We start from the raw sequence: 56,454 nt of genomic DNA, 5'->3' as shown, positions 1-56,454 counted from the left end.
TCATGGACGCCTGGGCCAAGTCCCAGAATGCCGGCGACGACGTGGTCATGCTGGCTGACGGCAATGGCGAGTTTGCCAAGGCGGTCGGCCTTGAAATGGACGGCACGGGTTTCGGCATGGGCGTGCGTGCCCAGCGCTTCTCCATCCTGGTCAAGGATGGCGTGGTTGCCGAGCTCAATGTCGAGGCGCCGGGTGAATTCAAGGTGTCTTCGGCCGACCACATCCTCGGTCAGCTCGACGGCGTTTCTGCCTGACCTTCCTCGTGTGAGGGAGGGGTCAACAACAAGAAGGAGGGGTTCGCATGGACTTCGGAATGATCGGTATTGGTGTCTTTCTGCTGTTGGCATTGTTTGTCATCGCCTCGGTGATCAAGACAGTGCCGCAGGGCAAGGAATTTACCGTCGAACGCTTTGGACGCTTCACGCGAACCCTCAAGCCCGGCCTCCACTTCCTTGTGCCGTTCATTGATACGGTGGGCTACAAGATGAATATGCGTGAGCGTGTTCTCGACGTGCCCAATCAGGACGTCATCACCAAGGACAATGCGACCGTCTCTGTGGACGCCGTTGTCTTCATCCAGGTGCTGGACGCGCCGCGGGCGGCTTATGAGGTCGACAATCTCGACTTTGCCATCATCAATCTGTCGCTGACCAATGTGCGGACCGTGATCGGTTCCATGGACCTCGATGAGACCCTGTCCAAGCGTGACGAAATCAATGCCCGCTTGCTGGGGGTGATCGATGCCGCGACCAATCCCTGGGGTGCCAAGGTGACCCGGATGGAGATCCGCGACCTGTCGCCGCCGGTCGACATCACCGAGGCGATGGCCCGGCAGATGAAGGCCGAGCGCCTCAAGCGGGCCGAAATCCTGGAAGCGGAAGGCGCCAAGCAGTCCGCCATCCTGCGCGCCGAGGGCGAGAAGGAAGCCGCCATCCGCGAGGCCGAGGGCCGCAAGGAGAGTGCCTTCCTGGACGCTGAGGCCCGCGAACGCGAAGCCGAGGCCGAGGCCCGCGCAACCCAGATGGTGTCGGACGCCATCTCCAAAGGCGATGTGTCCGCGATCAACTACTTCCTGGGCCAGAAATACATCGAGGCCTTCGGCAAGCTGGCCACCAGTGAGCAACAGCGCACGGTGATCATCCCGGCCGAATTCTCCAACATCCTGTCGACCATCACGGGCGTTGGCGAACTGGGCAAGGCGGCGCATGACGCCGTTTCCGAGGCCACCCGCAAGGTCTAGGTCCAATGGTCAAGAAGGAGGTGTCATGATGGATTTGTGGATGTCGGTCTTTGACCGCATGAATCTCTGGGCGTGGTGGGCGATCGGCGGCGTGATACTCATCGCCGAACTGCTCACCGGCACGACCTACCTGCTCTGGCCCGCTGCCGCGGCCTTTCTGACCGGCTTCGTCGCGATGGAAATGCTGGGTGTCAGCTGGCCGATCCAGTGGGCGGTCTTCGCCCTCCTGTCGCTGGGCCTGTTATGGGTTGGGGACCGCTGGGTCCGCCCGGCCATGAAGGCCGGCGCCGGCTCGGGCCTGAACGACCGCTCCTTGCGGATGGTCGGGCAGCGCGTGACGGTCGTCAGCGACTTCGTCTCCGGCCGCGGCCGGGTCAAATATGGCGACAGCGAGTGGGCGGCGGAAACGCCCGACGGAACGGATCCGGTTGCCGGATCGACCCTGGTTGTCAGCGCCGTGAACGGTGTTGTGCTCAGCGTTAGTTCGTAAGTGTAGTAAAATGACGAGCCCGGTCATGCAATATGACCGGGTTCGTTCAAATCTTAATGGTTCCAGCAAGCCTGCAGCAATTTCATTGGTCTAGATCACCGCTCGTATTCGCAACCAACAACCCCGAGTGAGCGCCATGAAAAAGCAAATCCTTTCCGCCCTAGTCTGTGTCTCGGCCATTGCCGCCCCGATCGTCCTGACGGCGTCGGCTGCTGCCAATACCACGACGAGCCGCGAGACGGTCGAGCTGGTTGCCCCGGACTATCCGCGTGGCGCCGAACGCCGCGGCATTGAGGGCATGGTTCGTCTGTCCTATTCGATCGACGCTGAAGGCCGTGTCATCAATGCCGAAGTTGTCGAATCCACTCCGGCGGGCATTTTCGACCGCGCGGCCCTTTCCGCCATCGAAGCCTGGCGTTATGCGCCGGCTGCCGCCCAGACGGATGGCCACACCCGTGAGCTGGAATTCCGCCTCGGCGACTGATCCTGATCACCCATCATCCCGATTGAAGAGCCGCCCCGCTGAGGGCGGTTCTTTACGTTTTCTTGCCCATTACACCTGATTGTCTCGTGCACGATTGTCATGAACATCAGCGATGGGTGCCGTCATGCCGGACATTCCCGAGGAAGATCGACTTGAAGCGCTGCACGCTTTGGGTTTGCTCGATACGGCTGCCGAGGCCGAATATGACGCAATCGTTGATCTGGTTACAGCGGTAACGGGGGCCAAAATGGCCGCCGTTTCCCTGGTCGATCGAGAGCGGCAATGGTTCAAGTCCGCGGTCAATCTGCCGGCCACCGAGACTCCGAGATCCTGGGCCTTCTGCGATCATGCGATCCGGCAGGATGGCATTTACGAGGTGGTGAACGCGCTTGATGATCCGCTGTTCGCGGAAAATCCGCTGGTCACCGGCGCTCCTCACATTCGTGGATATGCCGGCGTACCCATCCGACTGGCGTCGGGGGAGAAGCTGGGCACGCTGTGCGCAATCCATGACGCGCCGCTGGAGTTGGATCAGCCTGCTCGCGACCGCCTGGTTTCGCTTGCCCGGATGGTCGAAAACCTGATCCGCGACCGGATCGTCTCGCGCGAACAGACCCGTCTCGCCCTGGTCGCCCGACACACCCACAATTCCGTGGTGATCTCCAATCGGACGGGGGCGATCGAGTGGGCCAATCCGGCGTTCGAGCGGCAGACAGGCTATGCGCTGTCAGAGATGCTCGGGCGCTTCCCCGGCTCATTCCTGCTTTGCGCGAATTCCGACCGCCAGGTCGTGCAGGAGATGGTGGATGCGGTTGAGGCCGGCAGGGAGTGCCAGGTCGAGCTGGTCAACCGCCACAAGAACGGGACCGAATACACTGTTCTCATCGAGTTGACGCCCATCACCGATGCCACCGGCACCTGTACGGGCTACATGTCGGTGCAGACCGATATTACCGAAAGAAACCGTATCCGGGACCAGCTCAGCAAGGCATTGCTGGAGACCCAATCGCTGATGAATGTGATCCGCGAGCACACTGTTTTCAGCGTGGCTGACCCGAATGGTGTCATCATCGACGTCAATGAGGCGTTCTGCCAGTTGAGCGGATACTCGGCCGAAGACGTCATTGGCCGGACCCATCAGTTCCTGCAGGACGAGGGCATGCACCCGGAAGCCTTCTGGAAAGACATGTGGGCGACGATTCGGGCGGGCCGGCCCTGGCGTGGTGAAATCTGTAATCGCAGCCGGTCGGGCGAGATATTCTGGGCTGACTCGATCATCGCGCCGCAGCTGAATTCAGCGGGTGAGGTTGAACGGTATATTTTCGTTCGCTTCGACATTACCGAACGCAAGCAAACCGAAGCGGGACTGGTCGAGAGCCAGAAACGACTGGAGTCTCTCCTCGAGCGTCTGTCTGCCGTCACGGAGCTTGGCGGGATTGGCAGCTGGGAGGTCGATCTCGACACGATGACGCCGATCTGGGACGCCGTGACCCGCAGGATTCATGAGGTTGATCGCGACTATCTTCCGGATATGGAGCACGCGATCAATTTCTACGCCCCGGAAGCCCGCGACCAGATTTCGCAGGCCGTCGAGCACTGCGTTGAAACCGGCGAGCCATGGGATCTGGAACTGCCGCTCATTACGGCCAAGAACCGGCGCATCTGGGTCCGGGCGGTCGGTCGGCGCATCCTCGCTGATGGGGAAGCGGTCCGCCTTGTCGGTTCTTTCCAGGACATTTCCGAACGCCGGGAGCGCGAGGAGGAGCTGCGCCTGATCTCGACCCGGCTGGAAGTCGCTCTCAACAGTTCGGGCATTGGTGTCTGGGACGTCTGTCCCACCACCAATGAGTATCATTGGGATGAGGGCAGCCGTTCCCTGTTCAATATTCCCGATGGTGCAGCCAATCCATCTCCGGCCGACTGGGTTGCGGGCATTCACCCGGACGACCGCGATGCCGTCGCTGCGGGCCTGGCCGAAGCCTACAAGACAAAGACACAGCTCAAGCGAGAGTATCGCTACGCCCGGCCTGACGGCAGTTTTCGGCATATCCGGTCCCTCGGTGTCTATCGCGAACGACTGGACGCGCCCCCGATCCTGACGGGCGTCCACATGGATATGACGGCAGATATCGAGCAGGCCGCGGCTCTGGACATGGCCCGAGAGCGGGCCGAGAGCGCCAGCCTCGCCAAATCCGAATTCCTCGCGAATATGAGTCACGAGATCAGGACGCCGCTCAATGGCGTGCTGGGCATGACCCAGATCCTGCAAATGACCGAGCTGACCAGCAAACAGGCCTCGCATGTCGAGACCATCCGCAATTCCGGTCAGGCGCTGGCTGACCTGATCGATGACATCCTCGATATCTCGAAGATTGAATCCGGTATGATCGAGCTTGAGAAACGATCATTCGAAATGCGCGGGCTGGTCGCCATGGTTGGCGACATCATGCAGTTGCGGGCCAAGGAAAAACAGCTCGAACTCGACGTGGCTCTGTCCTCTGATGTGGCCCGTTTTGTGGTCGGCGACGAGAAGAGGATCCGGCAAGTCCTGATCAATATCATCGGCAATGCGATCAAGTTCACCGATAGCGGTGCGGTCAGCGTCGAAATCCGGGTCGGCGAAGGAGACAGCATTGATTTCCGCGTCACGGATACGGGCCCCGGAATAGAAACCGAGAATCTCGCCGCCATTTTCGACCGCTTTGCCCAGGCCGATAATTCGATTACCCGAAAATACGGGGGCACGGGGCTCGGGCTCGCAATCTGCCATGAGCTGGTTTCGCTGATGGGTGGCGAGATCGGCGTTGACAGCGTTGTGGGCGAGGGGTCGACCTTCTGGTTCACCCTGCCACTTCCGGCGGATCACACCTGGGTGGCGAACACGGCACCGGCCCGCTCATCCGCCGTGGCCAATGCTGGTGAGGTCGGACGACGGGTTCTGGTTGTTGATGATGTCCAGGCCAATCTGATGGTGATCGCGGCCTTGCTGCAGCATAATCGGTACGACGTCATGACGGCGGTGAACGGTCAGGAAGCGCTCGACATGCTGGACGCCAACACGTTCGACGCTGTCTTGATGGATATCCAGATGCCGGTCATGGCGGGGGATGAAGCAATCCGGCGGATCCGCGCATCGGACGCGAGCTATGCCGGAATTCCGATTTTTGCCCTCACGGCCGATGCGACGCGTGCGACCCGGGAATTATGTGCCCGGATCGGGGCGACGGGGTATTTCACCAAGCCCCTGAACCTGCCGGACGTGCTCGAGGCCTTGCGTCGCGAACTCGCGGCAGCCAGCCCGTCAAGGTCTGGCAGCGAGCAAACGCGGCAGGCCTAGCGGCCGCGAGCTTCGGCCAGTCCTTCGCGCGCGAGTTCGTCGGCCCGCTCATTGCCGGGGTCTCCGGCATGGCCCTTGACCCAGCGCCAGTCGATCGTGTGCGACCGGGTGAGGTCATCCAGTCGTTTCCACAAATCGACATTCTTCACGGGCTTCTTGCCGGCGGTCTTCCAGTCGCGCTTCTTCCAGCCATGGATCCATTTGGTGATGCCATCGCGCAGATAGACGCTGTCGGTGATCAGGATGACCGAGCGGTCGGCCTTCTTGAGTGCGTCCAGGGCCTGGATCGCGGCCATCATTTCCATGCGGTTATTGGTGGTGTCGGCCTCGCCGCCCTTGAGTTCCTTGCGGTGGCCATTCCACTCCAGAATGGCGCCCCATCCGCCCGGTCCGGGATTGCCGGAACAGGCGCCGTCAGTGTGGATGGTGATCGTACTCACAATGGATATTTCTTCGCCATGTCGTCGAGGCCGGCACGGATGATCTCTTCCAGGACAGCCATGTCCACATCCGCCAGCTTGTTGATGTAAAGGCAGGATTTGCCAAGCTTGTGCTTGCCGAGCCGGGCGAGTGTTTCCGAGTAATCGCTATAGCCGGGCATGATGTAGACGACCATGTTGGCCTTGCGCGGGGAGAAGCCCGTGCGCATGAATTCGCCCTCGCGACCGCTCTCATATGTGTAGTGATAAGTCCCGTAACCAATGATGGCCGCGCCCCACATCTTCGGTTCCCAGCCGCTGATGCGTTCCATCAGGGCGAGCAGGGTACGGGCATCTTCGCGGCGTACGGGGTGCTCGATGGTCTCGACATAATCGGCGGGTTTGATGGCGGTGGGCTGGGTCTTGTTCTCGGCCATGGAATGTCCTCAGGCGACGGCGCGGGGCAGTTTGAAGACGACATCCTCGTCGGTGACGCGGATATCCTCAAGCTGCACATCATAGCGCGCGCGGAAGGCATTGATGAGCCCTTCCACGAGATCTTCCGGAGCGGACGCGCCCGCGGTGATGCCGACCGTGCGGATTGCGCCGATCGTGGCCCAGTCGACATCGGCGGCGCACGAGACCAGTCGCGCATCATTGGCACCGGACCGCTGGGCGACCTCGACAAGGCGCACCGAGTTCGAGGAGTTCGGCGAGCCGATCACGAAGACCAGATCACTGCGCGGTGCCATCGCCTTGACCGCCGCCTGGCGATTGGTGGTGGCATAGCAGATGTCTTCCTTGTGCGGCGCCTTCATGCCCGGGAAGCGTCCCTGCAGCCGCGCAACTATGGCCGAGGTGTCGTCCACCGAAAGTGTTGTCTGGGTCACGAAAGCGATGCGCTCCGGATCGCGCGGCGTGAAATGGTCGGCATCATCGACGGTTTCCACCAGGCTGATCGCGCCCTCGGGCAATTGACCCATCGTGCCGACAACTTCGGGATGACCGGCATGACCGATCAGGATGATCTCATCGCCATTGGCAAAATGCCGCTGGGCCTCGACATGGACTTTTGACACCAGCGGGCAGGTCGCATCGACATAGATCATCTCGCGGCGCTCGGCTTCCGCGGGGACCGTCTTGGGCACGCCATGGGCGGAAAAGACAACCGGACGGTCATCCGGGCATTCATCGAGCTCCTCGACGAAAACCGCGCCCAACGCCTCCAGCCGCTCCACGACATGTCGGTTGTGGACGATTTCATGGCGTACATAGACCGGCGCGCCGAAACGCTCGATCGCCCGCTCCACAATCTGGATCGCACGGTCAACTCCGGCGCAGAAACCGCGCGGGGCGGCGCGCAATATGGTCAATGGGGGGCGGGGTGTCGCGGTCACGCTCGTCTCTCCTTCAGCGATGGCGTTGCGGAAGCGGCATCTCCATCGTATGACCGTGGTAACAAAGAGCCCGGTCCCATGCCAGCGGCCGGGTCTGTTTCCAGGACAGGTAGTACATAATGTCGTTCAAATCCGTGCGTTCTCTTGCCGCAATGGCCGCAATGGCTGGCCTGCTGTCTTCCTGTCAGAGCGTCGGCAGCGTATTCGTCGATCCGGAGCCGAATATCGGTCCCTGCCCGTCCGCCCTGTCGCTCTATGACGCTCACCGCATGGTCGAATTCCACGGCGATGACATCGTCTATGAGAATGTCGGCTTCACCGGCGAAGTGATCGCTGTGCGGTCACTGTGCAGCTATTATGGCGAACGCCCCATCCTGGCCAATCTGGAAATCGATTTCGGCTTCGGACGCGGTCCCGCGGCCCAGGGGCGCGAGCGGACCTATGAATTCTTCGTCGCGGTTACCCGTCGCGACATGGCCGTCATCGTCAAGGAAGTCTTCCCGGTTCGTGTCCGCTTTGATGCAGATGAAGACCGCGTCTATCTGACCGAGACCATTGATGCCATCTCCATCCCGCGCGCCGATGAAGGCACGTCGGGTGTCAATTTCGAGATCCTTGTTGGCTTCGAGCTGACCCCGGAACAGATCGCCTTCAACCGCTCCGGACAGCGTTTCCGCGTGTCGGCCGGCCAGGACTAGATACATGCCTTCTATTGCCGAACAGCTCAGCGCCGTGCTGGGCGACGCGTTTGCTTCCCTCGAGCTTCCGCGAGAGCTGGGCCGTGTGACCCCGTCCAGGCAGAATCCCGAAATCTTCCCCTTCCAGTGCAATGGCGCCATGCCCGCGGCCAAACAGGCCAAGACCAATCCGCGGGAACTGGCTGGCAAGCTGATCGACGCGCTGCACGGCATCCCGCAGATCGGCGCCGCTGAAATTGCCGGCCCGGGCTTCATCAATCTGCGTCCGGCCGAATACCTCTATGGCGAGCGCGCGGCCGAGATCGCTGCCGATGAGCGGGCCGGAGCGCCGGTCACCGCGGCACCGAAGACGGTGATGATCGATTTCGGCGGCCCCAATGTCGCCAAGCCGATGCATGTCGGCCATCTGCGCTCCTCGGTGCTGGGTGACAGCCTGCAGCGCCTGTTCCGCTTTCGCGGCGACACGGTGGTGTCGGATATCCATCTCGGAGACTGGGGCCTGCAAATGGGCCACCTGATCACCGAGCTGCGCGACGAGCAGCCGGACCTCGTCTATTTCGATCCAGACATTACCGACGGCTATCCATCCGAGCCGCCGGTCACGATCGAGGATCTGGCGCGCCTTTACCCGCAAGCCTCGGTCAAGGCCAAGGCCGATCCGGAGCGGTTGGAGATCTCCCGTGCCGCCACCGCCGAGCTGCAGGCCGGACGTCCGGGCTACCGGGCCTTGCTGCGTCATTTCATCGAGGTTTCGGTCGCCGCCCTGAAACGCGATTTTGGCGCGCTGGGTGTGCATTTCGACCTGTGGAAGGGCGAAAGCGATGTCGACCCCCTGATCCCGGGCCTTGTGCAGGATTTCAAGGATCGCGCCGTTGCAGAGAAAAGTGATGGCGCCTGGGTCGTGCGTGTAGCTCGGGAGGGCGACAAGAAAGAACTCGCGCCTTTGATTCTGGTGACCTCGGGCGGTGCGTCACTCTACGGAACGACGGACCTCGCGACGATCCTCGATCGCAAAAATGAGGTCGGCCCGGACCTGACACTCTACGTTGTCGATCTGGCGCAGTCGGATCATTTCGAGCAAGTTTTCCGCGCTGCCAGCAGGGCGGGCCTGGCGGCTGAGGGGGCGTTGGAGCACGTCAAATTCGGTACCGTCAACGGAACCGACGGCAAACGCCTGCGGACCCGCGATGGTGGCACATTCCGTCTCGCCGACCTGATCTCCTCGGCCATCGAGCGTGCGGGTGAGCGCCTCAAGGAGGCGGGGCTCGCTGCTGATGCATCCGAGGAAGAGCGGGCGAATGTTGCGCGCATGGTTGGTCTGGCTGCGATCAAGTTCGCCGATCTGCAGAATTACCGCACAACCAACTACGTGTTCGATCTGGACCGTTTCACCAGTTTCGAAGGCAAGACAGGTCCCTATCTGCTCTACGCTGCTGTTCGTGTGAAATCGCTCATGCGCAAGGCGGAGCGAGAGGGCGTGGCGCCGGGCGCGATTGTCGTCGGCACCCAGGAAGAGACCGATCTGGTGCTGGCCCTGGACGCTTTTGGCACGGCGCTGGAGCAGGCCTGTGACAACCGGGCGCCAAACACGATCTGTGATCACGCCTTCACCCTGGCCCAGACATTCTCGAAATTCTATGCGGCCTGCCCGATCCTCGGCGCGGATCACGATACGACCAAGGCCTCCCGCCTGGCCCTGGCCCAGGCAACGCTCAAACAGCTTGAGCTCTGCCTGCACCTGGTTGGACTGGAAGCGCCAGAGCGGATGTAGGCCTAGTCGATCGCTTGATCGAGATCCGCGGGGTCCAGGTCATAATCGAGAATATCGCCGGGCCTGCAGTCTAACACCAGGCAGAGTTTGGACAGCGTATCGAAACGCATGCCGCGCACTTTTCCGGTGCGCAACAAGCTGAGCTGCGTTTCGGAAATTCCGATCTCGGCCGCGACCTCCCGGGCGCGCCGCTTTCGTCTCGCCAGCATCACATCCAAGGTAACCCGAACGGGCATCAGACAAAGCCCTCGAGCTGGGCCCGGAGGTCGGCGCCGCGTCGGGCAATCAAGATGAGCACCAACCCTGTCACGGCCAGCATCAGATTTGCCAGCTCCAGATCCAGGGTCATGCCGCGCATCTCTGTGAATCCATTGGCCAATAGGTGCAGAAGCGCTGGCGCGACCAGGATGGCCAGGAAGCCAGCCAGCATGAGGCTGGCGCCCACCTTTGTCAGGCCGGCGATGATCGTGTCGCTGAACGTGCTGCCTTTCTCCAGGCGAACAAGAATTTCCGACGCAAACCAGAGGCCTGCCACATAGCAGACCGGTGCAAGCAGGCTCGGCCACGGGAGAGAATCTGTGATCACGTCCACAACCAGCCCTGCCAGCAACACGCTGGAAAAACCGACCAGAACACCCCGGATAACCAAGGCGGATGGAGCTGGAAAATTATTTGCCATGTCTAACGTCCAATCAGTAGGAAAGTTACGTTAGGCATCAAAAAATTTAAATACAATATAAAATTTTATGCCGGCGCTACTGCGCGCCGGTCTCCAGTTCAGCGATACGGTCGCGGGCATTGTCGCACCAGCCACAGTCGTCGTCTTGCGGCGCAAGCTCGAGAGATGTGCGGAAGGCTGCGAGGGCGGCCTCGCTATTGCCCAGAGCGGCATGTCCTTCCCCGAGGCTGTCAAAGAGATTGCCATCGCCCGGGAAGAGCTCGGTGTTCAGCTCAAAGAGGGCGACGGCCCAGTCACCGCGCTCTTCACCCAGCAGATGAAACCCGACGCGATTCAGGATGCGGCGGTCGCTGAGCTCGCGGCCGGTAATCCCTTCGAGGTGCGCGGGCAGGTCGGCCACGCGCTCAACTGCCTGGCTCTGGCTGAACTGGTTGATCAGCGTATAGGGCGAGGCGTGAACCGGGCTGGCCTCGTAGGTCGGGTCGACCAGCATGCGACGCACGACCGGACCCATGCGATCCGCAGAGGGGCGACTTTCATTGGTCCAGTGCATGATCAGAATGTCGTCTGCCGGATAGCGGCGGATCGTGGCATTGAAAAGCCCGTTCGAGCCGGCGTGATTGACGGGTATGCCCTCGGATCCTGTTTCCACGACCCAGCCATAGCCGTAGTGGTCCGAATCCCGACCTTCCCAGGGCATGTGCGGCGCATGCATTTGTGCGGTTGATTCCGCTGATATTACGCTGCCGTCCTGCAGGGCACGATGCCATCTGCCCATATCGACGAGCGTCGTGTAGAGGCCGCCATTGCCCAGCATGTGCCAGGAGACCTCTTCTTCGCGCCAGCGCTCGATGAAGGTTCCGATATCCGCGCGTTCCGGGTCCAGGAAACCGTGGAAATACATGTGCGCCAGGTTTTCATCGTCCCAGTCGCGCAGGCGGTAACCGGTCTGGTCCATGCCGGCCGGATCCAGCACGGCCTCGATCAGGAAACTTTCATAGTCCGTGCCGCTGACATCCTCGATGATTGCGGCGAGAACCGTATAGCCGGCATTGGAGTATTCCAGCGAGGTGCCTGGCTCCCGGCTGAGCGGGCTGGCGAACAGCGCGGAAAAGAAGTCCTCGCGTGACTTATAGGGGCTGTGATCGCTGCCCTCATAACCGCCAGAATGGTCCGACAGGCCCGAGCTGTGCGTCAGCAGCTGGTGGATGGTGATGCTGGTCTTGTCCGCCGGCAGGTCGGTGAAATACTGATCGAGCGTGTCGGTGACATGCAGCTGGCCGCGCTCCTGCAACACCAGAATGGCCGCCGCGGTGAACTGTTTGGTCAGCGAACCCATGTCGAACACGCTGTCAGGCGTTGCCGGATACTGGGCGTCACGATTGGCTAGCCCGTAGCCCGTGGAAATAAGGGTTTCATCGCCGATCGTGACCAGCAGGCCGCCTGCTGAACCAACCGCCTCCGCCGTGTCGATATAGTCAGTGATGCGTTGCTGCGTATCCGCGTTGACCGTCACGATCTGGGCGATGGCCGACGATGAAATAAGCGAAGTGGCCGCCAGAAGACCGGCGGCAAAAGTTTTGAATGACATGAAACTATCCCGAGCTTGTATGCTGGTGAGATGTGATGAACGCGGCATTTGGATGCAATCGGGATTCAGTCGGACGCAGTCTCCCTACCCGGTTCGGGGGAGAGGCTTTTGTAAAAACAGGTGTATGCTTGGGCCAGATTTTCAGGAGACAGCCATGATCGTTTCACTCATCGCCAGCCTGACCGTCCAGTCCGCCGACCTGCCGACAGATCCGGCGCGACTGTCGGTCCTGATGCAGCAATCCTGTCGCATCCAGCAAGTGGATCGCCAGGGTGGCGCCGAGCCGGATCATTTTGTCTTTTGCCAATGCCTTGACGGTGAGCTGGCCCAGAGCCTGACCCCGGATGCCTATCGCGCTGCAGCGCTGGGTGGGCAGGGTGCGATCCAGGGGCGCGGCGAGATCGCGGATTGGGAAGCGGCACGCCTGGAATCCCAGCAAGTTTTCGCTTCTCTTCCGGAGGGAGAGCAGGCGGGGCTGGGCGGTCATATCCAGAGTGCACTTGGTATCTGTCTGGGCGGCTAGAACACCTCCGGATACAACCGTCAATCTGCATTGACTAAACAGCGTTCGGGCCTACAGTCCTGCAAATCTGTTTGACCGGCCGCGAGGTCCGTTTTACAGGCCACTTCTCCCCGCGGGAGAGACCGGCGAATATGCCGGCGCCGAAGGCGCAACCGCCCCGGAAACGCTCAGGCCAAGGGACCGCGGATGAGATAAACGCTGGAAAGCGGGTGAGGGATCAGACCCTTGCCCCACCGACGGAGCAAGTGCGGCCGGTCCCGATCGGGGGACGTCAGCGGCGCGCACGGAATCTCTCAGGTATTCGGGACAGCGGGGGCGATCAGCTTGCAGGCCTTGCCGGGCGTGCAGGATCGCACCCTTGCAAGGACCCGACATGACCGAAATGCTTCTCAAGACACCACTCCATGCCCTCCATGTCGAACTTGGCGGCAAGATGGTGCCGTTTGCCGGCTATGACATGCCGGTCCAATACCCGCTGGGTATCATGGGCGAGCACAAGCATTGCCGGGAACAGGCCGGCCTGTTCGATGTCTCCCATATGGGCCAGGCCCGCTATGTCGGTGATGAGGCGGCGCTGGAAGCCCTGCTGACCTGTGACCTGTCCGAGATCGGGGCCGGCGAACAGAAATACACCCTGCTGCCCAATGAGCGCGGCGGTATCCGCGATGACCTGATGGTCTCGCGCCCGGACGGCAATGGCATCTACCTGGTGGTCAACGCCGCCACAAAGGACGCCGATTTCGCCCATATCGAAGCGGCGACGGCCGGCAAGGGCAATCTGACCCGCATTCCCGAGCGCGCGCTTCTCGCGCTGCAGGGCCCGGCGGCCAAGGACGTGATGGCGCGGCTCTGCCCGGACGCCTGCAAGATGGTCTTCATGCAGTGCGGCGTGTTCACGCTGGATGGGGCTGAGGTGATGATCTCGCGCTCGGGCTATACCGGCGAAGACGGGTTCGAGATCTCGATCCCTGAGGCTGATGCGGATCGCATTGCCCGCTTGCTGCTGGCCCAGGACGAGGTCGAGGCCATCGGTCTTGGCGCCCGCGACAGTCTGCGCCTTGAAGCCGGGCTCTGCCTTTACGGCCACGACATGGACGAGAACCGCACCGCGGTCGAAGCCTCCCTGATCTGGGCGCTGGGCAAGACGCGCCGCGAGCGCGGTGACTTCCCCGGTGCTGACGTGATCGCCCGGCAGATCGAAGAAAAGACCTGCGAAAAGCGGGTCGGCCTGACGTTGACCGGTGCTCCGGCCCGCGAAGGCGCCGAGATCGCCGACAAATCCGGCAATGTCATCGGCATTGTGACCTCGGGCGGCTTCGGTCCGACCGTGAGCGGTCCGGTCGCCATGGGCTATGTCGATCGCGACTTCATGAAGCCCGGCACCGAGGTCGATATCCTCGTGCGCGGCAAGCCGCGCGCCGCCACCATCACCAAATTGCCGTTCGTACCGGCGAATTTCTATCGGGGCTGAGGCCCGGTTTTCCTATCAGGGGCAGGAGATAAACCCATGACCACACGTTACACCGAAGACCATGAATGGATCACCGTTGACGGCGATATCGCCACTGTCGGCATCACCGCTTTCGCTGCTGGTCAGCTCGGCGATGTCGTCTTTGTCGAACTTCCCGAAGTCGGCAAGGCGCTGAGCAAGGGCGACGAGTTCGCCGTCGTCGAGTCGGTCAAGGCCGCCTCGGAAGTCTATGCCCCGGTCGACGGCGAGATCACTGCCATCAATGACGCCCTCGAGGGCGAGCCGGCCAAGGTCAATGAAGACGCCACCGGTGATGGCTGGTTCGTCAAGATCAAGCTCTCCGACGCCGCCCAGCTCGACGGCCTGATGGACGAAGCCGCCTACAACGCTCACACGGCGTAGAGGACAAGAGATGGACATCACTGGCCAAACACGAAAATTTCGCGTGTCGATGATCGAGTTGACAGGTTTGCTTGTTTTCGGATGGGGTGGGTCGGGTGCCTTTGTGTCCGGAGGTGTCGACGTTTTGAGGCTCGCGCTGGCGGGACTTGGGCTTGCAACCTATCTGTCGGTCCGGCTTTGGGGTGACCACGCCGCCCCCCGTTTGCACAATCCCATTCTCGCTGTCGTGTCGCTACCCTATTTATCTCATTTTTTCATGAGCTTCGGCATTGATTATCGTGCGGCGCTCCTCACCGGAGCCATTGCGACAGCGTTTGTTGTCGCACTGCCGGTCGTTGGTGCGGAAATCTACCGCAAGCTGTTGACCGCTCAGATGAAGGACACCTGATGCGATACCTCCCCCACACAGATACTGACCGCAAGGCCATGCTCGATGCGATCGGCGTGGCCTCGATCGATGATCTTTTCACCGATGTGCCGGAAGCGGCGCGGCTGGATGGACTGGTCGACCTGCCGACCAAGCAGGGTGAATTGCAGGTCGAGCGGGCCATGGCGGCCATGTCGGCACGCAATGTCGCTGCCAGCCAGGCACCGTTCTTTGTGGGGGCGGGCGCTTACAAGCACCACATTCCCTCGACCGTGGACCATCTGATCCAGCGGTCGGAATTCCTGACCGCCTACACGCCCTACCAGCCGGAAATCTCGCAGGGGACGCTGCAGACCCTGTTTGAATTCCAGACCCAGGTGGCGCTCCTGACCGGCATGGATGTGGCCAACGCCTCCATGTATGACGGCTCCACGGCCTGTGCCGAGGCGGTCATGATGGCGGCCCGCGTGACGCGGCGGACCAAGGCCGTGATGGCCGGGTCAGTCCACCCGCACTATGTCGAGGCCTCGCAGACGCTGGCCAAGTATTCCGACGTCTCCATCTCGGTGACAGATGCGGCACCGGCGGATCTCGACGCCGTGATCGCCGAGATCGACGACACGACCGCCTGCGTGGTCATCCAGACGCCGGACATTTTCGGCCGCCTTCACGATCTGCGCGAGGTCTCGCGCATCGCCCATGAAAAGGGCGCCCTGGTTATTGCCGTCTTCACGGAAGCCGTGTCACTGGGCCTGATCGAAGCGCCGGGCCATATGGGCGCGGACATCGCGGTGGGCGAGGGGCAGTCGATCGGCGTCGGCCTGAATTTCGGCGGACCCTATGTGGGCCTGTTCGCCTGCAAGGATGATCGTCGCTTCATCCGCCAGATGCCGGGCCGCCTGGCCGGTGAAACCATCGATGCCGATGGCCGCCGCGGCTATGTGCTGACCCTGTCGACCCGCGAGCAGCATATCCGCCGCGACAAGGCGACCTCCAATATCTGCACCAATTCCGGCCTCTGTGCGCTGGCCTGGACCATTCACATGACGCTCCTGGGCGAGAAGGGCCTGACCCAGCTGGCCCGTCTCAATCATGAGACGGCGTGCGAGTTGGCCGATACGCTGGGGTCGATCCCGGGCGTGGAAGTGGTCAATGACAGCTTCTTCAATGAGTTCACGCTCCTGCTGCCCAGAAATGCAGACCAGGTGGTGAACGACCTCGCCGGATTCGGCGTGCTGGGCGGTGTGCCCGCCAGCCGTCTCTATCCGGGCCGGTTCGAGAATTATCTCATCGTCGCAGCGACCGAAACCAACACGCCGGAAGACATTGCCGTCTTCGCGAAGGCCCTGGCAGGAGTGCTTTAAGATGGGCATGAATACGCAAGGACGTCCCACCCGCATGGCTGAGAATATCGCCACCGGGGGCTATGCCGACACGATTTCGGGCAGTCGGGGTCTCGACCAGGCCGAGGCGCTTATCTTCGAACGTGGCGCCATGGATCGCTGCGGCGTTGACCTGCCCGAACCCAAGGGTCTCAAGACCCGCCTGGGCGGCCTCGACCGCACGGGCGAGATCGGTCTGCCCGGCCTCGCCGAGCCGGAGACCATGCGCCATTATGTGCGCCTGTCACGGAAGAATTACGCCATCGATCTGGGCCTCTATCCGCTCGGTTCGTGCACGATGAAGCATAATCCGCGTCTCAACGAGAAAGTCGCGCGCCTGCCCGGCTTTGCCGATGTGCACCCGCTGCAGCCGGCCTCGACCGTGCAGGGCGCGTATCAGGTCATGGACGAGCTGGCCCATTGGCTGATGACGCTGACCAACATGCCCGCTGTCGCCCTGTCGCCGAAAGCCGGCGCGCATGGTGAGTTCTGCGGCATGATGGCGATCCGCGCCCGTCTCGACGCCGATGGTCAGACCCATCGTCGCCGCGTTCTCGTGCCCGAAAGTGCCCATGGCACCAATCCGGCAACCGCGGTCCAGTGTGGCTTCACCGTTGACGAGATCCCGGCCGACAAGACCGGCCGGGTCGACATGGAGGCTTTCAAGGCCAAGCTCGGCGATGATGTCGCCGGCATCATGCTGACCAATCCCAATACGTGCGGGCTGTTCGAGCGGGACATTCGCGAGATCGCCGACCTGATCCACGAGGCGGGCGGCTATTTCTATTGCGACGGCGCCAATTTCAACGCCATTGTCGGCCGGGTCCGTCCGGGCGATCTCGGCGTTGATGCGATGCACATCAATCTGCACAAGACCTTCTCCACCCCGCATGGCGGCGGCGGCCCCGGTTCCGGTCCGACCGTCTTGTCTGATGCGCTGGCGCCGTTTGCTCCGGTCCCTTACGTCGTCGAGACCGAGAAAGGTCGCCTCGCGATGGTGGAGCATATGGACGACGCCAAGGGTGACCCCTTCGGCCGCATGGCGGCCTTCCATGGCCAGATGGGCATGTTCACCCGCGCACTCACCTACATGATGAGCCATGGCTCGGACGGGCTGAAGCAGGTGGCTGAGGATGCGGTGCTCAACGCCAATTACATCCAGGCCCGTCTCAGCCATGTCATGACGGCAGCCTATGACGGCACCTGCATGCATGAAGCCCTGTTCGACGACCGCTTCCTCAAGGATACGGGGGTGACCACGCTCGATTTTGCCAAGGCAATGATCGATGAGGGCTACCACCCGATGACCATGTATTTCCCGCTGGTCGTCCATGGGGCGATGTTGATCGAGCCGACCGAAACCGAGTCGATGAGTGGTCTCGACCGCTTCATCGAAGTGCTCGAAGCGCTCGCCACTGCCGCCAAGGACGGTGACACGGACCGCTTCCTGGCCGCTCCGGTGCATGCTCCGACCAAGCGCCTCGACGAAACACGTGCTGCCCGTCAGCCGGTCCTGCGCTGGACGCCCCCGATCGACACGGTCGAAGCGGCGGAATAGGCCTGGTCTTGTCCGGGACTGTCGTGGAGACGGTCCCGGATGACAGCTGGCTCTTGGGCGAGATAAATTATGCGCACGGTCATCGCAGTGCGGGGGCTTTGCCAGTGCAGCGGTGATTGGGTCCTGCGGAACGCCCTTTGCTGCAACACTGGTTTGTGAAACCGGTGCGCAGATGCAACATGCCCCGGACGAGTATCAGGCGCCGCCTGAATTTCGGCGCTTTTGTCTCGCATTGGGGTGATGTTTACGCGTTTATGGTTGTCTGTCTGTCTACGCGCCCCATATCGATGGTGCGCCCCGACAGACGGGGTTGGAGATGGTTGCAGCAATGAATGAGAGCCTGAATGGTTGGGCAAGAAGCCACCCGATCGGCGCCTTTGTGGTGCTGATCATCCGTGGCATCTGCATCGCCATAGGTCTCATCCTGATGGTGCTGTCAGTCCCGATCGCGATTCTGACACCTTTTCCGCTTGTGCCGATCGGCGCTTTTGTTGGCCTGTTCGGCCTCATCCTCGTCGCCGGTGCGTCGAAGACCTTGCACGCGAAGATTACGAGCTTGTTGCGCCGCTGGCCCTGGCTGTGGAAGCGTGTGCGCTGGGCCTTCGGCGAAAAGGATGTGGACCCGGCTGAATAGCCGTAATCCTAGGTCCAGTCAGTCCGGAAACTCGATCGCGCTTGCCGGGCGAGCGTGTCCGGCACGCCCGCTGCCTCCACATGTTTCGACCAATTCCCGGCCGCCGCAAGGATCTCGTCCAGCATCGCCTGGAGGCGCGCCGGCTTGATGTCGACGAAGCGTCCGAAGCGGATCAAGTCTTCCAGTGCAAACCCGTCCGTCTTGCCTGCCAGGGACATCTGGTGCTGCGAGGTCCAGGGGCCGGACGGGTTGTAGGCATGGACCACGTCATAGGCCGGAGCGAGCGACCAGCGCCCCGCCCTGTCCATCAGGAAGGCGATGTTCTTCACATGGTCGTCCTGGTTGCGGATGACAATGTTGAGCAGGGCGCGCCGTACCATCTCCTCGCGCGCCTGATGGTCGAGGCCGAGCATGCGGATGGTCTCGATGGCCTGCTCATAGCTGTAAGCGCGCGACTGGTTGAAATCGAAATGGCGCATCGCGCTCAGCGTCTGCATGTGCAGCTTGCCGCCGGTTGGCGTGCGGTCGAAGCGGCGGGTCATGAAGTGCGCACGGCCGCCTTCCTCGTGCAGCCGGCACTCGGCCATGGTGACCCCGGCCTCGCGCGCCAGCAGGTGACAGGCATATTCCAACCGGCCATAGCCGAGGGGATCAGCAATCTCCTTGTCAGCATTCTCGCTGACTCCGTCGAACTTCAGCAACCAGGGCTCAAAGCCGGCCGCAAGGTCGAGCTGACCCGATCGAAATTCCCCGGTGGCCGGATTCCAGGCCAGGACGGCCTTGGCCCGCGCGCCGCCGGCAGACGTGCCGACACGCAATATGTCCTCGAGCACAAGATGGTCACCATCGCCGGTGAGCCGCCCCTTCAATTCCAGGCGGTCCTTGACGATGCGGTCGGCCAGCTCGACCAGCCCGCCAACTTCCAGGGCGCGGCCCGTGCCCACGGAACCGGCGCGTGCCGCAGGCTCGAATTCCAGCGCGCCCATGCCCCGGCGTCCGGTATAGCAAAGCCGTTCCACTGGATTGAAGCTGCTGGGTTCGCGGCCCTGTTCGGCCAGCCAGCGATTGATCAGGAGATTGCCGAATTTGTCCGGCAGGCTGTCAGCCAGCAGGCCAGGCAGGCCCTTGAAGGTGCCGCGGGGGAGGCCGGGAAATTGGAAAACCCCGGGCTGAAGCGGCATGGTGAGCGGAGCCGGTTCGATCCCGGACCGGGTGAATTCCGCTACGTATTCGAAAGCCCCCACGTCACGCCCATCATCCCACAGGACGGCACCGATCCGGCGGCCCCACAGGATGACATCGGCGCGGGTCATGCCTCGTCCTCATCACCCCATTGCCAGGGGCGATCCGGCACGGCTGCGCTGTCGCGGACACGCTGGCGGGCTTGTTTCTTTCCGCTCCGCGGATCGAGCGGGCTGAGTGTTGCATCCGGCACCAGCGCGAGCAGCCGGTCCTCGATCCCGAGCGCCCGAAGCACTCGGGTGACCGTGTCCAGCGTCCCGTTTCCGCCTGTCTCAAGCCGTCTCAGCGTCCGGCTGGAGATGCCGGCCTGTTGGGCGAGATCTTCCTGCTTGATACGGCGGGCAATCCGGTAGCGCTCGATTTGCGTGCCCAATTGTTCGAGCAGTGCATCGATTGGCTTGAGCGCATTGGATGTATTATCAGCCATATTGGTCCGATTACTTGCGAAAATCGATTTAAACGGACAAATACAACCGGTTTCGAGAAGTGTCAAACAGGCATTATGAGTCCGGTTATCTCCCTTAGTTGCCACTATCGGCAATATTTGTCCGATTACGCGGTACCGGCCAAGAAAAAAGCCCGCAGCTTGCGCCGCGGGCTTGTTGTCATCTCAGGGCCGGGAGCGGCCTAGTTGAGCTGTTCGCCAACCGATTTGATGTCGGCGTCGACGATCCTGTTCAGATCAGTCTTCTTCAACTGCGTCTTGAGGATCTCCTCAGCCGCCTGGGCAGCGAGCTCGGCAGCAGCGGCTTTGACTTCCGCGGCGGCCTGGGCCTCGGCCTGGGCGATGCGCTGCTCGGCCATGGCCGTGCGGCGTTCGAGACGCTCGGTCATTTCCTTGCGGGCTTCCGCTTTCAGCGACTTCGCCTCAGTCTTGGCCTGGGTGATGATCGCCTCGGCTTCGGCTTCCGCCTCGCGCTGCTTGCGCTGATAGGAGGCCAGCATTTCAGCGGCTTCCTCACGCAGGCGTTTGGCCTCGTCCAGCTCCGAGGAGATGGCATCGGCGCGGTCATCCAGCGTCTTGGCGATCGTCTTGTGGACGCCCATGCGCAGAAGCAGGGCAAAGAAGACGATCAGGGCCAGGAAGGCAAAGAAGGACGGGTCGCCCGGCTGTGCAGCCAGCCATTCCAGGATGGTCTGCTCTTCGCCGTGTCCGGTTTCTTCAGCACGGATCATCATGGGCTAGGCCTCCTTCGCCTTGAGCAGACCGTCGACGGCCTTGCCGGCGTCGGCCTCGGAGACATCCACGCCAGCAAGTGCCGTGACAGCCGCAGACGTTGCCGTGGTCGCGATCCCGCGGACTTCGGAAAATGCCTTTTCCTTGGCCTTGCGGATCGCCGCTTCCGCGGTTTCCTGCTTGGTTGCCAGCTCGGCTTCCACGCCAGCGGTTTCCTTGGCGATCTCGGCGTCGAGCGCCTTGCGCGTATCCGCCGCGATGACATGTGCCTTGGAACGCGCTTCAGCGAGCGATTTCTCATACGCTTCGCCGGCGGCTTCGGCATCAGCCTTGGCCTGGGCGGCAGCGTCCAGATCGTCCGCGATACGATCGCGGCGGTCTTCGATCGTCGTCTTGATCTTCGGCAGAATGAAACGATCCAGCGCGACGTACAAAATCACGAAGAAGATCGTCAGCCAGAAGAGCTGCGACGCGAAATAGGTCGGGTCGAAGGGCGGGAACACACCCGAATCTGCATGGTCGGCAGCAGCGTCGGCGACGTGTTGGGCCACTTCTGAATGCGGTGCGTGCGTCATGGGACGCCGGCTCCTCTAATCAGGTGGAGCAAAAGGAGAGGGGCCGCATCCGGTGATGCGGCCACCTTCCTGAATAATCAGACGGCGAACAGCAGCAGCAGGGCAATGAGCAGCGAGAAGATGCCCAGAGCTTCCGTCACGGCGAAGCCGAAGATCAGGTTGCCGAACTGCGACTGGGCAGCCGACGGATTGCGCATGGCACCCTGCAGGAAGGAACCGAAGATGTTACCCACGCCGACAGCAGCGCCGAGCATGCCGAGGCAAGCGAGGCCAGCACCGATGTATTTGCCCATTTCTTCCATATCAAAAACTCCTTTGAGGGGGCTGTATCAGGTTGTTGCGGTTTGTGACGCCTGCGGATCAGTGACCCGGATGCAGGGCGTCGTTGAGATAGATGCAGGTCAGCACCGCAAACACATAGGCTTGCAGGAAGGCGACCAGGAATTCGAGAGCGGTCAGGCCGAGCGTCATCGCGAACGGCGCGATGCCGAAGATGTAGCCCGGGATCGGACCCCATTCCATGCCGACGGTCCAGGCAGCGAGCCCGACGACGAAGCCGGCGAACACTTTGAGCAGGATGTGGCCGGCCAACATGTTGGCGAACAGACGCACGGAATGGCTGATCGGGCGCGAGATGAAGGAAATGATCTCGATCGGCGTCACGATGAAAAGCAGCGGCCAGGGCACGCCGGACGGGACGAAGAGGCGCAGGAATTTGGCACCATTCTTATAGACGCCGTACACAACGACGGTCAGCCAGACCAGCAGGGCCATCGCAACCGTCACGATCAGGTGGCTGGTCACGGTGAAGGAGTGGGCACCCGGCGCCGGGAAATACGGGAACATGCCGAGCATGTTGGCGACCAGGATGAAGATGAAGAGCGTGAACACGAAGGGGAAGAAGCGCAGGCCTTCCTGACCGGCGGACGACCTGACCATGTCGGCGACAAAGCCGTAAATGATCTCGGCCACCGACTGGGCGCGGTTCGGCACCAGGGCCCGGCTCGACATGGCGATGGTGAACAGTCCGATGGTCAGGACCGCCGTCAGCATCATGAAATAGCTGGAATTGGTGAAAGCCAGATTCAGACCAAAGGCCTCGAAGGGGAAAACCTCGTGGACTTCAAACTGCTTGATCGGGTTGGTGTCTGCCACGCCCGGCCTCTTTCATGTCTTGCGGCTTGCGCCGTCTTGAACCCGTGAAATCGTCAGGCGTTATCGCCGTCGGACTCCGAACTTATCTCGCGTGCGGCGCGCACCACATTAAGAGTGCCTGCCGCGAAACCCAGCATCGTACCGATGATCAGACCGAAAGGACTGATTCCGGCGATGAGGTCGAGCCCGAAGCCCAGCACACCGCCAACCAGCACGCCGCCGAAGAATTCTGACCCGTAACGCATTCCCAGTGACCAAGCAGAGCTGGGTGGTTTTCCGGCCGGTTCTTGGTGCTTGCTGCGCTTCGCATCAATGCGCTGCTGCAGCTCGTCCAGATCGGCTCGGGAATGGGTGCGCGGGTTGTCGTCTTCGCCTGACATGTTGGACCGGTCTGCCTGCGGAAGAAGAGCCCCCCACAGGCGCGCGCACACTATCCACGGCCCTGCGGCAAGTCAAGCAAGCCTGCGCGCTTGGTAAGTTGCTGATATAATTGATCGTATTTGCTACTCGGCGGCGACAAGCTGTTCCGCGCTCACCAGGTCGACCGAGACCAGCTGGGAAACGCCCCGTTCGGCCATGGTGACCCCGTAGAGCCGGTCCATGCGCGACATGGTCAGGGCGTTGTGCGTGATGACCAGGAAACGCGTCTCCGTCAGGCGGCGCATTTCTGTCAGCATCCGGCAATAGCGATCGACATTGGCGTCATCCAGCGGCGCATCGACCTCGTCGAGGACACAGACCGGTGCCGGATTTGACAGGAAGACCGCGAAAATCAGGGCCGAGGCGGTCAGGGCCTGCTCACCGCCGGACATGAGAGCCATATTGTCCAGCCGCTTGCCCGGCGGGCAGGCGAAGATTTCCAGACCGGCTTCCAGCGGATCGTCATGCTCGGTCAGGCGCAGCTCGGCATGCCCCCCTTCGAACAGGGTCTCGAACAGCGTCTGGAAGTGGTTATTGACGATGTCGAAGGCTTCCAGCAACCGGGCCCGACCCTCGCGGGACAATTCCTCCACCGCCTTGCGCAGACGCGCGATCGCTTCGATGAGATCATCGCGCTCACGCGTCATCTCCTCGATCTTGGCGGACAATTCCTCGGCCTCGTCATCGGCGCGAAGATTGACCGCGCCCAGGCGTTCACGGGACTGGCGGGCCTCGTCCAGGCGACGTTCCAGCTCCGACGGTGTGAGCTCGGACATTTCGTCCTCGTCAAATCGCGTGCTGAGCGTACCCGGCGCTTCGCCGGTCGCGTCCTGCAGTCTGTCCGTGGTCTCGGCGAGGCGGTCGCGGGCGGCAGTGAGCGTCGCTTCGGCGGCGGCGCGACCTTCGCGGGTGGCCGAGGCCGCAGCTTCCGCCTGGCGGGCGGCGCTGTCGGCCTGCTTCACTTCGCCCTCATTGGCGGAGGCTGCCTGGCGGGCGTCCTCGGCGGTCGCTTCCGCCTTGCGCAGCTTGCCGGCCAGTTCGAAGAGCTGATCCTCGATCACTTCGGGGCGGGCGCGGGCGGTCTCGAGGCGTTCTTCAGCGCCGGTGCGCTCGGTGGCGATTTCTTCCAGGCGCGCCTCGGCCGACTTGCAGCGTTCCGCCCAGGCATCATGATCACGCTTGAAGCCCATACGGCGCTGACGGCGTTGTTCGCGTTCGCGCTTGACGCTCTCCAGTGCGGCGCGGGCATCGGCAGCAGCACGGCGCGCCCCGTCGGCGGTTTCGCGCGCGGCGTCGAGGGCGTCGGTATCGCCTTCGGCTGTCTCCGCCTCGACCAGCACGGCCCGGGCCTGGTCTATTGCGGCCCGGTTTTCCGCCTGTTCGGCGGTCAGCCGGTCGAGACGTTCTTCCAGAGCCGTGGCGCGGGCGGCGTCCTTGGCCGCATGTTCGCGCAGATCGGATATCCGCGCGAGGGTGTGGCGCGACTGGCGCTCGGCCGGGCCGATCCTGGCGCGGGCCTCGGCTTCCGCTTCCCGGGTCGTGCGGGCGGTTTCGCGAGCCGAGGCTTCAGCCTCACGCGCCTGGTCGTGGGCGGTGGCACTCTCATCCAGCTCGGCCCGGATGGCGTCGAGGCGGTTTTTCTGTTCCAGCCGCGCGACCGCGGCTGACGGCGCGTCCGCGCGCGCGACCAGACCATCCCAGCGCCAAAGATCACCTTCGCGGGTGACCAGGCGCTGACCCGGTTTGAGCTTGATGGCCGCATTGGCAGCCTTCTCCGACTTGATCACGCCCACGGCATCAAGCCGGGCTTTCAGTGCCGGTGGGGCCTGGACGTGGTCGGAGAGAGGAACACAGCCGCCGGGCAGGCTGTCGGCATGGCAGCCCGTCTCGGCCCAGTGCCGTGAGGCGCTGGCATCGAGCGAGGCCTCCAGATCATCCCCCAGCGCCGCGGCGAGGGCGTGTTCATAGCCCGGGCGGGCCCGGACAGCCTCGATGGCGGGGGAGAGCGTCTCGGCCTGGGACCCGGCGAGCAGGCGCTCCAGCGCCCGCGTTTCGCGCTCCAGTGTTTCGCGTTGGCCGGCGGCTTCGCGCCAGGTATCGGCGGCGGTCTCGAGCGCCTGGGCGGCCGATTGACGGGCGGTCTCAGCGGTCTCGAGCACGGCTCGCGCCTCGAGAAGAGCGGTTTCTGCGCTGCCGGCGTCTGTCTCGGCTCGTTCCAGATCCGAAAGGGCGGTGGACTTGCGGACCCGGTCGAACTCGGACCGCGCCGATTCAATTTCGCGATCAATCTGCGCGAGGCGGGATTCATGACGGCTTAGATCGCGCCGGGCCGTTTCGATCGAGGCCCGCTTGTCAGCCGCCTCGGCGGCGCGGCGATCAAGCTCTTCCTCGGCGGCCTGGCGGGCGGTTTCGGCTTCGTGCGAGGCCGCTTCCGCGCTGTCCAGCGACGCCTGTTCGCGGCTGGTTTCCTCGTCGAGGCGGGCAATCTGGTTTTCCGCCTCGGCCCGGCTGGCACGGGCGTCTTCGGCAATATCGGTTTCCCGCCGCGTGGCATTGGCCAGATCGTCGAGGCGGCGTTCCAGTCCGTGAATGGAGCGCTGCACCTCTTCCGCGTCGCGCTGCAGGCGGTCACGCTCGCGCTCCAGCAAACGCAGGGCGGCCGCCGCTTCGGCCTCGGCCTGACGTGCCGGTTCGCGCGAGGCGGCAAGGACTTCGGCCCGGGTTCGCGCTTCGGCCGCGGCGAGCGAGGCGTCCTCGGTGGCAGTCTGTTTGTCGGCCAGGCTGGCCTCGGCGGTTTCCACGGCGCTGGCGGCCTCCCGCCAGCGATTGAGCCAGACGGCCGCTTCCAGCGAGCGGATTGAGGCGGACAGCTTGCGATAGCGCGAAGCCTGCCGGGCCTGGCGCTGAAGCGAGCCATGACGGGCTGTGATCTCGTCGATCACTTCCTGCAACCGGTCGAGATTGGTCTCGGCGCCCTTCAGGCGCAGCTCGGCCTCGTGGCGGCGCGCGCGCAGACCGGACACGCCTGCGGCCTCTTCCAGGACGCGCCGGCGGTTTTGCGGTTTGGAGGCGATCAGTTCGGAAATCTGGCCCTGGCGGACGAGGGCAGGCGAATTGGCGCCCGTACCGGCATCCATGAAGAGAAGCTGGACATCCTTGGCCCGCACTTCCTCGCCATTGATCTTGTAAGCCGAGCCGGCGCCTCGCGTGATGCGGCGGGTGACGTCGAGCGTGTCGGCGTCGTTGAAACGGGCCGGGGCGAGCTTGTCGGCATTGTCGACCGAGAGCACGACTTCGGCGAAATTGCGGGAAGGGCGGGCATCGGTGCCGGAGAAGATCACGTCTTCCATGCCGTCACCGCGCAACGATTTGGCAGAGGTCGCGCCCATCACCCAGCGCAGGGCTTCAAGCAGATTCGACTTGCCGCAACCGTTGGGTCCGATCACGCCTGTAAGGCCCGGATCAATTCGTAATTCCGTCGGTTCGACGAATGACTTGAATCCGGCCAGCCTGAGCTGTGTGAACTTCACCCGGTCTCCCTTGCGCCGCGAATACCCAGTTTGACATCCAATTGCGGCGGTGGCGTGAAGCCGGACTGTTCAGAATGCCTGCCTAGTCTGCCGAATCGGTCACATCGAGGAAGTGAAGAATGATTCGGCGGAAAGAGTCTTCGTCCAAACGACCGGGGACCGTTTCTCCATTGATCAGAAGCGGTTCGCCGCCATGCAGGAAGATGGTCGGGCCGGCCATGGCGTGATTGTGGGTCCCGCTTTCCTCGCCTTCATGGCCAATGGCGAGCAAATCCCCATTGATGATGAAGCTCGGCGTGGATCGAATGCCGTCCTCAGCTGCCGCAATGGCGTATGCGGTGACGCGGTCATTGGCCGCCCGGTCCTGGAGGCAGGCCAGCAGCCCTTCCGCCGAGCCGCCGGTCGCGGCAGCGATCCGGTTGTAGACAGCCAGAAGATCACCGCCACTCCGGGCGGCCTCGAAAATGGTTGCCTGTTCGGCGAACAACAGGTCGACCGCGTCGAAATAGCGGTCCTCCGGGATGCATTCGCTGAGGATGATGCCGGCACCGGCGAGTTGCGGCGGCGAGGTCAGCATGGGCCGGATCGAATACCGAATGAGGCCGGTTTCGACGAATTCGCTGTCGATCATCGGCCAGACATCGGTCTGGAAGGAGGCGCAATGCGGGCAGGCGAAGGAAGCGTATTCAATGATCAGAAGATCAGCGTCCGGCGACCCAGTCACCCGGTCCGTCGGGCGCAGCTCGCCGGCACCGTGGGCAAGCTGGGCCTGGGCCAGTCCTGGCCAGGCCAGGGACGCAGCCAAGGCGAATGTGGTGACAAGGTTACGCAGGACGCTCATGGCAGGCTCTATTCTTCTGTCGTGTCGGCAGCGCCGTCTTCACTCTCGGCTCCGGCGGAAGTCTCGGCAATGAGGTGGTTGAGGATGCGGCGGAAGGTTTCCTCATCCGAGAAATTCGGCACCGGCTCGCCATCGATGAGCAGTTGGCGATTGCCGAGGAAATAGGTGAAGGCCGACTCACCCGGCTCGCGGCGCGAGTCGAGCAATTCGCCATTGAAGATGAAACGCGGCGTCCCGGTAATGCCCTCATCGCCGGCGCGATCATTCGAATCCAGAATGTCCTGGGTGATGGTCTCGTCGGACAGGCACTGGTTGAAATCAGCTTCGCTCATGCCCATCGCGCTGGCAATCGCGAGATACTGGTTGCGAGCACTGCCCTGGGTCTGGGCGGCCTGGAAGATGGCGTTCTGCTGCTGGAAGAGCAGGCTGACCATGTCGTAATAGCGATCTTCGGGCACACAATGGGCCAGAGAGAAACCGGCAATGGCAAATTGCGGTGAGCCGGTGATCATCTCGCGCAGGACGAAACGGACCTGACCGGTCTCGATGAATTCTTCCTCGATCATCGGGAAGACTTCATTGTGGAAGGTGGCGCAGTGGCCGCAGGCCACGGAGGCGTATTCGATCATGGTGATCGGCGCGGTCGGGCTGCCAAGGCCACGATCGCCTTCGCGTTCGAAACTGGTCTGGCCACCGGCGGGTGCATCGCTGCTGCCACAGGCAGACACTGCGAGCGCAGCCGTCATGGCCGCAGCGGAGAAAAGTCGTCGGGTCAGGCTCATTTCAGGGTCCCCCTGCCAGTAGGTCACGATCCCTCGCGGGCTTTGACCGATTTTTCAAACCGGTTCAGCGCCGACAATAGGCGGGCCTCGGGCGTTTGTTCCACCCCCTCGCTCACTTGTGACGATGATTTCATGGGCTTCACGGATGCTTGAGCCGCTGCCGGCGTGGCCGGAGCCGAACGCCGGGCCTGGCCGTGGATGACCCGGATCCGTGTCGGCGCACGGTCCCCGGCGAAGGTGCGCACCCGCTCCAGGATGCGACGCGACTCCGCCTGCAAAATAGCCCCGGCAGCGCCGCGGGCCCGGATGACGAGTGTGTTGATGCCGCCGGAGCGCTGGATCGTCTCCGGCTCGCTCCACTTGGCCAGGCGTTCGCCGACAATCTCGCTCCAATGTTCGCGCAACTGCTCGACTCCGACCCCGAACTGACGGGCGAGCGGTTTCATCACCCGCTCCACCGCACGCACGATGGAAGGCTGCGGCCGCGCAGCCGGACGGCCCCGACGACTGCTGATGAAGTCGCTGGCAGCTTTTTCCAGCATTGACGGAGGCGGTTTGCGCATCATCCTTCCAGTGTCGCTTTGAATGTCTCCGCCCGCAACCGGTCTGCCCTGTCATGACATCTGCAATTCCCCGTCTGCGCGAGACCTTGCTGGACTGGTATGACCGAGAAGGCCGCAGCCTGCCCTGGCGGATCCGTCCGGAAGACCGGTCTGCCGGTGCCGTCGCGGATCCCTATGCGATCTGGCTGTCGGAAATCATGCTGCAACAGACCACGGTGCCGCATGCGACGCCTTATTGGCACCGCTTCCTCGCGCTGTGGCCGCGGGTCGAGGACCTGGCCGCTGCACCGCGCGATGATGTGCTGCGGGAATGGGCCGGGCTGGGCTATTACGCGCGGGCTCGCAACCTGCACGCCTGTGCCGTCGCCGTGACCGAGGCGCATGCCGGTCAATTCCCGGACACCATGGACGGATTGCGCGCGCTGCCGGGGATTGGTGACTATACGGCCAATGCCATCCTGGCCGCGGCCTTTGACAAGCCGGCCAGCGTGGTCGACGGCAATGTCGAACGGGTCATCACCCGTCTCCATCGCATTGCCACGCCCATGCCCAGGGCCAAGCCGGAAATCCGTCGCGAGGCCGGGGCGATCGCCGATCCGCAGCGCTCGGGCGATTATGCGCAGGCGATCATGGATCTCGGCGCTACCATCTGTACCCCGCGCAAGCCCGATTGTGCGGCCTGCTGCTGGCAATTTGCCTGCGCCGCGGCGCAGGTCGGCGACATGGAGCACTATCCGGTCAAGGCGCCGAAGAAGGCCAAGCCTGTGCGCCACGGAACGGCCTGGCTGGTGCGGCGCCAGGGCCAGGTCTGGCTGCGCCGGCGTGCCGAGACCGGTTTGTTGGGTGGCATGACCGAAGTGCCCTCCAGTGACTGGGTCGAGGCGGAGTCTGGCCGCCTGAGCCTGCCGTTTGAGGCTGTCTGGGTGTCGCGCGGCGAAGTGCGCCACATCTTCACGCATTTCGAACTGCGCCTGGATGTGCGTGAGGTCGAAGTCGCAGCGGATTGGGAACCGGAAACCGGCTATTGGGCGGACGAAAGGGCGCTGGACGCCGAGGCCTTGCCCAGTGTCATGCGCAAAGTGCTTGGAAGCCGCGGTCAGTCGGGTCGGTAAGGGCGGCTTTCGCGGGCCCGGCGCATGGCTTCGAAAAGGGTTGCGGCCTTGAGCGGCTTGGTGGCGAAGGAGTCCATGCCGGCACCCAGGCAGATATCCGCATCCTGCCGGGACGCATTGGCGGTCAGAGCCGTCACCGGGATGTCGCTCCAGGGCTGATCGCTCTCGCGCAGGCGCCGGGTGGCTTCCAGGCCGTCCATGATCGGCATGCGCACATCCATCAGCACAATGTCGAAGGATTCACGGTCCAGGGCGTCGAGCGCCAGCTGGCCATTCTCCGCCTCGGTGATCGTGACCTGAAGGGATTTGAGGAAGGCCATCGCGACCTGCCGGTTGATGAAATTGTCCTCGACCAGGAGGACGCGCAAACCACACAGCGGCGCATACATCGGATCGGTCGCCAGATCGTCGGGCGCGCGGTCTTCCTGTCTGACCTCCGCCACGCCGGTCTGTTCCGCGCGCAGGGTGAAGACGAAAGTCGAGCCTTCTCCCGGGACGGACCGGGCGGTGATATCTCCACCCATGAGGCGGGCGAGGTCGCGGGCGATGGAGAGTCCCAGACCGGTGCCGCCAAATTCGCCGGCAATAGCCGTCTCGGCCTGGCTGAACGGAGCGAACAAGATGTCCAGCTTGTCGGGCGCGATGCCGATGCCCGTGTCGGAGACAGTAATGTCCAGTGCGCCGCTCGCCCCGGCCGAGGCGGACCAGCGCGCCGCAATGGCAACAGAACCGGTCTGGGTGAACTTGATGGCATTGGACACCAGGTTGGCGATGCACTGACGGGTCCGCAGGGCGTCGATCTCGAGTTGGGCGGGCAGGTCCGGATCGAGTGTCAGGGTGAAGTCCAGCGCCTTCGCCGCCGCCGCGGCCTCGAACAGTGAGTGCAAATCGCCGAGGAGCGTGGCCGGCGAAGCCGGTTCCAGCGAGATGTCCATCTTGCCGGCTTCAATCTTGGACATGTCGAGCACGTCATTGAGGATTGCGGTCAGAGTCTCACCACTCTCCTGGATCATGCGCGCCTGGTCCTGGCGCTGTTTGGTGCGCGAGCTTGCCCGCAAGACCTGGGCGAGACCGAGGATGCCGTTCAGCGGCGTCCGGATCTCGTGGCTGATATTGGCGAGGAAGGCGTTTTTCGCGCGATTGGCGGCTTCCAGGTCGCGGGTGCGATCGGCGACCCGGCTCTCCAGGTTTTCGAAGGCCTCGGCACTGTCGAGGCGTTGCTCTTCCAGGGTTCGAGCCAGCGCGCCGATTTCGTGCTGCGCACCCAGCACTCGGGTGAGAGCCGGATTTTCTGCCGCCGGCGCCGGGCGTGTTGTCCCGAAATGCCGGGTCAGGTCGACCAGCGGGCGAACCACGCTGCGGAACAGGAGGAAATAGGCCAGCAGGGCTTGCAGGGCGACGCCAAGCAGGCCAAGGCCGAGCGTGAAAGCAAGTTGTGACGCGATATCGCGGCGCAGGATGGTCCGATCGACAACCGACAGGCTCATCCAGCCCGGACCGTCAAGGCGCGCAAAGGCAATGATCCAACGCCCATCCTCACTGCTGATTGTGCCGGATATCTCGGTGGCCGGGAGCGCCTGCAATTGGTCGATAATGGCCTGCAGGCCATAGCGGGCATAGAGCGCGGCCACCCGGTCTTCGGTGACATTTTCGCCAAACAGGTCGGGGTGGGCGATCAGATTGCCGAACTGGTCGATCAGCATGTTCACGCCATGCGGCGGCGGATTGGCCATCGCCGCTTCGAAATAATCGCCCAGCTGGATGGTTGTTCCGAAAGCGCCGATCGCTTCACCGGCAACATCATAGGGCGTGAAACAGCCGGTGGTGAGCGCCTGGGCATCACGCACATAGATGAGCTGGCTCAGCTCACCGCACACGAAGTCCCGGTCGGGGTTGTTTTCCGGCCGCGACAGGGCGGTGAAGTCGGCATTGCTGAGGTCGAATGTCGCGGTCGCTTCGCGGCGATAGAAAAGGAGTCGATCCTCGCGGCCGGCGGCGGAGATCACCAACTCATTGTCGAAGGTGAAAAAATAGATGTTGTCGACCAGGCCGGAGAGGCTTTGGCCGGTGCTGTCGATGACCTGGTAAGCTGCGACCAGCCGCCGCCGCTCCACGTCCGACCAGCCGCCGGGGCGATTGAGATAGGCCCCGACTCCCGAATGATGATTGCCGAGCGTGTCGTGATAGCCGTCGAACAGATCATCTCGGCTGCGTCGCGTCCCGTCTTCCTGAAGCGGGAACAGCGCGTCGAATTCGGCAGCGACAGCGTCATTGGACAGGCCTTGAAGTCCGGCCTCCAGGCGCGCGGCAGAGGTCTGGTGAACCTGCGCGACGGTCTCGAACAGGGTGCCATTCCGGCGCCCGCGCTCATCGATATAATCTTCCAGCTGCACAAGCTGCTGGTTTTCGAGCTGCGTCCAGAACGCAAGCCCGGCAACCAGGACACCCGACCCGGAGACGAGGATCGAGGTCACCAGGATGACGGTCAGCATGGTCCAGGCGATCGAGGTCGGGCGTCCGGTTGGGACTTCGGCGTTGGGCGCGGGGGGACTCCCGGTCATGCGAGAGGCCTCAATTCTCGAGCGTGGCCCGGATCTCCGCACGCATGACGTCGATCGGGGCCAGGCCCTGCTTGGTGCGTATGTGCCAATAGGTCCATCCATTGCAGGATGGCGCGCTCTGGAGCTGGGCTCCGACCTGATGGATTGATCCGGCGCGATCACCGGCAATCAGGGTCCCGTCGGCCCGGACCCGGGCGGTGTGACGTCCCTTGGGGCAATAGAGTGTGTCGCCCGGCTTGAGCATGCCGCGTTCGACCAGAGCGCCGAACGGGATGCGCGGCTGGGCCCGCTTGGACTGGGTGACATCCAGCGTGTCGCCTGCCGCCGGGGTGATGGCATCGAGGCGGCTTCTGGCGACCTCGAGATAGGATTGGTCCCGCTCGATACCGATATAGTGGCGACCGAGGCGTTTCGCGGCAGCACCGGTCGTGCCGGTTCCGAAGAAGGGGTCGAGAACCACGTCGCCCGGATTGGTCGTCGAGAGCAGAACGCGGTGAAGCAGGGCTTCCGGCTTTTGCGTCGGATGCGCTTTCTTGCCGTCGGCATCCTTGAGGCGTTCGCCGCCGGTGCAGATCGGCAGGGTCCAGTCGGAGCGCATTTGCACACCGTCATTGAGGGCCTTCATGGCCGCGTAGTTGAAGGTCGGGCGGGCGTCCTTGGTCTTCGCGGCCCAGATCAGCGTCTCGTGCGCATTGGTAAAGCGCGTGCCCTTGAAGTTCGGCATCGGATTGGACTTGCGCCAGATGATGTCATTGAGCACCCAGAAACCGGCATCCTGGAGGATGCCGCCGACGCGGAAAATATTGTGATAGCTGCCAATCACCCAGATCGCGCCATTCGGCTTCAGGACGCGACGCGCTTCTTCCATCCATTTCCAGGTGAACAGGTCATACTCGTCAAATCCACCGATCTGATCCCAGTCATTGTCGACCGCGGAGACCTTGGAATTATCGGGGCGGTGGAGATCGCCTCCGAGCTGGAGATTGTAGGGCGGGTCAGCGAAAACCAGGTCAACACTCTCGTCGGGAAGCGATTTCATCACTTCCACGCATTCACCTTCAAGGATCTGGTCGATCTTTGTCTTGGCCATGACGCGCCACTCCACTCGCATTTCAGGAGCAAGTTTTCGGGCCAACAGGGCTAACGGGCCGTTAACCCTGAATCAAGTTATCCACATTGATCCGCATCTGTGGAAAACCGGCGTTCCAGCGCGGCGCGAACCGGCGCATAGGAACGTCGATGGATGGGCGCGGCGCCCAGGTCTTGCAGCGCCTGCTTGTGGGCCGGGCTGGGATACCCCTTGTGGCCATCCAGTCCGTATCCCGGAAAACGCGCGGCGGCGATCATCATCAGATCATCGCGCAGGGTCTTGGCTATGATCGAGGCCGCACTGATACAGGCCTCGCTGGCATCGCCCTTTACGATCGCGTCGGCTGGGCAGGGCAGCCCGGGTGGAATCCGGTTGCCGTCGATGAGGACATGATCCGGGCGGATCGCGAGCCGTGCGACGGCCCGCGCCATGGCGCTCATGGTCGCATGAAGGATATTGAGCCGGTCAATCTCGGCCGGCTCGGCGATGCCGATCCCGACCCAGGCGTGAGCCCGGATCAGCGGGACCAGGGCGCGTCGACGGGCATCCGTGAGTGCTTTGGAATCCCCCAACCCCTCGATCGGGCGGTTCGGATCGAGGATCACGGCGGCTGTGACAACGGGGCCAGCAAGCGGTCCGCGCCCGGCTTCATCGACCCCGGCGACCCGTCGCGCGGAATCGGCATCATCCCCGTTAAGGCTATGATTGGTTTTTTGTGGGAGGGTCACACTCAAAGCAGATCCTTTGGGGCATTTGGTGTTTCGCGTTTATCATAGCCTGACGGTTGAACACGATCTTCGGTTGGTGGCTGTCGCAGCGCTTCTGTGCGCGCTGTCAGCGCTGGCGGCAAGCTTTCTGGTGCGTCGTGCCCAGGCGGCCGAGTCCGCGCGGCAACCGGCCTGGCTGCTCTTCGCGGGCTTCGTCACGGGGACCGGGGTCTGGGGCACGCATTTCGTGTCCATGCTGGCCTATGAAAGCGCGACCCCTGTCGGGTTCCGACTGATCGAGACGGCTGCATCGCTCCTTCTCGCGGTTGCCGTTTCCACCGGCGGCTGGGCCGTCGCCGTTCGATGGACCCATCGTTATGCATCGCTGATCGGTGGCGCCGTTGTCGGTGCCGGCATTGCCGCGATGCATTTCGTGGGCATTGAGGCCATGCGGGGCAGCGCGATCGTGAGCTGGGATGTCGGCCTGGTGATCGCAGCCCTCGCGCTGGGGGTGCAGTTCTCGGCGGCTGCGGGTGCCTTGATGCTGGGCGTGAATGATCGCCGCGGCGTGATTGGCGGGGCCGCACTTCTGGTCGGCGGCGTCGTCAGCCTGCACTACATCTCCATGGGCGCGATGCAGCTGGACCCGGTCATGGCCGAGGCGCTGCCGAGCGGTTCCCTGTCGCCCAAATTGCTGGCTGTCACGATTGCGCTGGGCGCGGTCTTTGTCGCCAGTGTGGGCCTTGCGACGGCCGTGATCGACCAACATCTCGGCCAGCGCCGGCAGGCAGAAACGCGCCGTATCCGGGCCCTGGCGGAGGCGACCTTCGAGGGCGTGGTCATGGTGCGCGATGGCATGATGCTCGACATGAATGAGCGCTTTTGCGAGATGCTGAATCTTGAGCGCGATGACCTTGTTGGCATGCCGCTCGCCAAGCTTGCGCTGGACTATGGCGCGATTGAAGCCATGCATGAGGCCGATGACGGCGATGCGCTGACCTGCCGGCTGCGCTGTCGCGATCGGGCCGAGATGACGGCGCAAGTCCGGTCGCGCTGGATGGACTTTGGCGGCGAGGAAGCCCGGCTGTTCGTATTTCGGGACATTTCCACCGAGGAGCGCGCGCGGGCGCGCATGACCCATCTGGCGCATCATGACACGCTGACGGGCCTGCCCAATCGCCTGAAATTCCGCGAGGCGCTCGAGGTTGAACTCAAGAAGGCCTGGAATGACGAATCCCTCGTCGCCCTGATGTTCTTCGATCTGGACCGCTTCAAGGAGGTCAATGACGTGCACGGGCATGCCACCGGGGACCGATTGCTGGTTTCGGTGTCCGAGCGTTTGCTGGACGCCCTGCCGCGCAATGCCATAGCGGCGCGGTTGAGCGGCGATGAATTTGCGGTCGTCTTGCCGGATGTGAGCTGCCGCGAGGATGTGCTGACCACCGCCCAGCGCGTCGTCAATAATGTCGGATCGCCCCTGAGCATCGGGAAGCTGCACCTCAAAGTGTCGGCCTCGGGTGGGGTCACACTGTTCCCGCTGGACGGCGAGGACCCGGACAAATTGATGAACCAGGCCGACCTGGCCCTCTATCGGGCCAAGGGTGAGGGGCGGAACCGGGTCTGCGATTTCGACCCCAAGCTCGGCATGATGATGCAGGAGCGTCGCATGCTGGAGGCGGATCTGGCGCTGGCGATCGAGGACGATCTTCTGACGCTCAATTTCCAGCCGCAAGTCCGCCTGGGCGATGGCCGGATCTCCGGTTTCGAGGCGCTGGTGCGCTGGCATGACGACCGCCGCGGCAATGTCGCGCCGACGGAATTCGTGCAGATCGCCGAGGAATCCGGCCTGATCCTGAAAATGGGTGAGTGGGTGATTGAAACGGCCTGCCGCGAAGCAGTCAGCTGGCCCGATGACCGTCGGGTCGCGGTCAATGTCAGCCCGGCCCAGTTCAAGCAGGGCAATCTTGTCTATTCGGTTCAGCGCGCCCTTGCGAAATCCGGACTGGCCCCGCACCGGCTCGAGATTGAAATTACTGAAGGCGTGCTCATTGATGACGAGGATCGCGCCATCAAGGTCCTGCGCGGTCTTAAGGATTTGGGCGTCGGGCTGGCCATTGATGATTTCGGGACCGGCTATTCCTCGCTCAGCTATCTGCGGGCCTTTCCCTTCGATAAGATCAAGATCGATCGGTCCTTCATGACCGGTCTGCAAAATGATCCGGAAGCCCAGATCATTGTCCGGGCCACGATCGACCTGGCACGCGATCTGGGTATTTCGGTCGTGGTCGAAGGCGTGGAAGAATTTGACGAGCTCGGGGCGCTCGGCTTCCAGCCGGATCTGATCCTGCAAGGCTATTTGCTGTCCCGACCGATCACGCGCGGCCAGATCGCCTGCTTCGATGCCGAGTCAAAGGCCATCCGCGCGGAAATTGCCACCCTGGTCGGGTCGTCCAGACCGCTGCGGCAGCAGCAGGCCTAGCGCGGTCGACTTTCCAAGTGCTCGCGGCGGGTCGGGCCGCCGCGCATGACTCGATACCAAAAGCACAAGGCGCCGATTGGCACGCAGACTTCTGCTATCCAGGGCGCGTGGATTCCGGCTCGAGCGAAGGCGGCTCCCAGTAACTTGAATTCGAACAGGCTGAGGCGAAACGCCCCCTCGGTCGAATGCAGCGCGGGCGATTCAAGCCACCAGCTCGCCGTGGCCCAGTCCATGGCGAAAACGGGGAAACACCCGGCGGTGATGAAGATCGTCCAGAGAATGCGTCGCTTTACCCGCCTGAAACGGTACAAGCTGACCAGGGTCAGCAGGATAAAGGCGATGACAACGGCAGTGATGCCGACCCAGATGCTGCGCGCGAGCCCCCAATCCTCGATCGTGGCAGGGCCTTCCAGGGCCGCATCAATCGGGTAGATCCGGAATCGGTTGAGCTGCCAGCGCCCGTCCTCAACGCGCGTCACCTGAGCGACGAGGCTGAAGTGCTGATCCGGCCAGCGCGCGATGTAGGTTGCCGTGATCTGGCTGAAGCTTCCAAGCGCGGGGTCCTCGCCTGAGAAGCGTGTGATATTCACCAGGTCGACGCTTTCGGCCGGCGCGTCAGGCAGGATGCCATGAATTTGTTCGATGATGTCCGGGATCGTGGCCAGATCGACCTCCGGATACCAGTGAGGCGCGATACTGTCCTGATCGCCTTCCAGAACCAGAGCCTTGGCGGCGTCGAAGACGGGGCGCGCATCGTCGGGAAGAAGGGTCTCATCCAGTGTGCCGAACCCATTGCACCCGGCCAGGCCGAATGACATCACAACAAGCAAAACGCGCAAAACGATCATTTCCATCCCCCTGTTCCTGATTGCCGAAATGAAGGGGGGCTGACAAGGCCCCCGTGTGACGGGGAATCAAAAAAGGCTGGGTTGCGCAGCGCTCCCGAGCGGGCGCTCGAAGCGGCTTGGATCGAGAACCGCCCGCGGCGCATCCAGCTTGAAGCGCGTGATGGCCTTTCGGAAACGGCTGGCGATCAGTGCGGCATAAGGGCCGGTTCCGCGACCGCGTGTCGCCCATTGCGCGTCATAATCCTTGCCGTTGCGCATCTGCCGGATCAGGGACATGACGCGGCCCGCTGCGTCCGGCCGTTTGTCGGTCAGCCACTCACGAAACAGATCGCGGATTTCCAATGGCAGACGAAGCAGGACATAGGCCGCGTTATCGGCACCGGAATCGGCAGCGGCCTCGAGCAGGACTTCAATCTCGTGGTCGGTGAGGCCGGGAATGATGGGGGCCATCATCACCGTGACCGGAATGCCCGCCGCCTTGAGCGCGGCGATGGTTTCCAGCCGGCGATGCGGCGCGGCGGCGCGCGGCTCCAGATCCCGGGCCAGGCGTCGGTCGAGCGTGGTGACGGAAATGGCGGCTTTGACCAGCCCGTCCGCCGCCATCGGGGCCAGGATGTCGAGATCGCGGCGGATCAGGGCGGACTTGGTGATGACGCTGATCGGGTGTCGGTAGCGGGCACAGACCTTGAGAATGTCGCGCGTGTGTTGGCGCTCGCGTTCCAGAGGTTGCCAGGCGTCGGTATTGGCCCCGATCAGGATGGGCCTGGGCTGGTAGCCGATCTTGTTGAAAGCGGCTTCCAGCAGAGCTGGCCCGTCCGGTTTTGCGAAGATCACGCTCTCGAAGTCGAGGCCGGGGGAGTAGCCCCAAAAGGCGTGGCTGGGCCGGGCATAGCAGTAGACGCAACCATGCTCGCAGCCCCGATAGGGATTGATCGACTGGTCGAAGGATATGTCAGGCGACTGATTGGTCGAGATGATGGATCGGGAAGCATCTTTCAGGACGGTGGTCGCGAGCCTGGGCGCTTCACCATCCGCTTCGGTCCAGCCATCATCGAAGGCTTCATGGACGACACTCTCATAGCGACCGGAAATGTTTGACCGAGCGCCCCGACCTCTTGCTCCGGGGCGGTGGGGCAGAGAGGCCTCCTGAGGGGCATTAAGGGCGTAGCCACCAGGGCGCTCGGTCATGCTTCATGATGACTCAAAGTTGGAACAAATCAAGAACAAAATGATGCGGGCGTCACAAGGCATCTTCAGCCGACACGCCGGACATCGTCGAGGAAGGTGAGGATGTTCTGGCGCAGATTGGTCAGGTTTTCCTCCTGCTCCGACAGGGTGTCGGTCGAAGTGACGACGCTGTGCGCCATGTCGCGCGTGCTGCGCGTGGCGTCCTCGACTATCCCGATCCCGTTCGAGACATCGCCGGTACCGAGGGCGGCTTCCGAAACATTGCGTGCGATTTCGCCGGTCGCGGCACTTTGCTCGGTCACAGCGGTGGCAATCGCGTTGCAAGAGACATTGATCTGTTCGATGGCATCGGAGATGTCGGTGTTGGCGGTGACCGCGCTCGTCATCGTGCCCTGAAGTTCGGATATCTGCTGGCTGATCTGATCGGTGGCATGCGCGGTCTGGCCGGCCAGCGTCTTGACCTCCTGCGCGACGATCGCAAATCCCCGCCCGGCTTCACCGGCGCGGGCGGCTTCGATCGTCGCGTTGAGCGCAAGGAGGTTGGTCTGGTCGGCGATGCCCTGGATCAGCTTGACGATATCACCAATCCTGTCGGTCACGCCGCTGAGGCCGGAGATTGTCTGGTTCATGGCGCGGGACTTGTCGACGGCCTGGTCGGCGATACCGGCAGACTGGACGACCTGGCGATTGATTTCCTCGATGGACGAGGTCAGCTCCTCGGCCGAAGCGGCCACGCTCTGCATGTTGGCCGAGGCTTGCTCAGCTGCTGCGGAGACGGTCATGCATTGTTCGGACGCCTTGCCGGAATTGCTGTCCAGCGAGTTGGCATTGCCCCGGAGCATTGTGATGGTCTCGGAGACCTTGCCCATGACCTCGGTCAATTGGCTTTCCAGCTTGCTGCCAAGGTCGAGGAAGCCGTCATGACGCGCCTTGATCGCATATAGCGTCGTGTTCACGGCCCGCGCGGCAGCCTTGAAACTGCCGACCATTCCGGCCTCCGGAATCAGGCGAAAATGCTTGTTCTTGCGAACATATTCGACGCAGGTCTGGCTTTCGCGCAGATAGGCGTCGGTGCGATCGATCAGGAGGTTGATGGCGTTTTCCATTTCCGCCACTTCCGGGTCCGGCGAGACGCCGATTATGCGTTGTTCGAAATCGCCCTCGGCGACGGCGCGGACAATGCGGGCGGCGCGACGGATGGCGTCACGATCCTTCGATACGTTGAACATGACGGTCTCCTAGCGATAGCCGCGACGCTGGCCCTGGCCGAGCGTACAGATGAATTCATCGTATTCGACATTATGCTTGGCGAGGCAGGCGCCGATGGCCTCGCTGCCGGCAGCCAGCGCCTGTTTGGGGCTGCCGGCACCGGCTTCGATTTCGCGAAGCTGGGCGTAGAAGGGGATGATGTCCTGCTCGAGGATCTGACGACCCGGTTCGCGGCGATTGGAGTGGTAGCCAATGATCTCACCAGCATCATTGAAGCTTGGTGTCACATGGGCATAGACCCAGTAATGGTCGCCATTCATGGCCCGGTTCACGACATAGGCGAACAATTCCTGGCCGGCGCTGATCGTGTCCCACATGAGTTTGAAGATCGAGCGCGGCATGTCCGGATGCCGGATGAAATTGTGCGGCTGGCCAAGCGCCTGCCGCTCCGTGACGGCCGAAGCGCGCTGAAACGTGTCATTGGCGTAGGTTATGCAGCCTTTGAGGTCGGTCTTTGTGACGATGACTTCGCCGTCTTTGAACCGTCGTTCGACACCGGTAAGTGCTGGGGCAGTGGGTCGCGACATGCTGCTGGCTCCTCAAACATCCGATCGGCCCGATTGGGGCGCGTCTGAGGAAAAGCCGTAGGGGAATTGGGGTTAACCGGGTCTTCCGTCCGGCGGCCTCTAATAATATATTACCGGCACGACACAATCAGTGATTGAGTTTTGAAGCCAGAGCCAACAGGTCCTGCCAGGCCAGACGCTTCTCGGTCGGCCGCCTTAGCAGATAGCTGGGATGGAAAATCGGCAGGGTCGGTATGGTGGCCGCGGTCGGCTCGCCGGAGCTGTCGCGGACCGCATAATCGGTCCAGCGGCCCCGCAGCCGCGTGATCGGCGCCTCGCTGCGCAAGAGAGCCTGCGCGCTCAGACCACCGGCCAGAACGAGCACGTCTGGCTTCTTGAGGGCAATATGGCGTTCGGCGAATGGCAGGCAGAGGGCGATCTCGTCCTGGGTCGGCGACCGATTGCCTGGCGGACGCCAGTTCAGCACATAGGTCAGATAGGCGGCATCACGCTCGATCCCGATCGCGGCCAGCATCCGGTCCATCAATTGACCGGTCTGGCCGGCGAAAGGTTCGCCGCGTTCGTCCTCATCACGACCGGGGGCGTCGCCGATCACCATGATGCGCGCCGCACGGTCGCCCCGGGCAAAGAGTGTGTTGCGGGCCGTGCGCTTGAGGGCACATCCGTCAAACTGGCTGATGGCATCGCGCAGCGCGTCGAGCGTGTCCGCGCCCTTGGCGAGCGTCCGGGCGCCGGGCCCGCTGGACCCGGCGTCACCAAAACCGGCTGCGCGGGCCGCCTGCGGGGTTGCGGCTCGAACCGGCTCGGCGGGCGCGGTGCGGCGCGTGTCCGGAAGTGGCTCAGAGCGAGGCCCTGGCGCCGTGGGCGCGACCGGTCGCGGTGCCATGCTCGGCGCGTCCATCTCGATTCCGGCATCCGCCCACCAGGCAATCAGCGCTTGCAGCGCTTTCTCGTCTTGTGGGGTGAGGGCGGGTCCGGAATCGGTCATGTTGACGTGCACGTTAACGTAATAGCTTTGATCCCGACGGCGGGACGCGCTAGATGGGTCTTTGATCCTAGGGTATGACCGAAGACCTGCAAGCCGAACACCGCATTGAACAGACGCGAACACAAAGAGGGAAGGTGCCAGCCTGATGACCGACGCCGCAATTGAACGCGAATCCATGGAATATGATGTCATCATTGTTGGTGGCGGTCCGTCCGGCCTGTCCGCGGCCATCCGCCTCAAGCAGATGGCGGCCGAAGCCGGATCCGAGATCTCGATCGCCCTGCTTGAAAAGGGCGCCGAAGTCGGCGCGCACATCCTCTCCGGTGCTGTGGTCGACCCCAAGGCCATGAATGAGCTTTTCCCCAACTGGAAGGAGCTTGGCGCGCCACTGGAAGATGAGGTCAAGACCGACATTTTCGAAGTGCTTGGCGAAGCCGGCTCGATCAGCTTGCCGACCCTGCTTTTCCCGCCGCTGATGAGCAATCATGGCTGCTATATCGTCTCGCTCGCCAATGTCTGCCGCTGGCTGGCCGAGCAGGCGGAGGCGCTGGGTGTGGAAATCTATCCGGGTTTCCCGGCTGCCGACCTCATCGAGGAAGACGGTGCCATCAAGGGCGTCGTTACGGGTGATTTCGGCCTGGCTCGCGATGGCGGTCACAAGGATGGTTACCAGCCGGGCATGGAGCTGCGCGGCAAGTACACGCTGATCGCCGAAGGTGCGCGCGGCTCGCTGTCAAAGAAGCTGATCAGCCGCTTCAACCTGTCCGAGGGCAAGGAGCCACAGAAATTCGGCATCGGTATCAAGGAACTCTGGCGCGTGAAGCCGGAGAACCACAAGCCCGGCATGGTCAAGCACACGATGGGCTGGCCACTCGATGGCCAGACCGGTGGCGGGTCCTTCATGTACCATTTCGGCGATAATCTGGTGTCGGTCGGCTATGTCGTGCACCTGAATTACAAGAATCCCTATCTCTCGCCTTTCGACGAGTTCCAGCGCCTGAAGACCCATCCTGTCATGGAGACGGTATTCGAGGGCGGAGAGCGCATTTCCTACGGCGCGCGCGCCATCACCGAGGGCGGCTATCAGTCCGTGCCCAAGCTGGCTTTCCCGGGTGGCGGTTTGATCGGTTGTTCGGCCGGTTTCGTGAATGTGCCGCGCATCAAGGGCAGCCACAACGCCATGAAGACCGGCATGCTGGCTGCCGAGAGTGTCTTTGCCGCCCTGGCCGATGGCCGCCAGCACGACGAGCTGGTCGACTACCAGACGGCCTATGAGAATTCCTGGGTCGCCAAGGACCTCAAGAAAGTTCGCAATGCCAAGCCGCTCTGGTCCAGGCTGGGCACGTTCTGGGGTGTTGCCCTGGGCGGGCTCGACATGTGGTGCAACACCCTGTTCGGTGGCTGGTCACCCTTCGGTACGCTGGGCCACGGCAAGACCGACGCGGAAAGCCTGGAGCCGGCGTCCAAACACAAGCCGATCAACTATCCCAAGCCCGATGGCGTTCTGACCTTTGATCGCCTGTCCTCGGTCTTCATCTCGAACACCAATCACGAGGAAGATCAGCCGATCCACCTCAAACTGTCGGATGACGCGTTGCAGAAATTGTCCGAGCTCGGCGAATTCGCCGGTCCGTCGACACGCTACTGCCCCGCCGGGGTTTATGAGTGGGTCGAGGATGAGACCAGCGGTGAGCAACGCTTCCAGATCAACGCGCAGAATTGCGTTCACTGCAAGACGTGCGACATCAAGGACCCCAACCAGAACATCAACTGGACGACTCCGGAAGGTGGCGGCGGTCCGATGTACGCCAATATGTAGGTCCAACCGCCTCGGGCCCTTGCGCCCGACCGTCTGCAGGGCGAGCATGCAGGCATGAGTTCATCAGTCCGCATTCTCGCCCTCTGCCTGGCCGCAACGGCCGTGGCATCCTGCGCCAGCACGGCCATGCCGCCCGAAGACGAGGAGGTCTCCGTCTACGGGGCTTTTCTTGCGGCGCGCTATGCCGGCATGAGCCGTGATGTTGATGGGGCCGCGACCCATTATGCGCGTGCCCTTGACCAGGCGCCGGGCAATGCAACCCTGGCTGACCGGGCCTTCATCACATCGCTGCTTTCCGGCCATACGGACCAGGCGGCGCGACTGGCCCGGTCGACAGTCCAGGCCGGTGACCCCAGCCGTCTGGCCACGCTCTATGTCGCCGCCGACCAGATATCGCAGCGCGATTACCGCGATGCCATTGCCAGCCTGAACGCGGCGCCGGATTACGGGCCCTTCAACACGCTGATGCGCGATCTCCTCATCCAGTGGGCGATGATGGGCGAGGGCGAGGCGGTTGCGGCCATGGATGCTGCCAACGGGACCCAGGCGCCCGGATTCCTGTCCTCCCATTTGTGGCTGCACAAGGCGATGCTGGCTGACGTCGCCGGCGAGCCCGAAGCCGCTGACGCCGCTTACCGGACTGCCGCCTATTCTGCGGTCTTCCCGCGCCTTGCGACCGAGATGTACGGTAATTTCCTGGAGCGTGAAGGGCGTCCGGATGAAGCCCGGACCCTCTACCAAACCATGCTGGAAGCCAATCCGGACGGTCCCTTCGTCACGGATGCGCTGCGCCGCCTCGATGAAGGCGCACGCCCGCGCCGACGCCCCGGTGTGCCGCAAATGGCGGGCCGGGCCCTCTTCGGTCCGGCATCTGATCTCGCCGAGCAGGCCGATATGGACCTGTCGGTGATCTATCTGCGCATGGTCCAGCGCCTGGACCCCGACTATGCCCCGACCCGCCTGGCGCTGGCCGGGACGCTGAGCCGGATCAGTCTTCCGCAAGCCGCGCTGACGGAATACGCCGCGATTACGGATGAGCCATTCCGGTTCACCGCCGAATTCCAGCGAATTCTCCTGCTCCAGGACATGCAGCGGACAGATGAGGCCATCCTGCTCGCCAATCGTCTCTGGACCGAGGATGGTGGTGTTGAGACCAAGCTCCTGGTCGCCGATCTGATGCGGCTCAATGGCCGGTGTGGCGAGGCCATTCCGCTCTATGAAGAGATCATTGCGGACCCGGACGTCGCTGCCCACTGGCGTTATCACCACTATGCGGCGGCCTGCTATCTCGACGCGGATGACTGGACTTCGGCAGAGGGCCATTACCTCGCCGCGCTTGAACTGGCACCGCGTCAGCCCACCTTGCTCAATGATCTCGGCTATTTCTGGATCGATCGGGGCGAGCGCGTCGAGGAAGCCTTCGAGATGATCCAGCAGGCGGCAACGCTGGAACCGGAGAACGGCAATGTCATCGACAGCCTTGGCTGGGCGCATTATCGGCTCGGCCATTATGAAGCGGCGGTCGAGGCGCTGGAACGGGCGGCCGAGCTGAACCCCGGCAGCGCGACGGCCAATTATCATCTCGGTGATGCCTATTGGCAGGTCGGGCGCGCGCTCGAGGCCGGTTTCCAGTGGCGCCGTACCCTCGATCTCGATCCACGCCCGGAGCAGCGCGAAGGCCTGGAATACCGGTTGACCCATGGCCGCCCCCCGATTGGGGAACAATACCGGGTCGAGGACATGTCGGACGCGGCCGACGATATCGGCGACGCACCGTGACGCCGTCGCCCATTACCGAATTGGCCCCCGCCAAGGTCAATCTGACCCTGCGGGTCGGCGCGGCCCGGCCCGATGGCTATCACCCGCTCGACAGTCTCGTCGTCTTCGCGGACTGGGGCGACACGGTTGAGGTGAGACCGGGCCCTGGCCTGCTGCTGACCATGTCCGGAGAGGCCTCGCGCGCCCTGCCGCCGGACGGCAATAATCTGGTCCTCCAGGCGGCGCGTGCGCTACAGGTTGCGGCCGGTATTGATGAGGGCGCGATGATCCGTCTCGACAAGCAGATTCCCGTCGAGGCCGGGCTGGGCGGTGGCTCGGCCGATGCGGCCGCGACCTTGCGCGCGTTGAATCGACTCTGGGGGCTGGACTGGACCCTCGACCGGCTGGCGGAAATCGGTCTCAGGTTGGGCGCCGACGTGCCGGCCTGCCTCTATGCCCGCCCGTTGCGGATGCGCGGGATTGGCGAGTGGATCGACATCCTGCCGGCCTTCGACGCATTCGATGCGGTTCTTCTCAACCCGGGCGTCGCGGTACCGACCGGGCCGATCTTCAAGGCCTTTGATGCCGCAGACCCGGCGCCGCTGGCCGAGGCTGACCCGATGGGTGAGGACCGCCTCGCTTGGCTGCGCGGCGAGCGGAATGATCTGGAAGCGCCGGCCGTGGCGCATCATCCGGAGATTGCCGGGACGCTCGACTGGTTGCGGGGACAGACCGGGGTCGCGCTGGCCCGCATGTCCGGCTCCGGCGCGAGCTGTTTCGCCCTGTGTGCCGATCGGGCGTCGGCCGAGCGGGTCGCGGACGCCTATGACGGTTTCGCCCGCGCCGTTTGCCTGACCGGAGCGGTACGGTGAGTGCGCTGGCGTGGCCGTTGGTCGCGGCTTTCAGTCTCGCCTGGAGCGTGGCCGGTCTCATCTGGCGCGCCCGCATCCTCGACCATCCCAATCAGCGCTCCAATCACGTCCAGCCGACGCCGCGCGGCGGCGGACTGGGTATTGTCGTCGGCTTTGTCGGCGCACTCATCTTCATCCCGGTCATGGCCCCAGCGGACGGCGCGGCTCTGGTCGCGCTGGCCCTTTGCGCGGCGATGGCGGCGGTGCTGGGCTTTGTCGACGATGTGGTGACGTTGAATGAACGACCGAAATTCGCGCTGCTGAGCCTGATCAGCCTGGCCCTGGCCGGCATGATCGGTCCGGTCACCGATCTTGGCTTCGCCTTGCCCTGGATGATTGGCTGGCTGGGCTCGGCGCTGTTCGTTTTCACGCTCGCGAACACGGTCAATTTCATGGATGGATCGGACGGTCTGATGGCGGCCAGCCTGATCCCGCCGGCGCTGGTTCTGGCGATTCTGGGCGCGGGCCCTTTCATGCTGGCAGCGTTGGCATTGGCGGCGGCGCTCGCTGGATTCGCCGTGTGGAATGCGCCCCTCCTGTCAGCACGCGGGCGTTTGTTCAGTGGCGATGTCGGATCGCTGGGGGCGGCGGTGATCCTGGCCGGTCTGGCTCTCGTCTGGGCTTCCCGCGCGCCGTCGGGCTCGGTCTGGCTGGTGCCGCTCCTCGTCCTGCCGCTTCTGGGCGATGTTCTCTTGACCATGGCCGCGCGGGTCAAGGCCGGGCGGTCACCCTTCGTCGCGCACCGGGCGCATGCCTATCAATTGCTCATTGCCATGGGGATGAGCCATGGCCGGGTGGCAATGATCTGGGGCGGGATGAGTATCGCGTGCGGTATGCTGGCGCTGGTCGCAAACGCCCTGTCGCCGATAGCCGGGCTGCCAGTCTTCCTGCTGGCCGTTACAGGTTTTACCGTCCTGCATCAGATGTGCCGCCGCAAGGCGCGCGCTGCCGGTCTCGATACCTGGCAATAGGCGCGAGGCTAGTAGGCGCGTTCGACCACGAAGTCGGCGAGATCTTCCAGCGCGACCCGCCATTTATTGGCCGGGAAGATGGCCAGGGCTTCGCGGGCCCGTCGGGCATGGGCGCGAGCCTGATTGACCGTGGCGTCGAGCGCGCCATGCGATTTGATCAGGCGGATGGCGGTGGCGAAATCGCCGTCGGCCTGTTCGCCGCGCGCAATCACGCGGTCCCAGTACTCGGTCTCGCTGCCGGACGCCGCTGCGATTGCCAGTGCGACGGGCAGGGTGACCTTGCCTTCGCGGAAATCATCGCCGGTGGATTTGCCCAGCTTGGACGAGGCGCCGTCATAGTCCAGCGCATCATCGACCAGCTGGAAGGCCAGGCCGAGTTCACGGCCATAGGTCTCCAGCGCGGCTTCCTCACGGGCATCGCGGCCAGCGACAATACCGGAGACTTGCGCCGCTGCGGCAAAGAGCGCCGCCGTCTTGGCATCGATGATCTGCATATAGGTGTCGACCGAAACGCCGACATCCTTGACCGCGGAGAGTTGACGCACTTCGCCCTCGGCAATCGTCGAGGCCGCATCGGACAATACGCCGAGCGCCTTCATTGATCCGGCTTCGACCATCAGGGAAAAGGAGCGCGCGAAGAGGAAATCGCCGACCAGGACGGAGGAGGCATTGCCCCAGACCAGATTGGCGGCGACCTTGCCGCGGCGCATGCCGCTCTCATCGACGACATCATCGTGCAGCAGCGTGGCGGTGTGGATGAATTCCACCGCCGCGGCAAGCTTGAGCGGCGCGATATCGCTGTAGCCCAGCATGTTGGCGGCGGCGACTGTGATCATCGGGCGCACGCGCTTGCCGCCGGCCTCGATCAGATAGCGGGCCAGCTCGGGGATCAGCTCGACATGACTGTCCAGCCGCTCGAGGATGAGGGCGTCGACATTGCGCATGTCGTCATAGGCCAGAACCGCCAGCGCTTCCGCTGCATTCGGTATATCCGCGGTCTTGGCCGCGGCTGCCGATTTGACACTCACCATGCTGTCCACGCCAGCTGTCCTCTTGATGCAGGCTCAATTGCTTCCGACAATAGAAATCGACGGACCGCCCGGCAAGCACAAGGGGCGGTGACGAAACAGCACAGGTCAGGCCCCTTGTCCTGTGTCGGCCCAAAAAGCCGCAAAGCGGCGCGGAGGTATGCCCACGTGAAGGAAGTCCTGAGGACCAATGACCCGGTCAAACTCTCTTATGCCCAGTCCATCCTGCGCGATGAGGGCATTGAACCCATCGTGCTCGATCAGGGCATGTCCTCCATGTATGGCGGCGGTCTGCCATTCATCAAGACACGCATCATGGTGATCGACGAGGACGCGCACATGGCGTTGAGCTTGCTGGCCGAGCTGCAGGAAGAGGACCGGCCGTGACTTCAGGCGCTATACCGGACGTGACGACCACACTGGATCGATTGCTCGATGGCCGTGTTGTCCTGCGCCAGGGTAAGGACGGCTACCGGGCCGGCATGGATGCCGGCCTGCTGGCCGCGGCGCTGGATGCCCGCGAGGGCGAGATCCTCGCCGAGTTTGGCTGCGGTGCCGGCGCGGCGCTGATGTGCGCGGCCTGGAGGCTGACCGGTGCGAGCTTTGTCGGCGTCGAACGCGACCCCGAAGCGGCGGCCCTGGCGGCCGAGAACGCGGCGGCAAACGGTATGGGCGCGCGCGTGCAGACCCAGAATGCCGATATCATGCAATTGGGCACCTCGCTGAAGGTCGACCAGGTCTTCTTCAATCCGCCCTTCTTCGACGACCCCGGGGCCTTGCGGGCGCCGAAAGACGAAAAGCGTGCTGCCTGGCTGACCGGCGATGTGCCCTTTGCCGACTGGGTGCGCTGTGCTGCCCGGGCGCTCAAGGCCAAGGGCCGACTGACCCTGATCCACCGGGCCGACCGGCTGGCGGATATCCTCACTGCGCTCGAGCGGTCCTTCGGCTCCGTGGTGATCAAGCCGGTCTATCCGAGAGCCGACGCGCCAGCCAAGCGCGTCATCATTCAGGCGACCATTGGCGGCAAGGCGCCGCTGGTCCTGCTTGCCCCGCTTTTCCTGCATGAGGGCGAGGGGCATTCGCCCGAGGCCGACGCCATCCTGCGGGGGCGGGCGGTATTGGAGATGCAGCCATGACCGTGACGATCATCCTTGTTGTCCTCGCCATGGTCCTGCTCGTCGTCCTCGGCGCGCGTGGGCGCAAGCAGCGGGACAATGCAGCGGAGGCGGCGCGCCGGGCAGTGGAGGCCCGGCTGGAGCCGCGCGACGAGGATGCTGCGTCGCACAAAGACGAGGACTCGCGCGCTTGATCCGTCGGGCTGACTTGCCTAGTGTCCGCGCGATTTCTTCATCTCGATTTTTCCAGCGGGAATTGATGCCATGGCCGCCGCGAAAGCGCCCTCCTTCCAGGAGCTGATCCTCCGTCTGCAGACGTATTGGGCGGGGAAGGGCTGTGCCATCCTGCAGCCCTATGATGTCGAGGTCGGCGCCGGGACGCTGCACCCGGCGACCACGCTGCGCTCGCTCGGCCCGCGCCCCTGGCGCGCCGCCTACGTTCAGCCTTCGCGCCGTCCTGGCGATGGCCGCTATGGCGAGAACCCCAACCGCCTGCAGCACTACTACCAGTTCCAGGTGCTCCTGAAGCCGTGCCCGGCTGACCTGCAGGACCTCTATCTCGGCTCGCTCGACGCCATCGGCATTGATCGCGACCTGCATGATGTCCGCTTCGTGGAAGATGATTGGGAAAACCCCACTGTCGGTGCCTGGGGTCTGGGCTGGGAAGTCTGGTGCGACGGCATGGAAGTCAGCCAGTTCACCTATTTCCAGCAGGTTGGCGGTCTTGATGTCGATCTCGTCTCCGGCGAGCTGACCTACGGGCTCGAGCGTCTGGCGATGTATGTCCAGGGCGTCGAGAATGTCTATGACCTCGATTTCAACGGTGCCGGCATGACCTATGGCGACGTCTTCCTGGAAGCCGAGAAACAGTATTCCGAATTCAATTTCGAGCATGCCGATGTCGACATGCTGATCGAGTGGTTCAAGGGCGCCGAGAACCAGTGCATGGCCCTGCTCAATCTCGACAAGCCGCTGCCGCTGCCGGCCTATGATTTCTGTCTCAAGGCCTCCCACCTCTTCAACCTGGTCGACGCCCGCGGCGCCATCTCCGTCGCCGAACGCGCCAGCTGGATCGCGCGGGTTCGCGAACTGGCCAAGGGCTGCGCGGATGCCTGGGTGAAGAGCGAGCGGGCGCTGGTGGAGGCGCAGGCGTGATGACGGGCCGCACACAGGTCCTTCCCCTTGATGGGCAAGGTGGGCCGACGCGAAGCGGCGGGTCGGATCGGGTGAAACGCGCCGCGTTCCGGCTTCTGCCGACCGTCACCCACTCCACCGCTTCGCGGTCCCCCTCGCCCATCAAGGGCGAGGACCTGCCATTGTCGGAGACCCTCCCATGAAACTCCCCCTTCGCGGTGGCTGCCAGTGCGGTGCGATCCGCTTCGAGATCAGCGAGAATCCGATGGCGCTGTATTGCTGTCATTGTACGACCTGCCAGCAGCAATCCTCCTCGGCCTTTGGCATGTCCATGCTGGTGCAGCGGGACGGGTTCAAATTCACCAAGGGCGAGCCGGCCTCCTTCCCCATCCCGACCGATAGCAAGTCGAGCAAGCAGGGCCATTTCTGCGGTGAGTGCGGCACACGGATCGCCAATGACACGGTCGGCAAGCCGGCCCTGTCGCTGAAAGCCGGGACGCTGGATGACCGCGCCAGGCTGAAACCGGTCGGCCATATCTGGGTCAGATCGGCCCAGGACTGGATGACCTTTCCTGACGACGCGCTGATCTATGAAGGTCCGCCCGATGACGGTTATTTCGCGCTGATGCAGCGTTATGCCGACCAAGAATACGCCTCCTGAGCGGAAAGCCCGACACGATGTCCGAACTCCTGTTTGAAATCTTCTGCGAGGAAATCCCGGCCCGCATGCAACCGCGCGCCGAGGCCGACCTTGAAAAATTGCTGGGCGACCGGCTCAAGGCGGCCGGCCTCACCTGGACCTCGCTCAAGACCTTCGCCGGTGCACGCCGCCTCGGCCTCGTGATCGAGGGCCTGCCGGTCAAGACCGCCGATGTCAGCGAAGAGCGCAAGGGCCCGCGGGTCGGTGCACCGGACAAGGCCGTGGAAGGCTTTCTGCGCGGGGCTGGCGTCGCCTCGCTGGATGCGTGCGAGAAGCGCGCGGACAAGAAGGGTGAGTTCTGGGTCGCAAAGATCGAAAAGCCCGGCCGGGCCACCACCGAGGTGCTTGCCGAAGCCATTCCCGATCTGATGAAGGCCTTTCCCTGGCCCAAATCGATGAAGTTCGGCGAGGGCGAGAAGGCGCAGCGCTGGGTCCGTCCGATCCAGCGTCTCCTGTGCGTGTTCGACGGCGAAGTCGTGCCGGTCGAGGTGTTCGGCATCACGGCGTCGAATGTCACCGAAGGCCATCGCCGCATGGGGCGCGGGCCGTTCACGGTCTCGAATTTCCTCGACTATGCGACGGCACTGGAAGGTGAGGGGCATGTCCTGCTCGACCGCGCCGCCCGGGAGTCGCTGATCCTGAATGGCGCCCGCAAGGTGTGTGCGGATGCCGGGTTTGAACTGGTCGAGGATGCCGGTCTTCTGACCGAGGTCGCCGGGCTGGTGGAATGGCCGGTGCCGGTACTGGGCGAGATGGATCCGGACTTTCTCGATCTGCCGCCGGAAGTCATCACCCTGACGATGAAGACGCACCAGAAATACTTCGCGGTGCGCGATCCCAGGACCGGCCAGCTGGTCTCCAAATTCGTCACCATCGCCAACCAGGTCGCACCGGATGGCGGCAAGGCGATCGCCGCCGGCAATGCTCGCGTCCTCTCGGCCCGCCTCTCGGACGCCCGCCACTTCTGGGACAATGACCGCAAGACGCCGCTCTCCGACATGGCGGCGCAATTGTCGAAGGTGACCTTCCACGAAAAGCTCGGCACGGTCGCCGACAAGGTCGAGCGCGTCGCCGCCCTGGCCCGCGAACTGGCCCCGGTTGTCGGTGCCGATCCGGACCTGGCCGAAAAGGCCGCCCGCCTGGCCAAGGCCGATCTCGTCTCCGAGATGGTCTATGAATTCCCCGAGCTGCAGGGCGCGATGGGACGGTATTACGCGCTCGACCAGGGCGAGGACGCCGCCGTCGCTGACGCCATCAAGGACCACTACAAGCCGCAGGGGCCGTCAGACGAAGTGCCAACCGCGCCGGTCTCGGCTGCCGTGGCACTGGCGGACAAGCTGGATACGCTGGTCGGCTTCTGGGCGATCGATGAAAAGCCGACGGGGTCGAAGGACCCGTTTGCCCTGCGCCGCGCCGCGCTGGGCGTTATTCGGATCTTGCTGATCTCGAATACGCGCTTGCCGCTGGCCGAGACGTTCTGGTTGCTCGCGGAATGGGCTGATGGACTTGTTGGTATCGAAAAGGCCAGCATCAGCATGTCCACCGAAGCGGACTCCAAGGCAGACGAGAAATGGTGGCAGCCAGGCGATCGGGCGTCCAAGTCCCTCGCTGATTTCGGCTTCCAGCTTTCATTGGTGCTTGGAATGCGGGACTTCTTCGCCGACCGTCTCAAAGTCCACCTGCGCGATGAGGGCATCCGTCATGACGTGATCGACGCGGTCTTCGCGCTCGGCGATGACGATCTCGTCCGCGTCACCCACAAGGCCCGCGCCCTGCAGGCCTTCCTCGATACCGAGGATGGCGCGGCGTTGCTGGCGGGAAACAAGCGGGCGTCGAACATTCTGGCCAAGTCGGACGACGACCTCACCGGCGAGCCGGACGAGGGCTATCTCGCGGCGGCACCGGAATCAGCCGAGCGCGATCTGATCGCGGCGCTGGGGGCGGCCGGACCGGCGGCGGAAACGGCGCTGGCGGACGAGGACTTTGCTGCCGCAATGCGGGCATTGTCGCAACTGCGTGCACCGATTGATGTCTTTTTCAGCGAAGTGACCGTTAACACGGACGACGCTGCGTTGCGCCGCAACAGACTTCTCTTATTGTCCGCCATACGCACGGCCATTCGCGCCGTCGCCGATTTCGACAAGATATCAGGCTAGGGGCTCATTCCATGACTGCAGATACCAAGTGGGTTTACGCCTTTGGCGGTGGTGACAGTGAAGGCGAAGCCGGCATGCGCGAGCTGCTGGGTGGCAAGGGTGCGAACCTGGCCGAAATGGCCAAGCTGGGCCTTCCGGTGCCGCCAGGCTTCACTTTGACGACCCAGGTCTGCACGGCCTTCTATGATAATGACCAGGCCTATCCGGACACGCTGGGTGGCCAGGTCGAGGCGTCGCTCGCCAAGCTTGAACAGGCGGTCGGCAAGGCGTTTGGCGATCCGGCCAATCCGCTTCTGGTCTCGGTCCGTTCGGGCGCCCGCGCCTCGATGCCGGGCATGATGGATACGGTCCTCAATCTCGGCCTCAATGACGAGACGGCGGAAGGTCTGGCCAAGCTGTCCGGCGACCGCCGCTTTGCCTATGACAGCTATCGCCGCTTCATCCAGATGTATTCCGATGTCGTCCTCGGCGTGGATCACGCCGTCTTCGAGGACATTCTCGACGGCTTCAAGGACGATAATGACTACTCCCTCGACACCGAGTTGAGCGCCGATGACTGGGTCAGCATTGTGGGAGAGTACAAGGCCGCTGCTGCCCGCGAGCTGGGCCGCGACTTCCCGGCGGATCCGCGCGAGCAGCTGTGGGGCGCCATCGGCGCCGTCTTCGGCTCGTGGATGACCGATCGCGCCAAGACCTATCGCCGCCTGCACGACATCCCGGCCAGCTGGGGCACGGCGGTCAATGTCCAGGCGATGGTGTTCGGAAATATGGGCGAGACGTCTGCCACCGGTGTGGCCTTCACCCGCGACCCGTCGACCGGCGATACCGGCTATTACGGCGAATACCTGGTCAACGCCCAGGGCGAGGACGTGGTCGCCGGCATCCGCACACCGCAATGCCTGACCGAGGCGATGCGCGAGAAGATGGGCGATGACAACCCGTCCATGGAAATGGCGATGCCGGAGAGCTATGCCGAGCTGGCCGCCGTCTTCGACAAGCTGGAGCGTCATTACACCGACATGCAGGACATCGAGTTCACGGTCGAGCGCGGCCGGCTCTGGATGCTGCAGACCCGCAATGGCAAGCGCACCGCCAAGGCGGCGCTGAAGATTGCCGTCGACATGGCGTCGGAAGGTCTGATCTCGACAGATGAGGCCGTGATGCGCGTTGACCCGGCCCAACTCGACCAGCTCTTGCACCCGACCCTCGACCCCGACGCCGAGCGCGACATCCTGACCTCGGGCCTGCCGGCATCGCCGGGCGCGGCCTCGGGCAAGGTGGTCTTCGACAGCGACGAAGCCGAAGAACGCTCCAAGGCTGGCGAGAAAGTCATCCTGGTGCGTATCGAGACCTCGCCGGAAGACATTCACGGCATGCACGCGGCTGAAGGCATCATCACCGCACGCGGCGGCATGACCTCGCACGCTGCCGTGGTGGCGCGCGGCATGGGGCGGCCTTGTGTCTCCGGTGCCGGCGCGATCAAGATCGACTATGCGGCCAAGCAATTCGTCGTTGGCCGCCGTCTGGTCAAGGATGGCGAGATGGTCACCATTGATGGCGCCTCGGGCCAGGTCCTGATGGGCGAAGCCAAGATGATCAAGCCGGAGCTGACCGGCGATTTCGGCAAGCTCATGGTCTGGGCCGACAAGGCCCGCCGCATGAAGGTGCGGACCAATGCGGAAACGCCCAATGATTGCGAGACCGCGGTCGAGTTCGGCGCTGAAGGCATCGGCCTGTGCCGCACCGAGCACATGTTCTTCGAATCCGACCGGATCGCCGCCGTGCGCGAGATGATCCTGTCGAATGACCAGGACGGACGGGTTACGGCGCTGGACAAGATCCTGCCCATGCAGCGCGACGACTTCGCACAGATATTCCGCATCATGGGCGAGCGTCCCTGCACGATCCGCCTCCTGGATCCGCCGCTGCACGAATTCCTGCCGCATACCGAGGAAGACGTCATTGATGTCGCCAAGGCGACCGGCCTGCCGGCCGACCAGCTGATGGCGCGGGCGCGTGATCTCGGCGAAAGCAATCCCATGCTCGGCCATCGCGGTTGCCGCCTGGGCATCACCTTCCCGGAAATCTACGAGATGCAGGCCCGGGCGATTTTCGAGGCCCAGGTCGCGGTCGAGAAGGAAACCGGCTTCCAGCCGCTGGCCGAAGTGATGATCCCGCTCGTGGCCATGCCGGCCGAGCTGGCCATTCTGAAGGCGCGGGTTGCCGGTGTCGCCAAGGCTGTTGCCGAGGAGACAGGCGGCGCGCCGAAATATCTCATCGGCACGATGATCGAATTGCCCCGCGCCGCGCTGATGGCCGGTCAGATTGCCGAGGATGCGGAATTCTTCTCCTTCGGCACAAATGACCTGACCCAGACGACTTTCGGTCTGTCGCGGGATGATGCGGGTAAATTCCTCGGCGACTATCTTGAAGCGGGAATTCTCGAGAAGGATCCCTTTGTCACGCTGGACCGTGACGGGGTCGGTGATCTGGTCCGGATCGCGGCAGAACGCGGCCGCGCCAGCCGTGAAGGCCTCAAGCTGGGCATTTGCGGCGAGCATGGCGGCGACCCGTCTTCCATCGATTTCTGTGAGGAAATCGGCCTGGATTATGTGTCCTGTTCGCCATACCGCGTGCCAATTGCGCGTTTGGCGGCCGCCCAGGCCCGTTTGCGCCGTCAGTAATAGCTTTCTGTAATCGCAACTGAAAATCCCGCCTCTCTTGGAAGGGGCGGGTATTTTCTTATTTGTAACCAAGCACCCTGCTTGACCGCTATGGTTGGCTCAAATAGAGAGGCGCGCTGATTTCACGAAGGATTCAGACACGGCGCTTCATGTTAATCTCGTCGCAAGACGGCACGATTCGTGAAAGGTCGGATTTGACGCCTGAACGGACATACGGAGACCAAATGGACCTCGACGCGGCACGCAGCCAGCAAAAGCAGGTAGCGACAGCATTGCATATGCTGGCGACCCTGGTGCTGTGTGCGATGACGGTCCTGCTCCTCAACGGGGCCTCCGATCGCGCCCGCGAGCAGGACGAGACACTCGTCTGGCAGGCGATGGCGTCGCGTTATCTCCAGGCCGGTGATGTTGATGCCGCCTGGCAGCCGCCGGAAGAATTGCGCTTTGCCTCGCTGAAGCTGGAAGCCGACACCGATGCCGGTATCGTGCTGACCGCCCGCTCGCTGGATGACCTGCGCACCTTTGACAATACGCACCTCCAGATCGCCGCCGGCATCTCGGCTGAAGTCGATTGCCTGGCCGAAGCGATCTATTACGAGGCCCGCAGCGAGACCTTTGTCGGTCAGCTGGCCGTGGCCCAGGTGATCCTGAACCGGGTCGACAATCGCAATTATCCGAACT

At 63.2% G+C, this 56,454-nt stretch carries 54 protein-coding genes and 1 riboswitch (2 of these 55 only partly in view); of the genes, 28 read left to right on the top strand and 26 right to left on the bottom strand.

The window, feature by feature from the left end:
* The 5 genes from JXQ94_RS09765 to JXQ94_RS09745 all read left to right on the top strand — a co-directional run.
* Nucleotides 1-254, top strand: partial view of a peroxiredoxin gene (locus tag JXQ94_RS09765; protein ID WP_295694372.1) — the 3' portion only. The gene continues 244 nt to the left of window position 1, outside the view; the window shows 254 of its 498 coding nt (coding positions 245-498); its start codon lies off the left edge, out of view; the stop codon is at nucleotides 252-254.
* 47 nt (nucleotides 255-301) lie between these two features.
* Nucleotides 302-1,240 carry an SPFH domain-containing protein gene (locus JXQ94_RS09760; protein WP_421923581.1) on the top strand — a complete coding sequence of 313 codons (939 nt, stop codon included), beginning with the start codon at nucleotides 302-304 and terminating at the stop codon, nucleotides 1,238-1,240.
* Between the two features lie 25 nt (nucleotides 1,241-1,265).
* Entirely contained in the window at nucleotides 1,266-1,730 is a 465-nt protein-coding gene (locus JXQ94_RS09755; RefSeq protein WP_421923580.1) for an NfeD family protein, read from the top strand.
* Nucleotides 1,731-1,866: 136 nt separating this feature from the next.
* Entirely contained in the window at nucleotides 1,867-2,214 is a 348-nt protein-coding gene (locus JXQ94_RS09750) for an energy transducer TonB (protein ID WP_421923579.1), read from the top strand.
* A gap of 124 nt (nucleotides 2,215-2,338) precedes the next feature.
* Complete coding sequence (locus JXQ94_RS09745) at nucleotides 2,339-5,551, top strand: PAS domain S-box protein (RefSeq protein ID WP_421923578.1); 3,213 nt, start codon at nucleotides 2,339-2,341, stop codon at nucleotides 5,549-5,551.
* On the opposite strand, the gene rnhA is transcribed toward JXQ94_RS09745, so the two are convergent.
* The 3 genes from rnhA to ispH are packed head-to-tail and all read right to left on the bottom strand — an operon-like array spanning nucleotide 5,548 to nucleotide 7,367.
* Nucleotides 5,548-5,991, bottom strand: coding sequence for a ribonuclease HI (rnhA, locus tag JXQ94_RS09740; protein WP_421923577.1), 444 nt, complete (start codon nucleotides 5,989-5,991; stop codon nucleotides 5,548-5,550). The genes JXQ94_RS09745 and rnhA overlap by 4 nt on opposite strands.
* Nucleotides 5,988-6,407: a DUF1801 domain-containing protein gene (locus JXQ94_RS09735; RefSeq protein WP_421923576.1), complete on the bottom strand. Its 420-nt coding sequence runs from the start codon at nucleotides 6,405-6,407 to the stop codon at nucleotides 5,988-5,990. Before JXQ94_RS09735 ends, rnhA begins: the two co-directional genes overlap by 4 nt.
* Before the next feature lie 9 nt (nucleotides 6,408-6,416).
* On the bottom strand, nucleotides 6,417-7,367 hold the full coding sequence (gene ispH / locus JXQ94_RS09730; protein ID WP_421923575.1) for a 4-hydroxy-3-methylbut-2-enyl diphosphate reductase: 951 nt from the start codon (nucleotides 7,365-7,367) through the stop codon (nucleotides 6,417-6,419).
* Nucleotides 7,368-7,486: 119 nt separating this feature from the next.
* Between ispH and JXQ94_RS09725 the strand changes: the two genes are divergently transcribed.
* Nucleotides 7,487-8,065 carry a hypothetical protein gene (locus JXQ94_RS09725; protein WP_421923574.1) on the top strand — a complete coding sequence of 193 codons (579 nt, stop codon included), beginning with the start codon at nucleotides 7,487-7,489 and terminating at the stop codon, nucleotides 8,063-8,065.
* A gap of 4 nt (nucleotides 8,066-8,069) precedes the next feature.
* Nucleotides 8,070-9,836 carry an arginine--tRNA ligase gene (argS, locus tag JXQ94_RS09720; protein WP_421923573.1) on the top strand — a complete coding sequence of 589 codons (1,767 nt, stop codon included), beginning with the start codon at nucleotides 8,070-8,072 and terminating at the stop codon, nucleotides 9,834-9,836.
* A gap of 2 nt (nucleotides 9,837-9,838) precedes the next feature.
* On the opposite strand, the gene JXQ94_RS09715 is transcribed toward argS, so the two are convergent.
* The 3 genes from JXQ94_RS09715 to JXQ94_RS09705 form a co-directional block, all read right to left on the bottom strand.
* Nucleotides 9,839-10,072 (bottom strand): helix-turn-helix domain-containing protein, encoded by a 234-nt coding sequence (locus tag JXQ94_RS09715; protein ID WP_421923572.1) that lies wholly within the window; start codon nucleotides 10,070-10,072, stop codon nucleotides 9,839-9,841.
* On the bottom strand, nucleotides 10,072-10,515 hold the full coding sequence (locus JXQ94_RS09710; protein ID WP_421923571.1) for a hypothetical protein: 444 nt from the start codon (nucleotides 10,513-10,515) through the stop codon (nucleotides 10,072-10,074). Before JXQ94_RS09710 ends, JXQ94_RS09715 begins: the two co-directional genes overlap by 1 nt.
* Before the next feature lie 76 nt (nucleotides 10,516-10,591).
* The gene (locus JXQ94_RS09705; protein WP_421923570.1) at nucleotides 10,592-12,106 is read right to left on the bottom strand and encodes a serine hydrolase; all 1,515 of its coding nucleotides are present in this window, start codon (nucleotides 12,104-12,106) and stop codon (nucleotides 10,592-10,594) included.
* A gap of 154 nt (nucleotides 12,107-12,260) precedes the next feature.
* Between JXQ94_RS09705 and JXQ94_RS09700 the strand changes: the two genes are divergently transcribed.
* The 7 genes from JXQ94_RS09700 (at nucleotide 12,261) to JXQ94_RS09670 (ending at nucleotide 18,443) form a co-directional block, all read left to right on the top strand.
* The gene (locus JXQ94_RS09700) at nucleotides 12,261-12,629 is read left to right on the top strand and encodes a hypothetical protein (protein ID WP_421923569.1); all 369 of its coding nucleotides are present in this window, start codon (nucleotides 12,261-12,263) and stop codon (nucleotides 12,627-12,629) included.
* Between the two features lie 103 nt (nucleotides 12,630-12,732).
* A riboswitch (glycine riboswitch) is annotated at nucleotides 12,733-12,822 on the top strand.
* Between the two features lie 180 nt (nucleotides 12,823-13,002).
* Nucleotides 13,003-14,100 carry a glycine cleavage system aminomethyltransferase GcvT gene (gene gcvT / locus JXQ94_RS09695; protein WP_421923568.1) on the top strand — a complete coding sequence of 366 codons (1,098 nt, stop codon included), beginning with the start codon at nucleotides 13,003-13,005 and terminating at the stop codon, nucleotides 14,098-14,100.
* A 36-nt stretch (nucleotides 14,101-14,136) separates the two neighbouring features.
* Entirely contained in the window at nucleotides 14,137-14,502 is a 366-nt protein-coding gene (gcvH, locus tag JXQ94_RS09690) for a glycine cleavage system protein GcvH (protein WP_421923567.1), read from the top strand.
* 10 nt (nucleotides 14,503-14,512) lie between these two features.
* Nucleotides 14,513-14,890, top strand: coding sequence for a hypothetical protein (locus JXQ94_RS09685; RefSeq protein WP_421923566.1), 378 nt, complete (start codon nucleotides 14,513-14,515; stop codon nucleotides 14,888-14,890).
* Nucleotides 14,890-16,233 carry an aminomethyl-transferring glycine dehydrogenase subunit GcvPA gene (gene gcvPA / locus JXQ94_RS09680; RefSeq protein ID WP_421923565.1) on the top strand — a complete coding sequence of 448 codons (1,344 nt, stop codon included), beginning with the start codon at nucleotides 14,890-14,892 and terminating at the stop codon, nucleotides 16,231-16,233. Before JXQ94_RS09685 ends, gcvPA begins: the two co-directional genes overlap by 1 nt.
* A gap of 1 nt (nucleotide 16,234) precedes the next feature.
* A complete protein-coding gene (gcvPB, locus tag JXQ94_RS09675; protein WP_421923564.1) occupies nucleotides 16,235-17,809 on the top strand; it encodes an aminomethyl-transferring glycine dehydrogenase subunit GcvPB in 1,575 nt (524 codons plus the stop codon).
* 328 nt (nucleotides 17,810-18,137) lie between these two features.
* A complete protein-coding gene (locus tag JXQ94_RS09670) occupies nucleotides 18,138-18,443 on the top strand; it encodes a hypothetical protein (protein ID WP_295694892.1) in 306 nt (101 codons plus the stop codon).
* An 8-nt stretch (nucleotides 18,444-18,451) separates the two neighbouring features.
* Here JXQ94_RS09670 and JXQ94_RS09665 read toward each other — a convergent pair whose 3' ends face one another.
* The 11 genes from JXQ94_RS09665 to JXQ94_RS09615 form a co-directional block, all read right to left on the bottom strand.
* Entirely contained in the window at nucleotides 18,452-19,756 is a 1,305-nt protein-coding gene (locus tag JXQ94_RS09665; RefSeq protein ID WP_421923563.1) for a type II toxin-antitoxin system HipA family toxin, read from the bottom strand.
* Entirely contained in the window at nucleotides 19,753-20,112 is a 360-nt protein-coding gene (locus JXQ94_RS09660; RefSeq protein ID WP_421923562.1) for a helix-turn-helix transcriptional regulator, read from the bottom strand. The genes JXQ94_RS09665 and JXQ94_RS09660 overlap by 4 nt, the downstream gene beginning before the upstream one ends.
* 200 nt (nucleotides 20,113-20,312) lie before the next feature.
* Nucleotides 20,313-20,864 carry a F0F1 ATP synthase subunit B gene (locus JXQ94_RS09655; protein ID WP_421923561.1) on the bottom strand — a complete coding sequence of 184 codons (552 nt, stop codon included), beginning with the start codon at nucleotides 20,862-20,864 and terminating at the stop codon, nucleotides 20,313-20,315.
* A gap of 3 nt (nucleotides 20,865-20,867) precedes the next feature.
* Complete coding sequence (locus JXQ94_RS09650; protein ID WP_421923560.1) at nucleotides 20,868-21,437, bottom strand: F0F1 ATP synthase subunit B'; 570 nt, start codon at nucleotides 21,435-21,437, stop codon at nucleotides 20,868-20,870.
* A gap of 77 nt (nucleotides 21,438-21,514) precedes the next feature.
* A complete protein-coding gene (locus JXQ94_RS09645; RefSeq protein WP_138511683.1) occupies nucleotides 21,515-21,739 on the bottom strand; it encodes a F0F1 ATP synthase subunit C in 225 nt (74 codons plus the stop codon).
* A 58-nt stretch (nucleotides 21,740-21,797) separates the two neighbouring features.
* Complete coding sequence (locus JXQ94_RS09640) at nucleotides 21,798-22,592, bottom strand: F0F1 ATP synthase subunit A (RefSeq protein ID WP_421923559.1); 795 nt, start codon at nucleotides 22,590-22,592, stop codon at nucleotides 21,798-21,800.
* A gap of 53 nt (nucleotides 22,593-22,645) precedes the next feature.
* The gene (locus tag JXQ94_RS09635; protein ID WP_421923557.1) at nucleotides 22,646-23,023 is read right to left on the bottom strand and encodes an AtpZ/AtpI family protein; all 378 of its coding nucleotides are present in this window, start codon (nucleotides 23,021-23,023) and stop codon (nucleotides 22,646-22,648) included.
* 72 nt (nucleotides 23,024-23,095) lie between these two features.
* Nucleotides 23,096-26,542 (bottom strand): chromosome segregation protein SMC, encoded by a 3,447-nt coding sequence (gene smc, locus JXQ94_RS09630; RefSeq protein WP_421923556.1) that lies wholly within the window; start codon nucleotides 26,540-26,542, stop codon nucleotides 23,096-23,098.
* 82 nt (nucleotides 26,543-26,624) lie between these two features.
* Nucleotides 26,625-27,383, bottom strand: coding sequence for a thioredoxin domain-containing protein (locus JXQ94_RS09625; protein WP_421923555.1), 759 nt, complete (start codon nucleotides 27,381-27,383; stop codon nucleotides 26,625-26,627).
* Between the two features lie 8 nt (nucleotides 27,384-27,391).
* Nucleotides 27,392-28,165 (bottom strand): thioredoxin domain-containing protein, encoded by a 774-nt coding sequence (locus JXQ94_RS09620; RefSeq protein WP_421923554.1) that lies wholly within the window; start codon nucleotides 28,163-28,165, stop codon nucleotides 27,392-27,394.
* Nucleotides 28,166-28,188: 23 nt separating this feature from the next.
* Nucleotides 28,189-28,707, bottom strand: coding sequence for a DciA family protein (locus JXQ94_RS09615; protein WP_421923736.1), 519 nt, complete (start codon nucleotides 28,705-28,707; stop codon nucleotides 28,189-28,191).
* Nucleotides 28,708-28,781: 74 nt separating this feature from the next.
* On the opposite strand from JXQ94_RS09615, the gene mutY reads away from it, so the two are divergent.
* Nucleotides 28,782-29,840, top strand: coding sequence for an A/G-specific adenine glycosylase (mutY, locus tag JXQ94_RS09610; RefSeq protein WP_421923553.1), 1,059 nt, complete (start codon nucleotides 28,782-28,784; stop codon nucleotides 29,838-29,840).
* On the opposite strand, the gene JXQ94_RS09605 is transcribed toward mutY, so the two are convergent.
* From JXQ94_RS09605 to rnhB, 3 genes are all read right to left on the bottom strand, one after another.
* Nucleotides 29,825-32,401: an ATP-binding protein gene (locus tag JXQ94_RS09605; protein ID WP_421923552.1), complete on the bottom strand. Its 2,577-nt coding sequence runs from the start codon at nucleotides 32,399-32,401 to the stop codon at nucleotides 29,825-29,827. The two genes, mutY and JXQ94_RS09605, sit on opposite strands and share 16 nt — an antisense overlap.
* Before the next feature lie 10 nt (nucleotides 32,402-32,411).
* Nucleotides 32,412-33,491, bottom strand: coding sequence for a site-specific DNA-methyltransferase (locus JXQ94_RS09600; protein WP_421923551.1), 1,080 nt, complete (start codon nucleotides 33,489-33,491; stop codon nucleotides 32,412-32,414).
* 77 nt (nucleotides 33,492-33,568) lie between these two features.
* Nucleotides 33,569-34,219 (bottom strand): ribonuclease HII, encoded by a 651-nt coding sequence (rnhB, locus tag JXQ94_RS09595; RefSeq protein WP_421923735.1) that lies wholly within the window; start codon nucleotides 34,217-34,219, stop codon nucleotides 33,569-33,571.
* A 76-nt stretch (nucleotides 34,220-34,295) separates the two neighbouring features.
* Here rnhB and JXQ94_RS09590 point away from each other — a divergent pair, with 76 nt between their 5' ends.
* Nucleotides 34,296-36,677: a bifunctional diguanylate cyclase/phosphodiesterase gene (locus JXQ94_RS09590; RefSeq protein ID WP_421923550.1), complete on the top strand. Its 2,382-nt coding sequence runs from the start codon at nucleotides 34,296-34,298 to the stop codon at nucleotides 36,675-36,677.
* Here JXQ94_RS09590 and JXQ94_RS09585 read toward each other — a convergent pair.
* From JXQ94_RS09585 to JXQ94_RS09565, 5 genes are all read right to left on the bottom strand, one after another.
* Entirely contained in the window at nucleotides 36,674-37,495 is an 822-nt protein-coding gene (locus JXQ94_RS09585) for a hypothetical protein (RefSeq protein ID WP_421923549.1), read from the bottom strand. The genes JXQ94_RS09590 and JXQ94_RS09585 overlap by 4 nt on opposite strands.
* Before the next feature lie 96 nt (nucleotides 37,496-37,591).
* Complete coding sequence (locus JXQ94_RS09580; protein WP_421923548.1) at nucleotides 37,592-38,713, bottom strand: PA0069 family radical SAM protein; 1,122 nt, start codon at nucleotides 38,711-38,713, stop codon at nucleotides 37,592-37,594.
* A 65-nt stretch (nucleotides 38,714-38,778) separates the two neighbouring features.
* Nucleotides 38,779-39,942, bottom strand: coding sequence for a methyl-accepting chemotaxis protein (locus tag JXQ94_RS09575; protein WP_421923547.1), 1,164 nt, complete (start codon nucleotides 39,940-39,942; stop codon nucleotides 38,779-38,781).
* 9 nt (nucleotides 39,943-39,951) lie between these two features.
* Entirely contained in the window at nucleotides 39,952-40,509 is a 558-nt protein-coding gene (locus JXQ94_RS09570; RefSeq protein WP_421923546.1) for a PAS domain-containing protein, read from the bottom strand.
* A 127-nt stretch (nucleotides 40,510-40,636) separates the two neighbouring features.
* Nucleotides 40,637-41,497 (bottom strand): uracil-DNA glycosylase, encoded by an 861-nt coding sequence (locus JXQ94_RS09565; protein WP_421923544.1) that lies wholly within the window; start codon nucleotides 41,495-41,497, stop codon nucleotides 40,637-40,639.
* A 145-nt stretch (nucleotides 41,498-41,642) separates the two neighbouring features.
* Between JXQ94_RS09565 and JXQ94_RS09560 the strand changes: the two genes are divergently transcribed.
* The 4 genes from JXQ94_RS09560 to JXQ94_RS09545 are packed head-to-tail and all read left to right on the top strand — an operon-like array spanning nucleotide 41,643 to nucleotide 46,956.
* Complete coding sequence (locus JXQ94_RS09560) at nucleotides 41,643-43,316, top strand: 4Fe-4S dicluster domain-containing protein (RefSeq protein WP_421923542.1); 1,674 nt, start codon at nucleotides 41,643-41,645, stop codon at nucleotides 43,314-43,316.
* 54 nt (nucleotides 43,317-43,370) lie between these two features.
* Entirely contained in the window at nucleotides 43,371-45,095 is a 1,725-nt protein-coding gene (locus JXQ94_RS09555) for a tetratricopeptide repeat protein (protein ID WP_421923541.1), read from the top strand.
* Complete coding sequence (locus tag JXQ94_RS09550; RefSeq protein WP_421923540.1) at nucleotides 45,092-45,946, top strand: 4-(cytidine 5'-diphospho)-2-C-methyl-D-erythritol kinase; 855 nt, start codon at nucleotides 45,092-45,094, stop codon at nucleotides 45,944-45,946. Before JXQ94_RS09555 ends, JXQ94_RS09550 begins: the two co-directional genes overlap by 4 nt.
* The gene (locus JXQ94_RS09545) at nucleotides 45,943-46,956 is read left to right on the top strand and encodes a hypothetical protein (RefSeq protein WP_421923539.1); all 1,014 of its coding nucleotides are present in this window, start codon (nucleotides 45,943-45,945) and stop codon (nucleotides 46,954-46,956) included. Before JXQ94_RS09550 ends, JXQ94_RS09545 begins: the two co-directional genes overlap by 4 nt.
* A gap of 8 nt (nucleotides 46,957-46,964) precedes the next feature.
* Here JXQ94_RS09545 and JXQ94_RS09540 read toward each other — a convergent pair whose 3' ends face one another.
* Nucleotides 46,965-47,987 carry a polyprenyl synthetase family protein gene (locus tag JXQ94_RS09540; protein WP_421923538.1) on the bottom strand — a complete coding sequence of 341 codons (1,023 nt, stop codon included), beginning with the start codon at nucleotides 47,985-47,987 and terminating at the stop codon, nucleotides 46,965-46,967.
* Nucleotides 47,988-48,152: 165 nt separating this feature from the next.
* On the opposite strand from JXQ94_RS09540, the gene JXQ94_RS09535 reads away from it, so the two are divergent.
* The 8 genes from JXQ94_RS09535 to JXQ94_RS09500 form a co-directional block, all read left to right on the top strand.
* Nucleotides 48,153-48,371 carry a DUF2007 domain-containing protein gene (locus JXQ94_RS09535; RefSeq protein WP_295695687.1) on the top strand — a complete coding sequence of 73 codons (219 nt, stop codon included), beginning with the start codon at nucleotides 48,153-48,155 and terminating at the stop codon, nucleotides 48,369-48,371.
* Nucleotides 48,368-49,120, top strand: coding sequence for a tRNA1(Val) (adenine(37)-N6)-methyltransferase (locus tag JXQ94_RS09530; RefSeq protein WP_421923537.1), 753 nt, complete (start codon nucleotides 48,368-48,370; stop codon nucleotides 49,118-49,120). The genes JXQ94_RS09535 and JXQ94_RS09530 overlap by 4 nt, the downstream gene beginning before the upstream one ends.
* Nucleotides 49,117-49,293, top strand: a complete 177-nt coding sequence (locus tag JXQ94_RS09525; RefSeq protein WP_295695684.1) for a hypothetical protein — start codon at nucleotides 49,117-49,119, stop codon at nucleotides 49,291-49,293. Before JXQ94_RS09530 ends, JXQ94_RS09525 begins: the two co-directional genes overlap by 4 nt.
* A 70-nt stretch (nucleotides 49,294-49,363) precedes the next feature.
* On the top strand, nucleotides 49,364-50,254 hold the full coding sequence (locus JXQ94_RS09520) for a glycine--tRNA ligase subunit alpha (protein ID WP_421923536.1): 891 nt from the start codon (nucleotides 49,364-49,366) through the stop codon (nucleotides 50,252-50,254).
* Nucleotides 50,255-50,432: 178 nt separating this feature from the next.
* Complete coding sequence (locus tag JXQ94_RS09515; protein ID WP_421923535.1) at nucleotides 50,433-50,894, top strand: GFA family protein; 462 nt, start codon at nucleotides 50,433-50,435, stop codon at nucleotides 50,892-50,894.
* A 17-nt stretch (nucleotides 50,895-50,911) separates the two neighbouring features.
* Nucleotides 50,912-53,089 (top strand): glycine--tRNA ligase subunit beta, encoded by a 2,178-nt coding sequence (glyS, locus tag JXQ94_RS09510; RefSeq protein WP_421923534.1) that lies wholly within the window; start codon nucleotides 50,912-50,914, stop codon nucleotides 53,087-53,089.
* A gap of 11 nt (nucleotides 53,090-53,100) precedes the next feature.
* The gene (gene ppdK, locus JXQ94_RS09505; RefSeq protein WP_421923533.1) at nucleotides 53,101-55,773 is read left to right on the top strand and encodes a pyruvate, phosphate dikinase; all 2,673 of its coding nucleotides are present in this window, start codon (nucleotides 53,101-53,103) and stop codon (nucleotides 55,771-55,773) included.
* A gap of 224 nt (nucleotides 55,774-55,997) precedes the next feature.
* Nucleotides 55,998-56,454: the 5' portion of a cell wall hydrolase gene (locus JXQ94_RS09500; protein WP_421923532.1), read on the top strand. The gene runs 311 nt beyond the window's last position; the window shows 457 of its 768 coding nt (coding positions 1-457); its start codon is at nucleotides 55,998-56,000; its stop codon lies beyond the right edge, outside the window.

This window comes from Maricaulis maris (assembly GCF_049116555.1).
Lineage (GTDB): Bacteria > Pseudomonadota > Alphaproteobacteria > Caulobacterales > Maricaulaceae > Maricaulis > Maricaulis maris_C.
The sequence above is the reverse complement of the archived record's forward strand: the minus strand, read 5'-3'. Positions and strand labels throughout refer to the sequence as shown.

Excerpts from the sequence above, each read along its gene's own strand:
- JXQ94_RS09645 (WP_138511683.1), bottom strand. The coding sequence starts at position 21,739 with ATGGAAGAAATGGGCAAATACATCGGTGCTGGCCTCGCTTGCCTCGGC.
- JXQ94_RS09585 (WP_421923549.1), bottom strand. The coding sequence starts at position 37,495 with ATGTCATTCGGCCTGGCCGGGTGCAATGGGTTCGGCACACTGGATGAG.
- JXQ94_RS09580 (WP_421923548.1), bottom strand. The coding sequence starts at position 38,713 with ATGACCGAGCGCCCTGGTGGCTACGCCCTTAATGCCCCTCAGGAGGCC.
- JXQ94_RS09755 (WP_421923580.1), top strand. The coding sequence starts at position 1,266 with ATGATGGATTTGTGGATGTCGGTCTTTGACCGCATGAATCTCTGGGCG.
- JXQ94_RS09600 (WP_421923551.1), bottom strand. The coding sequence starts at position 33,491 with ATGGCCAAGACAAAGATCGACCAGATCCTTGAAGGTGAATGCGTGGAA.
- JXQ94_RS09525 (WP_295695684.1), top strand. The coding sequence starts at position 49,117 with ATGACCGTGACGATCATCCTTGTTGTCCTCGCCATGGTCCTGCTCGTC.
- JXQ94_RS09620 (WP_421923554.1), bottom strand. The coding sequence starts at position 28,165 with ATGAGCCTGACCCGACGACTTTTCTCCGCTGCGGCCATGACGGCTGCG.
- JXQ94_RS09705 (WP_421923570.1), bottom strand. The coding sequence starts at position 12,106 with ATGTCATTCAAAACTTTTGCCGCCGGTCTTCTGGCGGCCACTTCGCTT.
- JXQ94_RS09655 (WP_421923561.1), bottom strand. The coding sequence starts at position 20,864 with ATGATGATCCGTGCTGAAGAAACCGGACACGGCGAAGAGCAGACCATC.
- JXQ94_RS09715 (WP_421923572.1), bottom strand. The coding sequence starts at position 10,072 with ATGCCCGTTCGGGTTACCTTGGATGTGATGCTGGCGAGACGAAAGCGG.
- JXQ94_RS09540 (WP_421923538.1), bottom strand. The coding sequence starts at position 47,987 with ATGGTGAGTGTCAAATCGGCAGCCGCGGCCAAGACCGCGGATATACCG.
- JXQ94_RS09660 (WP_421923562.1), bottom strand. The coding sequence starts at position 20,112 with ATGGCTGATAATACATCCAATGCGCTCAAGCCAATCGATGCACTGCTC.
- JXQ94_RS09745 (WP_421923578.1), top strand. The coding sequence starts at position 2,339 with ATGCCGGACATTCCCGAGGAAGATCGACTTGAAGCGCTGCACGCTTTG.
- ppdK (WP_421923533.1), top strand. The coding sequence starts at position 53,101 with ATGACTGCAGATACCAAGTGGGTTTACGCCTTTGGCGGTGGTGACAGT.
- gcvT (WP_421923568.1), top strand. The coding sequence starts at position 13,003 with ATGACCGAAATGCTTCTCAAGACACCACTCCATGCCCTCCATGTCGAA.
- JXQ94_RS09685 (WP_421923566.1), top strand. The coding sequence starts at position 14,513 with ATGGACATCACTGGCCAAACACGAAAATTTCGCGTGTCGATGATCGAG.
- JXQ94_RS09735 (WP_421923576.1), bottom strand. The coding sequence starts at position 6,407 with ATGGCCGAGAACAAGACCCAGCCCACCGCCATCAAACCCGCCGATTAT.
- JXQ94_RS09750 (WP_421923579.1), top strand. The coding sequence starts at position 1,867 with ATGAAAAAGCAAATCCTTTCCGCCCTAGTCTGTGTCTCGGCCATTGCC.
- gcvH (WP_421923567.1), top strand. The coding sequence starts at position 14,137 with ATGACCACACGTTACACCGAAGACCATGAATGGATCACCGTTGACGGC.
- JXQ94_RS09555 (WP_421923541.1), top strand. The coding sequence starts at position 43,371 with ATGAGTTCATCAGTCCGCATTCTCGCCCTCTGCCTGGCCGCAACGGCC.
- JXQ94_RS09565 (WP_421923544.1), bottom strand. The coding sequence starts at position 41,497 with ATGACCGATTCCGGACCCGCCCTCACCCCACAAGACGAGAAAGCGCTG.
- gcvPA (WP_421923565.1), top strand. The coding sequence starts at position 14,890 with ATGCGATACCTCCCCCACACAGATACTGACCGCAAGGCCATGCTCGAT.
- JXQ94_RS09625 (WP_421923555.1), bottom strand. The coding sequence starts at position 27,383 with ATGAGCGTCCTGCGTAACCTTGTCACCACATTCGCCTTGGCTGCGTCC.
- JXQ94_RS09615 (WP_421923736.1), bottom strand. The coding sequence starts at position 28,707 with ATGCTGGAAAAAGCTGCCAGCGACTTCATCAGCAGTCGTCGGGGCCGT.
- JXQ94_RS09710 (WP_421923571.1), bottom strand. The coding sequence starts at position 10,515 with ATGGCAAATAATTTTCCAGCTCCATCCGCCTTGGTTATCCGGGGTGTT.
- argS (WP_421923573.1), top strand. The coding sequence starts at position 8,070 with ATGCCTTCTATTGCCGAACAGCTCAGCGCCGTGCTGGGCGACGCGTTT.
- glyS (WP_421923534.1), top strand. The coding sequence starts at position 50,912 with ATGTCCGAACTCCTGTTTGAAATCTTCTGCGAGGAAATCCCGGCCCGC.
- JXQ94_RS09515 (WP_421923535.1), top strand. The coding sequence starts at position 50,433 with ATGAAACTCCCCCTTCGCGGTGGCTGCCAGTGCGGTGCGATCCGCTTC.
- JXQ94_RS09725 (WP_421923574.1), top strand. The coding sequence starts at position 7,487 with ATGTCGTTCAAATCCGTGCGTTCTCTTGCCGCAATGGCCGCAATGGCT.
- JXQ94_RS09650 (WP_421923560.1), bottom strand. The coding sequence starts at position 21,437 with ATGACGCACGCACCGCATTCAGAAGTGGCCCAACACGTCGCCGACGCT.
- JXQ94_RS09575 (WP_421923547.1), bottom strand. The coding sequence starts at position 39,942 with ATGTTCAACGTATCGAAGGATCGTGACGCCATCCGTCGCGCCGCCCGC.
- JXQ94_RS09560 (WP_421923542.1), top strand. The coding sequence starts at position 41,643 with ATGACCGACGCCGCAATTGAACGCGAATCCATGGAATATGATGTCATC.
- JXQ94_RS09700 (WP_421923569.1), top strand. The coding sequence starts at position 12,261 with ATGATCGTTTCACTCATCGCCAGCCTGACCGTCCAGTCCGCCGACCTG.
- gcvPB (WP_421923564.1), top strand. The coding sequence starts at position 16,235 with ATGGGCATGAATACGCAAGGACGTCCCACCCGCATGGCTGAGAATATC.
- JXQ94_RS09670 (WP_295694892.1), top strand. The coding sequence starts at position 18,138 with ATGAATGAGAGCCTGAATGGTTGGGCAAGAAGCCACCCGATCGGCGCC.
- JXQ94_RS09520 (WP_421923536.1), top strand. The coding sequence starts at position 49,364 with ATGGCCGCCGCGAAAGCGCCCTCCTTCCAGGAGCTGATCCTCCGTCTG.
- JXQ94_RS09570 (WP_421923546.1), bottom strand. The coding sequence starts at position 40,509 with ATGTCGCGACCCACTGCCCCAGCACTTACCGGTGTCGAACGACGGTTC.
- JXQ94_RS09665 (WP_421923563.1), bottom strand. The coding sequence starts at position 19,756 with ATGACCCGCGCCGATGTCATCCTGTGGGGCCGCCGGATCGGTGCCGTC.
- JXQ94_RS09605 (WP_421923552.1), bottom strand. The coding sequence starts at position 32,401 with ATGACCGGGAGTCCCCCCGCGCCCAACGCCGAAGTCCCAACCGGACGC.
- mutY (WP_421923553.1), top strand. The coding sequence starts at position 28,782 with ATGACATCTGCAATTCCCCGTCTGCGCGAGACCTTGCTGGACTGGTAT.
- JXQ94_RS09760 (WP_421923581.1), top strand. The coding sequence starts at position 302 with ATGGACTTCGGAATGATCGGTATTGGTGTCTTTCTGCTGTTGGCATTG.